Genomic DNA, 57246 nt, shown 5'->3' on the forward strand with positions numbered 1-57246 from the left:
AAGCTGGAGCTCTCCGGCGACGAGGCCACCGGTGCCGCGATCGTCAAGAAGGCCCTTGAGGAGCCGCTGAAGCAGATCGCCGTCAACGCCGGCCTTGAGGGTGGCGTCGTGGTGGAGAAGGTGCGCAACCTTCCCGCGGGTGAGGGTCTCAACGCCGCCACCGGCGAGTACGTCAACCTGTTCGAGACGGGCATCATCGACCCGGCCAAGGTGACGCGTTCCGCTCTGCAGAACGCGGCGTCCATCGCGGCGCTGTTCCTCACCACCGAGGCCGTCATCGCCGAGAAGCCCGAGAAGGCCGCGGCCGCTCCCGCCATGCCCGGCGGCGGCGACATGGACTTCTAAGTCCAACCGCTTTCAGGTAAAAGAGGCGACCCCGAGATGTCGGGGGCGCCTCTTTTACGTGTTCCCCGAGGCATCGTCTGTCACCTGTCGTCGTGCGTCCTCGAATGGGCCGCCCCGATGGGCGCCGCCGGAGAGGCCGCGAGCCGCGAAGTTCGATCCGGCGCCGGCCTGTACGGAGTCGCGGGCGAGAAGAGGGATCTCGAAAAGCCGGGGTCGCTCTGGACCGGCCGAGCAGGGCCGAGGAGGCGCGGTCACATCCAAGCTGGTCGGCTGACTTCGGCGCTATCAAGCAATAAATGGACAAGGCGGACGGAACAAGAGTTCAAGCCGGTGTGTCGTTTCCGGGACGCGCTGCCGTGCGGCCATAGAACAAAGTCCTTGCTGTAGTGACGGGGTTCTTGGTGGTACAGCGGTAGGTGAGGGGAACGATGGATCATAACCACTGGAAACCACCTGGTCGGTTACCGGGGGGTGGGTGGCGGTCACGTGTCCTTCCAGCCATGGCGGTGCTGGTCATCGTGGCCGGACTGGCGGCGCCGACAGCCACGGCTGTGGCGACCACGCCGCCGGAGAATGTCGTTTACGTGGCCAACTCACAGTCGAACACCGTGTCGGTGATCGACACGACGACCAACACGGTCACCGCCACCATCACCGTCGGTGAGAACCCCATCGGGGTGGCGGTCGCTCCCGACAACGCACATGTCTACGTGACCAACGCGCAGTCGGACAACGTGTCGGTGATCGACACAAGGAGCAACAAGGTCACTGCCACCATCCCCATCGACGGCCACCCCGTCGGGGTCGACGTCTCCTACGGCGGCACCCGCGTCTACGTGACCGATGTGCAGGCGAACGTCGTGTCGGTGATCGACACGAGGAGCAACAGGGTCATCGCCATCATCCCGGTCGGCCACAGCCCCTTCAGACTCGCCGCCGCTCCCTATCGCCGTGTCTATGTGGCCAATCAGGACTCCGACACCGTGTCGGTGATCGACATGGTGACCAACAGGGTCATCGCCACCATCCCGGTCGGCCACAGTCCGTTCGGGATCAGGTTCTCTCCCACTCGTCCCCGTGTCTATGTGGCCAACCAGGACTCCGACACCGTGTCGGTGATCAACGTGAGGACCAACAAGGTCATCGCCGAGATTCCCGCGGGTAACCATCCTTTCAGGATCGCGGTCTCCGATGACGGCGCCTACGTCTACGTGACCAACCTGATTCCGAACGTCGTGACGGTGATCGACGCCAAGACCAACAAGGTCACCGCCACCATCCCGGTCGAGGGCTCTCCCTTCGGAATCACGATCTCCCCTGACGGTGCCCAGATCTATGTGGCCAACCTGGACACGGACAGCGTGACTGTGATCAACCCCAAGACCAACGGGGTCATCAGGGTCATCCCGGTCGGTATAAATCCTTTCGGGATCAGAGCGGCGCACCACATTCGCCGGAGTACCGCCCCGGTCAGAGCGCGCGAGCCGGGGAGCGGGCCGTAGCCCGATCAGGCGGTCACCCGGCGAGCTGGGCGGGAAGCTCCCGGGCGTGCAGGACGGTCAGTGAGGTGACGGCCCGGGTCAGGACCACATACAGGCGGGCCAGGCCGCGAGGTTCGGCGTCGACGATGTCCGCGGGTTCGGCCACGATCACGTGGTCGTACTCCAGGCCCTTGGCCAGGGTCGCCGGGATGACCAGGAGGCGATGGTCCTCGACGGTGTCGGGGCTCAGCACCCGGTGATCCAGGTCGGACAGGGCCTCGGACGCGGCGCCCACCAGGGCGTCGGGGACGATGACGCCGATCGAGCCCTCGCGGGCGAGTGCCTCCCGCGCGGCACGGGCCAGCGCCGCGGCCAGGTCGGGGGCCGGCCGCACCGACAGGGAGCCCGCGCCGGGGCGCAGTGACCGGGGGGCGGCCAGGTCCGGGGCGACGGAGGGCAGCAGCCTGGCCGCGTAGTCGAGGACCTCGCGGGGCACGCGGAAGCCGAGGGTCAGCTCGGTGACGGCGCCGTCCTCGAAGCCCAGATGCCCCAGGACCTCGGTCCAGGACCGGGCGGACCAGGGCGTGGTGCCCTGGGCGAGGTCGCCCAGGACGGTGGCGGAGCCGGTGCGGCAGCGCCGGCCGAGGGCGCGCAACTGCATCGCCGACAGGTCCTGGGCCTCGTCCACGACCAGGTGGCCCAGCGGGACGGTCCGCTCGATCATGTCGCCCAACTCGTCCATCAGCGCGCCGTCGGCCGCCGACCACTTCGCCGAGCGGAAGGACTTGGGAGGCTTGGGCCAGAGCAGCAGCGACTGCTCGGCGGCGGTGAGATCGTCCTTGGCGGCGGCGGCGAGGAAGGCGGGGTCGCTGAACAGCCGATGGAGCACCTGCTGCGGGGTCAGCTTGGGCCAGACCGCGTCCACGAGCTGCCTGACCGGCTTGGACCTGGCGACCGCGTCCTGTACCCGGTCGTCGGGAGACTCACCGCGCTGCTCCATCCGGACGAGCACCAGGTGGGCGAGCCGCTGGGCGAGTGTCGCGCGCCCCGGGCCGTAGCGGGTGGTGCCGCGGAGCGAGGCGACGATCTCGCGGACCTCGTGGTCCGCCACCCGATAGCGGTTGATCCCCTTGGTGAACAGCACGCCCTCGGTGGGCTTGACCACGTGCGCCCACAGGGCGCGTCGCAGCACACCGACGATCCTCGCGTCGCCCTTGAGCGCGCCGACCGTGGGGTCCTCGGGCGTGGAGTGGTCGCCGAGGATCCCGGCGATCGTGGTCTGGTCGACCTTGACCTCGCCCAGCGCGGGCAGGACCGAGGAGATGTAGGAGAGAAACGCCCGGTTCGGGCCGACGATCATCACGCCCGACCTGGCGAGCCGCTCACGGTGGGTGAAGAGCAGGTAGGCGGCCCGGTGCAGGCCGACGGCGGTCTTCCCGGTGCCGGGGGCACCCTGGACGCACACCGTCCGGCCGAGTTCGGAGCGGACGATCTCGTCCTGGTCGGGCTGGATCGTCGCGACGATGTCGCGCATCGGCCCCGAGCGGGGACGCTCGATCTCCTCGGTGAGGATCCTGCTCTGGGCGAGGGCGGCGCCGCCCTGGTCGAGGCGCTCGTCCTCGTAGGCGGTCAGGTCGCCGCCCTGGTAGCCGAACCGGCGGCGCAACACGACGCGCATCGGGTCGGACGGGCTGGCCTGGTAGAAGGCCCGCGAGACCGGGGCGCGCCAGTCGATCACCAGGGGGCGGCTGCGCTCGTCGTGGACGTGCCTGCGCCCGACGTAGACCGTGCCGGGAAGGTCGTCGTCCGCCTGGCGGTCGAGGCGGCCGAAGAACAGGGGCGTGCCCGAGTGGTCGGCGAGCGCCGCCACCCGCTGGTCCAGCAGCGCCTGCAGGATCTGCTGGGAGACCCAGTCTCCGGCGGCGTCGGAGGAGAGGGACTGGGCGTGCTCGCGCATCGCGCGCAGCGCCGTTCTGGAGGTGGCCAGGTGCTCGCGCTCGGCGGCGAGGGTCCGGGCGGGATCGTCGGTTATGTCAGGGGCCAATTGATGTGCGGGCACGCTGAAGCGCCTCCCATTCGATAAACGGAGGTGGTGGTCATCGGGTAGCGAATGGGCCAGCTTAGCGGTGGCGCCGGTGTGTCTCAAAAGGATTAACGTCGGACTGGGGCGCGCTGGGCGCGGGTATCCCGATGGGCGTGCGGATCTCCCCTGTCATACCGACGGTCGCCAATCTTCTCCTGGCCGCGCTCTGGGGGCTTTCGGTGTTCGCGGGCTGGGGGCCGGAGGCGTTCTGCTCCGACCCGGGCTGCGTGGCTCGGCTGGACGGGGTGGCCGGGGCATCGGCCCTGTTCGCGGTGATCGCGGCCGGTTGCACGGCGGGTGCCTGGCTGGTGCCCCGGATTCGCGGTGACGAAAATCGTTTTATCACTCTGATGACCGCTGCGGTGATCATGTGGATGATCGCGGAAAGCGTTTTCTTTGTCGGCGGACTGATCGTTCGGTAATCATCCTGGCACCCTCCGTCATTCTCCTGTGAAATGGCGAAAAAGCCAGGCGAACATGGTGACTCCCGCAGATCATGGGGGTATGTCGCCAGTGGCCGCGAGGCCTAGCGAGGGGGTGGTTTGTTTGTCGAAAGCCCGCGGGATTTCGTGGACCTGACACAAATTGACGACGTGTTCGCCATGTGGGGCTATTCTCCGGCGAGCACGTCGTCCGCGTCGATGATCTGATATGCGTACCCCTGCTCGGCCAGGAACCGCTGCCGGTGGGCGGCGAATTCCTGATCGACCGTGTCGCGGCTGACCACCGAGTAGAACCGGGCCCCGCCTCCGTTCGCCTTCGGCCGGAGCACCCGGCCGAGCCGCTGCGCCTCCTCCTGCCGCGACCCGAAGGTGCCCGAGACCTGGATGGCCACCGCCGCCTCCGGCAGGTCGATCGAGAAGTTGGCGACCTTGGAGACGACCAGGACCTGGATCTCCCTGTCGCGGAACGCCTGGAAGAGCCGCTCCCGCTCCTTGACCTTCGTCTCCCCCTTGATCACCGGCGCGTTCAGGTGCTCGCCCAGCTCGTCGAGCTGGTCGATGTACTGCCCGATGACCAGCACCTGCTCGCCCGGGTGCTGCCGGACCAGCGCCTCGGTCACCCGGGTCTTGGACGGTGTGGTCGCGCAGAACCGGTAGCGCTCCTCGGACTCGGCCATCGCGTAGGCCAGCCGCTCGGCGTCGGTCAGCGTCACCCGCACCTCGACGCAGTCGGCCGGGGCGATCCAGCCCTGGTTCTCCATCTCCCGCCACGGCGCGTCGTACCGCTTGGGGCCGATCAGGGAGAACACGTCGCCCTCGCGGCCGTCCTCGCGTACGAGTGTCGCGGTCAGGCCCACCCGCCGCCTGGCCTGCAGGTCGGCGGTCATCCGGAAGATCGGCGCGGGCAGCAGGTGCACCTCGTCGTAGACGACCAGGCCCCAGTCGCGGGCGTCGAACAGCTCCAGGTGCCGGTAGACGCCCTGCCTGCGGGTCGTCATCACCTGGTACGTGGCGATGGTGACGGGCCGGATCTCCTTCTTCGTACCGGTGTACTCGCCGATCTCGTCCTCGGTCAGCGAGGTCCGCTTGAGCAGCTCCTGCTTCCACTGGTGCGCCGAGACCGTGTTGGTCACCAGGATCAGCGTCGTCGCCTTGGCCTGCGCCATCGCCGCCGCGCCCACGATCGTCTTGCCCGCGCCGCAGGGGAGCACGACGACGCCGGAGCCGCCGTGCCAGAACGCCTCGGCGGCCTCCCGCTGGTAGGTGCGCAGCTCCCAGCCGTCCTCGGTGAGCGCGATCGGGTGGTGCTCGCCGTCGACGTACCCGGCCATGTCCTCGGCGGGCCAGCCCAGCTTGAGCAGGTGCTGCTTGATGTTGCCGCGCTCGCTCGGGTGCACGGCCACGCCGTCGTCGCCCAGCCGCTCGCCCAGCAGCGGCTGGATCTTCTTGGAGCGCAGCACCTCCTCCAGCACCGCCCTGTCGGTGCTGGTCAGGACGAGCCCGTGGGCGGGGTGCTTCTCCAGGCGAAGCCTGCCGTACCGCGACATCGTCTCGGCGACGTCGACCAGTAGCGCGTGCGGCACGGGGTAGCGGCTGTGGGCGATCAGCGCGTCGATCACCTGCTCGGCGTCGTGCCCGGCGGCCCGCGCGTTCCACAGCGCCAGAGGGGTGACGCGGTAGGTGTGCACGTGCTCGGGCGCGCGCTCCAGCTCCGCGAACGGGGCGATCGCCTTGCGGCACTCCCCGGCCTTCTCGTGATCGACCTCAAGGAGCAGGGTCTTGTCCGATTGGACGATCAGTGGTCCGTCAGTCACAGACTTCTCCCTATGGTCGCTGCGGGCTACGGCGGATCAGCTCATGGTCGCACTCGCGGGTGCGCCCCGCTCCATGTCTCCTGTGTGCAACGGGCGGGAACGCCCGGGCAGTCCCGCCTCCCGTCCGGCGTGATGGAACTCACCACCCGGCGATTCCTCGCCTGCCCGGTCTACGGCACCCGTGCGCGACCGCAGGCCGCGGATGGCGGTCCCCGGGGATGTTCAGTCGAAGGCGCCGTTGATGCCGGCGATGATGAAGGCGGCCGCACCCAGGATGATCAGCCCGATGTTGATGCCGATGCTGATCCAGGTCCACTTGAGCAGGTTCCTGGCGCCCGGGGGGTCGGTGTCCACCCTCCCCAGGGCGACACTCGACAGGATGACGCCGGCCAGGCCGCCGAGGGTCACGTAGCAGCTCAGCGTGAGCACGATGCTGATGACCATGGCGACGATCGCGTGGGTCCTGACACCCTCGGTGTTGCGGTACGGGGGTGCGCCGTAGCCCTTTCCGTAGCCGGGCTGTCCGTAGCCGGGCTCGCCGTAACCCTGCCCGTAGGGCTGTTCGCCGTAGCCGGCCTGCCCGTAACCCTGACCGTAGCCGGGTTCGCCGTAGCCGGGCTGTCCGTAGCCGGGGGCCTGGCCGTAGCCGGACGGCTGGAAGTGCTCGGCGTGGTGACCCTGCTGGGGTTGACCGTAGCCGGAGGTCTGGCCGGGCCCCGTGTTGTAGGGGCTCTTCCAGTCGTCCGGGTTGGTGCTGGGGCCTTCGGAGTGACCGCTGCTCACTGTGGATCTCTCGCTTCTGTGGAGCTCGGAACATCAACAGATATCACGATATGGGTCGTGAGCCGTGCGCCTTTGGCGAATGGACTCGGTCGCATTCCGGCAGCTAGGCCCTACCCTCCTGGAACTTTTGCCCATCGCGGTCGCTCAGGCGACGTCCCGCCGCGTCGTCGGCCACCGCGGCTCCCTCCCTCCGCCTCGCGAGGCAGCACCCGACCGATCCTCGCGGTGGCAAGATCCGCGGGACAGAGCCCAAGGCCGGGATGAGACTGAAAAGGGGCCCTCGCGTCCCGGCGAGTGACGCGGTCCCGCAGGACCGGTGACCGAGCTCGCGGCGGCCCCATCCCGAGATCGAGACTACCCCGTGGCCTTTCCCCGGCACGCCGGGGCCGTCCCCGATCCCGGCCGGACCCGCCGAGGATATCTCAGGCGATGTCGGCGATGCCGGTGATGCGGTGCAGGGCGAAGCGGTGCACCGCCGCCCGCGTCTCGTCGTAGGCGGTGAGATAGCCGCCCTCCATCCGGGCCGGTTCGAGGATCCGGCTGGTGGCGTTGCCCTGGGAGTCGAGGTAGCCGATCCAGACCTGCGACCCCTGCCGGATGGCCTCGCGCAGGGCGACGATCGTGGCGGTGGCGGGGGAGCGCGGCACCTGGCCGCCGGGGGCGGCCACCGGGGCCCTGCGGGCCTGGTGGGCGGCGTCACCCGCGCGCACGGCGCGGACGGCGGCCGCCACCACGTCGGCCTCGGGGCCGCCGAACGTGACCGGGGCGCGGACCGCCAGGGTGCTCTCGGTCCTGCGGACGTCGAGCTGGGTGATGATCACGTCGCCGTCGAGGGACTCCGCGGCCGGGGCGTAACCCATCGCGCGCAGCGAGTCGACCAGCGTCGGCCGGGAGGACTGGGCAGCGATCACCGTGGGGGCGAGCCGCCGCAGCCGTAACGGGATCGCCCGCTTGTCGGCCATCACCTCGTCCAGCAGCGAGGAGTCGTCGCACCGCACGTACGCGCTCGCCGTGCCGACGCGCATCCGGCCGTGGCGCCGGGCCACGTCGGTGACCAGGTAGCTGAGCGGTTGCGGCACCGGCGTGGTCGAGTGGCGCTCCAGCATGGCCAGCATCTCCTCGGCGCCCTGCCCGGAGTCCAGCGCCCGCCGGATCGACCGTTCGTCGAAGCGGTAGACCGTCGCACCGCCGGTCGACTCCACATCGGCCGCCAGTGCCAGCCACCGTCTCAGGTCGCCGGTGAGCGGCCCGGGGGCGACGGCGGTCAGGTCGGCCTGGAGGAGCACGTGGTCGAGCGGCTCGGGCAGCAACGGGAGCAGCAGGCGGGCGGCGGAGGCGGCACGGCCACCGCCGGGGAGACCGGGGTCACCGGAGACGCCGGGGCCGTCGAGGGCCTCGGGAAGCAGGGCGCGGCCGTGGCCGGAGAGCAGTCCGAGGCCGGTGACACCGATCTGCTCGGCCTCGCGCAGCGTGAACTCCACCAGCTGGTCGCGCTGGCCGCCGCGACGGCGGGGCTGCTCCCAGGCCAGACGCATCCGCACCGCGTCGAGAGTGGGGGCCACCCCCGGCGTCGCGGCGAGCATGGCCAGGGTGGTGGCGCGCACCTCGGCGGCGGCGGCGCGGCGCAGGTCGGGATGGAGGGCGTTGAGCAGCCGGTCACGCTCGTCGCGCTCGCCGATGACCCCCGGCACCCGGTCCATGGTGAGCCAGGCGCCTGCCAGCAGGGCCCAGCGGTCCTCGGTGGCCTTCACCCGCCAGCCGTCGTAGCCGGGGGTGGGCATCCACTCCCCGTCGACCGCGCCGCTCGCCGCGACCAGCCCCGCCGCGTAGCACACCTCGATGATCATCCCCGCCACCCACTCGGGCAGGTCGAGCAGGGTCGCGACCCGTCTGAGATCGCGCACGGCCAGGCCGCCGCTGCGGAGCACGCCGGGCGGGTCGACGCTCCAGCGTTCGCACAGCTCCTCCGCCGCGCGGGTGAAGGTGAACGCCTGTCCGGCCGCCGTACGGTCGGCGAGCCTCTGGTCGCGCTCGGTGCCCTCGGACGCGGGAGGGAGGGGGGACAGGTCCCGGTGGATCCGGCCGTCGCGCAGGAACAGCGCGACCTCGCGGGGCAGCACCACGGTCTCCTCGCCGGTGGCGGCCAGCAGCGCGCGGGAGAGGAGCTGCTCGATCGGCGACTGTGCGGTGGCGGCCCGAACCTCGCGGCGGGCGTTGGGCACCCGGCCGCTGGCCGGACCCCAGGCCAGCTCGTTGAGCGCCGACCGGGCCTGCGGCGAGACCTCCTCGACCAGCCGTCCGACGATCTCCGGATCGCCGAGCAGCGCGGCGAGGGCCTCCCTGGTGTCGCCGCCCTCGCCTCCGGCGTCCTGGATCAGCTCGGCCAGCCGCTCGGCGGAATGGTGCCGGAACGCCTCCTCGGCGGGCGGGCCGAGCCCGGCGGGAGCGTCCAGCACCCCCCGCACACCGGGGGCCGGAGTCAGGGCCCGGTCGGGCCCGTAGACCAGCGCCATGGTGCGCAGCCGCTCGACCGCCTCCTTGAGGGCGCTCTGGAACGCCGGGCCTGCCGCCCCCGGCAGGGCGCGGGCCAGCTGGGCGCGTAGTGACCTGTAGGGGACAGGGGCGGGGAGCACGACCAGCGTCTCCATGACCGCGAGGGTGAACCGGTCGAGCCGGTCGAGTGCCCTGCCCACTGCCGACGGGCTGCCGGCTCGCCCGGCCAGCCCCTCCAGATGCGCGGGCACGGGGGTGATGAGCTCGGGGCGTACGGAGACGAGTGCTCGCAACCGGTCGTCGCTCTGACTGCGCAGCCACTCGGTGAACTCCGTGCTCATTCCGTCAATGGTAAGAGGCTTGACCGACATCATGCGGCCTGAGCGAATTCCGTGATCACACGAAGGGGGTGAATCGATCACGTGATGGGTGGTGAATGGGGGAAGAAGCTCACGAGCGAGACGATGTCGAGAGAGGATGGCCAGCGTGATCGAGCGTGCCGACCAGCTCGTCCTGGACTACGTCAGCAAGGCGGCCGACGCCGCCCAGGGCGTGCTGCAGCCGAGGCAGCGGATCGACTTCGTCGCGGTGCTGCGCAGGCGGATCGACGCCGAGCGGGCGGGAACGGACGATCCGGCCGCGGTGGAGAGGGTGCTGGCCCGGTTCGGTGACCCCGCCGCGCTGGTCCGCCGCGAGCTGCGCCGCCTGGGCGCCCAGCCGCGCTCCCGGGCCGCGGGTGTCGTCGCTCCGGCCATGCCCCTTGCCGCGCCCACACCGGACGATTCCGCCCCCGGTTCCGATCCGGCGGACTCCGGTGCGGTCGGCCGCGAGGCGCGGGACCCCGGCGAGAGCGCACCGGGCGATCTCGGTGTCCCCGCTCCCCGCCGGCCCGTGCGGGGGCATCCGTACGCCTCGACGGGAGTCCCCCCGGATGCCGCCGAGCCCGCACCGGGCGATCCCGGCCCCTCGGCCGCTCGCGGATCAGGGCGAAAGGACCGGGGGGCGTCACCGGTCACCCCCGACGACGACCCGGGTGGCGGATCGGGTGGTGGAGAGGACTCCGTGGACGAGTGGGAGGACATCGTGGAGGGCGATCCGCCGACCGAGGAGATACCACTCATACGGGATCCCTCGCCGCAGGAAGCGCAGGGAGCCCCGCCTGAGGCGCGGGAGGCCTCACCGGCGGCACCCGCGGCATCGGGAACGGCTCGGCCGGAGGCGGTGGAAGGGGCGTCGCCGGAAACGCCGGGTGGGAGGCCGGAGGACACGGGGCCACGGGGCCAGCTGCCGCCCGGTGTGGTCAGGGGCATGCGGGAGGCGGAGGAGCTACTGGCCAGGCGGCGGGTACGCGGTCAGCGGGGGTGGCCGCGCCGGTGGAGCCCGGCTCGGTCGCGGGAGGACGTCGCCCCCGCCGCGCGTGACACCCGGGCGATCCTGCTGAGCCACCGGCGTGAGACGGCCGGCATGGGCCTGCTGGCCCTGGCCGGGCTGCTGATCCCCATCCCCCTCGCCCCGATCGCGATCTTCCGGATCCCGGTGCTGGTCTGGGCCGTCGCGGTGCTCGTCGTGATCGCCTGCCAGAGCTGGCACACCTCTGACAAGGTGCTCGGGTTGGCCGCTCCGATCGTGAGCTACACCCTCGGTGGCGGCCTGGTCGCCCTCGTCCGGGCCAGGAACGACCTCGGCACCGTGGTGGATGAGTTCTTCGGCATCAGCGGGCTCATGTTCCTGCTGGGCGCGGCATGGGGGGTCTTCTGGCTGGCCTGCCGCCTGCTCGATCCCGAGGTCACCGCGGGACGGGGAGACAGGTGACGCTCCGCGGGCCGTGCCGGGGGCTCTCAGCCGATGGCCTGGACCGCCGCCCGGGGCAGCAGGCCGAGCGCGAGGCACACCCAGGCGGCGACGAAACGGTCGCGCTCCGCGCGGCCCGGGGGTTCGCCCACGGTCTCCTCGAACAGCCGGTAATGGACCACCGCCCCGCCGAGCACGGCACCGATGGCGGGCCAGTCGGCATCGGCCCCGGCGTACTCGGGCTGGGCGCGAAACCAGGTGGTGATCGCGTCGAACATGGGCTGCAGGAGGCCGTCGCGTACGGTCGCGACCAGCTCGGGGAACTGGCTCAGGTCGCGGAAGAACACGCGCGTGAGGTCTCTCTCCTCGCGGACCTTGGCCAGCCCGGACCTGCACAGCTGGGCCAGCCGCTCCTCGATCTCGGTCGAGGTGTCGACGACGCTGAGTTCGGCCAGGGTCTCGGCGATCTGCGCCCGTGTTCTGGCCGCGTGCTCGTTCACCGCCGCGGCCAGCACCTCGTACTTGGACTTGAAGTGCCGGTAGAGACCCCCGGCGCCCGGTGACAGTCCGGAGGCGGCCTCGATCTCGGCCACCGAGGTTGCCGAGTAGCCCCGCTCGGCGAACAGTCGCAGGGCCTCGTCGATGATCCGCTCGCGCGTTGATCTGGTCATTTCTCTGCCGATACCTCCACCATGACCCTATCCAGTGCCGACCATGCCGAGTCGCACCGCGCCGGTCCAAGCCCGTTGCGAGGGCACGCCGGCCGACTCGCCGAGAGGGCGTGCCGGCCGTCGGGCGCTCAGGGGGAACCGTCCGGGGAGGGACCGTTTGCCCGCGGATAAGTAAATCCTTCCGGTGCAGGGTTCCACAGTGGGCGGCGTCATGTACAACACTTGGGATTGGCCATATTTAGGGGGATTTGGCATTCTTTGAGGGCTTCTCGAAGAAACCTCTTCGAGTAGCCGACAAGGAGCGGTGAGTGACCCGATGAACTCGGTGGGATTCGACCTCGATCTGACGCTTGCCGACACCCGCGCGGGCATCGCCGCCGTTTACGACGAGGTGGCGTTGCGCACCGGCTTCTTCATCGACAGCGGCGCCGTGCTGGCCAGGCTGGGGCCGCCGCTGGAGTGGGAACTGGCCAACTGGATGCCCGCCGCCGAGGTCCCCGCGGCGGCCGACGTCTACCGGCGGCTTTACCCGTCGATCGCGGTCCCGGTCACCACCCTCATGCCCGGTGCGCGCGAGGCGGTCGACGCGGTACGGCGGGCCGGGGGCAGGGTCACCGTGGTGACGGGGAAGAACGCCCGCGACGCGGCGCACACCGTCGAGTTCCTCGGCCTGGAAGTGGACGAGCTCGTCGGATCGGTCTTCGGGGCGGCCAAGGGGCCCGCGCTCGCGACTTTCGGCGCCGCCGCCTATGTTGGAGATCATGTCGCGGACATCGAGGCGGCGCGAGCGGGAGGAGCCGTCAGCGTGGCGGTGGCAACGGGTGTCTATCCGGCGGTGGAACTGCGTGATCACGGAGCAGATGTGATCCTGAGCGATCTGACCGAGTTCACCGAATGGTTCGACAGCTGGCGAACTCCCACGGCTCTTGTGTAATTCGGGCCCCAATACACGGTCGCTCTCGGCGTCCGCTGGGCATAACCTACATCCATTCCTTTTCACGACAGTCTGAACGAGGTCACCCCTGTGCCGAGTGGCAAGGTCAAGTGGTACGACGCCGACAAGGGTTTCGGTTTCCTCACCCGCGACGACGGCGGTGAGGTCTTCGTGCATTCTTCCGCGCTGCCCTCCGGCGTGGACTCCCTCAAGCCGGGCCAGAAGGTCGAGTTCGGTGTGGCCGAGGGGCGCCGCGGCCAGCAGGCGCTCTCGGTTCGAGTGATCGACCAGCCCCCCACGCTCGCCAAGACCGCCAAGCCCAAGGGCAAGCGCAAGAAGCCCGACGAGATGGTCGTCATCGTGGAAGACCTGATCAAGCTCCTGGACACGGTCTCCACGTCGTACCAGAAGGGCAAACACCCCGAGGCCACGCACGCGAAGAAGATCGCTGCCGTGCTCCGGGCGGTGGCCGACGACCTGGACGACTGACAGCCCGCCGACCGCCCCCGTGTGCCCCGGCTCAGCCGTGGGGGGTGGTCAGCGGTCTGGTCCGCTTCTCCGTGGGGGCGTTCTCCGGCCGCACGACCACTGTGGCCGTCCCCGCGGCCCGCGGCCTGACCCACTCGGCGGACACCCCGTCCCGCGCGAACCGCTCTGTACCTTCGGCGGGACGAGGCGTGCCCGGACCCCGGGCGGCCTCGACCCTGGCGTCCACCTCCCGGACCCGCCTGCGGCGACGGACCAGCAGCCAGCCGAGCGAGCCCGCCAGCACCACGGTCATCAGGGCCAGCCCGGCCGATCCGCCGGCGAACAGCGAGAGCAGCAGCCCGATCAGGCCGCCCAGCACCCAGGAGATCTGCAGAAAGGCCTCCACCACGCCGAACGTGGACGAGCGCACCTCCTCGCCGATCTCCCGTTGCACGATCGCGTCCAGCGCGAGCTTGCCTAGGCCCTGGGCGAAGGCGGCCACCAGCGCGACCGCCACCGCGCTCCACAGCTGGAAGACGACCGCGGCCAGTACCGTGATCGTGGTCGTCACCGCGAGCGTGGCCAGCACGATGACCTGCGGGGAGTGGTTGCGCACCCAGGAGGCCACGGCCGTGCCCGCCAGCCCGCCGGCACCGGCGGCCACGGCCAGCACACCGATGGCGACCGTCGGCGGAAGGCCGGGCAGGTTCCTGTCCTGCACGAGGAAGAGCAGGTAGAAGAGGAGGAACCCGGAGTAGAGGCGGATGGCCACGTTGGCCCACATCGCCTCGGCCACCACCGGGCCCACGTTCAGCATCGTGCGCCAGCGGTGCGGCCGCTCCTCGCCGCTCTCGTCCAGCTCCTCCAGGTCGGGGGAGTCGACGTGGCGCGGGAGCCGTACGGCCAGCACGCCCTGGAGCAGGAAGAGCACCGTCGCCCCGCGCAGCACCCACTCGGCGCCGAGCCAGGCGCTGACGCCCGCGCCGACCGGCACCGCGACGCCGGCCGTGACCAGCGCGAACAGGGCGACCCTCGCGTTGGCCGTGACCAGCGCGATATCGGCGGGCAGCACGCTCGGCATGATCGCCGCGCGGGAGACGTTGTACGCCTTCGACAGCACCAGCACGGCCAGCGCCGCCGGGAAGATCGTGAACACGTCGCCGGGGACGATCGCCGCCGCCATCGCGAAGCAGAGCAGCCCGCGGCCGAAGAGGGTGCCGGCCATCACGAAGCGCCGCCCCGAGCGAAACCGGTCGAGGACCGGGCCGACGAAGGGTGCGACCACCACGAACGGAATCATCGTGATCAGCAGGTAGAGAGCGACCTGGCCGCGGGCCTCGTTCACCGGGAGTTTGAAGAGCGTCCCGGCCAGGGCCGCGGTGACCAGGGCGTCACCCGCGCTGTGCGCGGCGGTCAGCTCGATCAGCTGGCCCAGCCCGGTGCGGCCCGCGCCTTGGGCGTGGGTCAGCCGTCGCGCGGCCCTGCCCACTCGCTGGGTGCCGTTGACCGCCCCCAGGGCCGCCCGCGTCGTCGCCCGGCCCGTGCCCCGGCCGGCGCGCGCGCCCGCCCGGCCCGCGGCGGCGGCCGACCTGCCGACCTGCCGAGAGGCGTCACTCACCGTCTTGCGAACCCGCTCCCACCCAGCTGCCACGTATCCAGTCATACCCGAAGGGTGGGGGAGTTGTCCGGTGCGCCTGGTCACTGCCCGGGCTAACGGGAGTCCGCGGTGCCGTTCGCTCCGGTCATGGGTGAGAATGAACTGTGAGCGCAGTGAGCGAGCGAGCCAGTAGGGACAGCAGCCGTCGTGCTGCGGGGCTGACGGGAGACGACTCGTGAGCCGGACTCGATCCCGCGCCGTGGTCCTTGACCAGGCGTGTGTCGCGGCCGTCGACCTGGCCCGTGCCGCGGTCGAGGAGAACGTCAGGCCGGGCGATGTGGGCGAGCACCTCGGGGTCGAGGGCGAGGGCGACCGTGTCGTCACCCACTACTTCGCATGTCTCGACCGCGCCTACCGCGGCTGGCGCTGGGCCGTCACCGTCGCCCGCGCCTCGCGGGCGCGCAACGTGACGGTCAGCGAGGTCGTGCTCCTGCCGGGGGCGGGCGCGCTGATGCCGCCGCAGTGGGTGCCCTGGAGCGATCGGCTCCGCCCGGGCGACCTCGGCGTGGGCGACCTGCTGCCCACCTCGGAGGACGACGACCGGCTCGCGCCCGGCTTCACCGAGACCGGTGACGACTCCGACCAGCAGATGATCTTCGAATACGGCCTCGGCCGGGCCCGGGTGCTCTCCCCGATCGGCCGCGATCGAGCCGTGCGGCGCTGGCACTCCGGCGAGTCGGGACCGCACACCCCGCTCGCGCACGCCGCCCCCGCCCAGTGCTCCACCTGCGGTTTCTACTGGCCGCTCGCGGGTGCGCTGCGGACCGGCTTCGGCGTCTGCGCGAACGAGTACGCCCCCGACGACGGGCGGGTGGTCGCCGCCGACCACGGCTGCGGCGCGCACTCCGAGGCCGCGGTGCTGCCGCACCAGGTCGAGCCGACCGCGCCGATCCTCGACGATCTCTCGCTCTCGTACGACACCGCCGAGGACGTCCCGGAACCCGACCTGACCGGGTCGGTGGACGATACGGCCTCCGAGCCGCTCGGTCACTCCTGACCCGGCGCCGCCGGGTCTGTTCCGCCCCGCAGCCGCCCCCGCCGCCCATCCCAGCGGTCCGCCCGGCCGTCGCCGTTCGGGCGCCGCTCCCGTGGTGTTCCGGCCGGGGCGCCTGGCCGCGCGGGCCCCGACCTTTGGAAGATCGCCTTGACTGACATCTTCGGCACCGAACGACTACGCTCCACCGTCCTGGCCGCCTGGAAGGCGTCGCCCGCGCGTTTCCGCGAGGACGCCAACGCGGAGGAGGACTTCGCGCTCGGCGGCTACCGTGACCGGCTGATCGTCGAGCTCGCCCAGAACGCCGCGGACGCCGCGCTCCGCGCCGGGGCGCCGGGAAGGCTACGTCTCTCGCTGCGCGAGGGGGTGCTGTCGGCGGCCAACATCGGCGCTCCCATCGACGCCCACGGGATCGAGGCGCTGTCCACGCTGCGCGTCTCCGCCAAGCGCGGCGACGCCCACGCGGCCGGCCGGTTCGGCGTCGGGTTCGCGGCCGTGGTGTCGGTCTGCGACGAACCGGTGATCGGCTCGCTCGGCTCAGGGGTCGTCCGCTGGTCCCGCGACCAGACCGCCGCCCTGGTGGCCGCCGAGCCCGAGCTGGCCAAGGAGCTCGCCGAGCGCGGAGGGCACGTCCCACTGCTGCGCCTGCCCTTCCCCGCCGGCCCGGTCGAGATCCCCGCCGGGTTCGACACGCTCGTGCGGCTGCCGCTCCGGGACAGGGCGGCCGAGGACGCGGTCAGAGCGATGTTGCGGGAGACCAGCCCGGCTCTGCTGCTGGGCCTGCCCGCTCTGGAGGTGATCGAGGTCGACCTGGACGGGGAGACGAGGATCGTCACCGCGGAGGGCTGGAAGGTCGTCTCGGCCTCCGGGCGGTTCACCCCCGAGCAGATGGCCGAGCTCTTCGCCGACCGCCCGACCGAGGAGCGCTCCCGGCCGCACTGGCTGGTCCGCTGGGCCGTACCCGTGAGCGAGGCGACCGGGGAGCCCCGGCCGCTGCCCGCGCCGGTGCCGCCCGTGGTGCACGCGCCCACGCCGAGCGACGAGCCGCTTGACCTGCCCGCGCTGTTGATCGCCTCGTTCCCGATGGCCACCGACCGGCGGCACGTCGCACCGGGCCCGCTGGCCGACTTCCTGGTCGAGCGCGCCGCGGACACCTACCTGGAACTGCTCACCGGCCTGCCGCGGACGCCCCGGCTCCTCGACCTCGTCCCCGGCCTGATGGGCAAGGGCGAGCTTGACGCGAGCATCCGCCGGGCGATCCTGCGCAGGCTCCCAGACGCCCCGCTGCTCCCCGCGCTCTCCCTACCGGCCGACCAGGGTTCCGAGGCCGGAGCCTCGCCCCTGCTTCCCGACGACCTCGCGGAGAGCGCCGGTGCGGCCTGGGCTCCGCCCGCGGTCGGCGCGGACCTGGTCATCTCGGGGCGGCAGGCGTCCGTGGTCACGGCCACGGCCGAGCTGCTGGAGAAGGTCGCTCCGATGATCGGTGGGCTGCTGCCCGCGGGGTGGCCGTCACGGCATCCGGCGATCAACGCGCTCGGCGTCAGGCGGGTGCAGCTCTCCGACATCGTGGACATGCTCTCCGGCGACGCCGTCAAGGACAGGGATCCGGCCTGGTGGCGGTCGCTGTACGAGGTGCTGCCCGCCGACGACCCGGAGGCACTCGGCGCGCTGCCGGTGCCGCTCGCCGACGGCCGCCTGGTCAGGGGGCCGCGCGGCACGCTGCTGCTGACCGACGGCTCCGCGCTGGATCCGGCGGTCCTCGCCCCGCTCGGGCTGCGCGTGGTGCACCCGGACGCGGCCCACCCCCTCCTGCTCAGGCTCGGCGCGGGTGAGGCGACGCCCCGCACGGTCCTGGAGGATCCGCTGACCCGCTCCGCCGTCTCGGAGTCGCTGGAAAGCCCCGACCCGGAACCGGTGGCCCAGGCGGTGCTCGCGCTGGTCGACGCCGCGGGGCTGACCGCGGGCGACGCGCCCTGGCTGGCCGAGCTGGCGTTGCGCGGCGCCGACGGTGAGCTGTACCCGGCAGGCGAGCTGCTCCTCGCCGACGGGGCGCTGGCCGGGCTGCTCGACGCGGAGACGCACTTCGGCACCGCCGCGCCCGAGCTGGTCGAGCGGTACGGCCGGAGGGTACTCGCCGCGGTCGGGGTGCTCGACGGCTTCGCCGTGGTCAACGATCACGACGTCATGATCGACCCGGACGAGTGCGACCACGACCTCGACCGCGAGGACGAGTGGCTGGAGACGGTCCTCGACCTGCTGCCCGAGATGAACGTGCCGCCGGTCGCCCGGGAGTTCTCCGCGGTCCGGGACCTGGAGTACGTCGCCGACTGGCCCGCCGCCCTCGCCCTGCTGTCCCGCCCGCCGCTCCGCTCGGTACTGCACCCGCTGCGGGTCCTGGTGTCGGGGGAGGTCGTGGAGGTCCCGTCCTACACCGCGTGGTGGCTCTCCACGCACCCGGTGCTCGGCGGCAGGCGCCCCACGCAGCTGCGGCTCCCGGCGGGTGACCCGCTGCTGTTCGGCCTGTACGGGGACGCCCCGGCGGATGTCGACGAGGCCGCGCTGGCGATGATCGGCGTCCGGAGCACGCTGGCCGACCTGCTCGCCTCCCACGGAGGTCCGGACGAGCTGCTCGATCTGCTGGGCGACCCCTCCGTGGAGGTCGATCGGGCGCAGCTCCGCTCCCTGTGGGTGGCCCTCGCCGCCGTCGACCCCGCCCGCGTCGCGCCTCCGCGCGCCGTTCGCGCGGTCCTGGGTGACGAGATCGTCGTCGTCGACGCCGCTGACGGCCGGCCGGTGTCCGCCGACGCCGGTTCGGGGAACGAGGGCGCGGGTGAGCCGGTCGTGGTCGAGGCGCCCGACCTGCTGCCGCTCGTCGCGGGACGGCCGTTGATCCTGGCCCCGTTCGACCTGGCGGAGGCGCTCTCCGAGCTGCTCGACCTGCCGCTGGCCGGTGAGGAGGCGGCCGGGGAGGTGACGTCCTCAGGCGAGGTCCGCGACGTCCCGCCCGCTGTACGGTCGCTGCTGCCGACCGCGCCCGCGAGCTACGTGGCGCACGAGCGGCTGCTGGTGGACGGTGTCCCCGCGGCCTGGCGGTTCTTCGAGGGCACGGTGCACGCCTCGGATGTGGAGGGGCTGGCGCGCGGGCTCGCCTGGGCGTCCGGCCAGTGGGGCGACCGGCTCGCGGTGGCGGCGCTGCTGCGCGATCCCGCGGCGGTGCCGCTGCTGCTCGCCGAGGCCGACCTGGACAGCTGGACCGCCTCGACCTAGATGATCGCCTGGATGCGCGTTTCCTCGTGCGCCGGGCGAGAATCGGTCGGGTGATGCGCCTACATTTCACCCCCACAGACCTTCAACGGATCACGTTCGCACCGGCTCCGAACCAGCTGCTGGAGTCGGTGCTGAGCGTACGGGGCCTGCGCGTCACGCCCACCGCAGGAAACCGGCCACGGCCGGGTGTCAGGGAGTGGCAGAGGAGGATGAACGGCAGCCTGGTCGCCAGGGCCGGCATGCTCCCCGACCTGGTTGGCGCGCAGGCCTCCTTTCCCGACTTCCTGTTGCAGCCGACCGCGCCGGACTTCGCGTCGGCGGTCGAGCTGGCCCGGCAGACGCCCGAGGCGCAGCTGGTGGCCGACCTGAAGGGGCTTCCCCCATCCCGGAGCACCGAGCGCTGGCGGCTGGAGCTCTCCGCCGGTGCCGCGGGAACCTGGCGCAGGCTTACGAGTGACCTGCGTGGTTACTTCGGCTCCTCGCTGGAGCCGCTGTGGCCCCGAATACGAGCCGCCGGTGCCGCCGATCGCGCGCTGCGCGCCGAGACCCTCCTGCGCGGCGGGACCGACGCGCTGCTCACCACGCTCGGCACCAGCTGGTACTGGCGGCCACCAGTCCTTCACGTACCGGCGTCCAGAAGCTACGACGTCAAGTTGTACGGGCGCGGATTGCTGCTGGTTCCCTCGTACTTCGCGCCGGGTCCCCTGCTGATGTACCGGCCGGACCGGTCAACCGTGCTGGTGTATCCGGTATGCGAGGGAGACGCGCCGGCCGGGGCGGCCGACACCCTCGGCCCCCTGCTCGGGCGCACCCGGGCGGAGGTGCTGGCCACCCTGCGCGACCCGGCCACCACCACGGCCGTGGCCGAGCGGGCTGGTGTCTCCCTGGCCTCCGCCAGCCAGCACACCACGGTGCTGCGCAACGCCGGGCTCATATCGACCACCCGGATGGGCGGCTCCGTCCTGCACACGCTGACTCCGCTGGGCGCGGCGCTGCTCCAGGGCGACGCCGCCGCCCGTTGAGGCCGTGCCCCCGCGCAGCGGCGCGCCGCGCGGGGGCCGCCGATCAGATCGGCCTGAGGTAGAAATAGACGGACTTCTGATTCTCGCAGGTTCCGCCCCCGCCTCCGTTGAGGGCGAACTGCTGCGTGAAGTAGAACTTGCCGTTGCTGCCGAAATTCACGGTGCGGTTGAAGGTGAAGGTCTTGGTGATCCCGGCTGAGGACACGGGGCCGACGCCCCACAGCCCGTGCCACCTGTTGCCGCCGTTGCCGTCGACCAGGTCCGCCGCCCCGAGGGTGGCACCGGAGGCGGCAGGCGTGAAGGTGATCTTCAGCGTTTTCACGTACGCCGACGACGACGTGACGTTCGAGACCGTCCAGGTCGGATAGAACTTCGCCGACGCCGTGGCAGGGCAGCCGATGCCGAGATCGCTGAGGTTGTACCAGATACTCGGCGCGATAATGGTCCGCGTCGCCGCCACCCGCTGGGCCGTTCCGTTGGAGAACTCCTGGTGGGCCAGCGCCGGGTTGGCCATCAGGAGCACGGAGATCGCGGCGATCCCCATGACGAGAGCGTTTCGCCTTCCGTTCCTCCTGTGGCGCGACTTCGCCCCATGCCCCCGCCGGGTGCGAAGAGATCGCCGCAAGACTCTTGTCATGGCGTTTCCTTTCAGGATGTGTCGAATGGCCGCCGACGGGTGCCCCACCCTGCGGAGGACCCCGGCTCGGAGGTCGTATCCGAAGGCGGCCCGACCATCGTGTGATCGGTGGCTTGTCGGTGTCGACGCCTTTCAGCCCAGCCCGAAAGGGTTGACCTCACCGGCTCGAAAGAGCAGGGTGTCGGATCTCGCCGACACCGAGGACGCCGGGGCGCCCCGGACGACTCAGGGCTCGAACGCCAAAGGCCGGTAGCCGTCCGGCTGGACGTGGGGGCCGGAAGCGGCCGAGATGGGGCCGGTGGTGAATTCGCCCATGGCGACTCATCCGTCGTGGGGTCGCGCGGTGGCTCAGCCGGTTGTGGGGGCGCGCGGTGGCTCAGCCGGTTGTGGGGTCGCGCGGATGATCACAGGATCGCCGTGGTGGGCTCGATCGGACCCTCGGACGGGGGCGGGGGGCGGCGGTCGCGGCGGCGTACGAACCAGAGGCCGAAAAGGCCGCCGCAGATGCCCGACACGCACATCCAGATCCACCAGCGGTGCTCGGGGTCCGGCTGCACGACCAGGAGGACGACCAGGGCGACGGCCCACAGACCCGTACCCGTGAGGATCGTGAGCGTGTCGTTGGTCTTCAACGGCTGCAGATCCGGACGTCGTGGCTGGTTCACGTGCTCCAGACTAGGCGACGGTGTCTCACTGTTCGCAAAACGGATTACGTGAAGGCGCGAATCCATCTCGAAACCATCACCATCGGCAACCGGGTCTTCCCGAAAGAGGCACTCGCTGTCACTCTGCGTGAGTGAAAGATAGTAAAACCTCCCAAATAAGTGGACTTGACCGTTTCTTCCACATCTCCGACCGGGGTTCCTCCGTGGGTCGGGAGGTGCGTGGTGGGTTCGCCACGTTCTTCACGATGGCCTACATCGTCGTGCTCAATCCTCTGATCATCGCTACCGTCCCGGATGTCGAGGGCCAGTTCATCGGCGACGGAAGCGCGCCCAACATCCCGCTCGTCGCGGCCGGTACCGCCTTTGTGGCGGGAGTGCTCAGCATCCTGATGGGGGTCATCGGCAAGGTCCCCTTCGCGATGGCCGCGGGCCTCGGCCTGAACGCCTTCGTCACCTTCGGCATCGCCTCGCAGATGTCCTGGGAGTCGGCGATGGGCCTGGTGTTCCTGGAGGGCGTGATCATCGCGCTCCTGGTGCTGACCGGGTTCCGCACCGCCGTGTTCAACGCCATCCCACCCCAGCTCAAGACCGCGATCAGTGTCGGCATCGGCCTGTTCATCGCCCTGATCGGCTTCGTGGACGCGGGCTTCGTCCGCCGGGTGGCCGCGGGGCCGCCCCTGGAACTCGGCATCGCGGGTTCGCTGGCCAGCTGGCCGATCTTCGTCTTCGTGGTCGGCCTGCTGCTGATGGTGGTGCTGGTGGCGCGTAAGACGAAGGGCGCCATTCTGATCGGCATCGTCGCCACGACGGTCATCGCGATCATCGTCCAGGCCGTCACCAAGGTCGGCGCCGCGACGGTGCCGGGCCAGGACCCCAACCCGGGGGGCTTTCAGCTCGTCGTCCCGGAACTGCCCGAGAAGATCTTCGGGTTCGAGAACCCGCTGGTGCTGTTCACGGAGTTCGACCCGATCGGTGCCTTCGGCTCCGTCTCGGTCCTCGTGGCCCTGCTGCTCATCTTCACCCTGCTGATCACCGACTTCTTCGACACCATGGGCACGATCGTGGGCGTCGGCGGCCAGGCCGGGCTGCTCAAGGAGGACGGCACCCTGCCCAGGACCAAGGAGATCCTCCTTGTCGACTCGATCGGCGCGGCGGCCGGAGGGGCGGCCTCCGTCTCCTCCAACACGACCTACATCGAGTCGGCCGCGGGTGTCGGCGAGGGCGCGCGCACCGGCCTCGCCAGCGTCGTCACCGGTGTCCTGTTCCTGCTGGCGATCTTCTTCTCGCCGCTCGTCGCCGTCGTCCCCTACGAGGCCGCCGCCCCCGCCCTGGTCGTGGTCGGCTTCCTGATGATGACCTCGATCCGGGAGATCGACTTCACCGACTACGAGATCGCCATCCCGGCGTTCCTCACGATCGTCCTGATGCCGTTCACCTACTCGATCGCCACCGGTATCGGAGCGGGTTTCGTCACCTTCGTGCTGATCAAGTTGTTCAAGGGCAAGGCCCGCGAACTGCACGCGCTGATGTGGATCGTCGCGGCGCTGTTCGCCGTCTACTTCGCCCTCGGCCCGATCAAGGCCCTGTTCAATCTGGGCTGAGCAGTGGTGCGGAAGCCGTCATGGTGCTCGATTTCGCCGGCCACCATGGCGGCTTTCGCGTGTCAAGGGCGACTGCTTCACGCCAAGATTGGCGAGCCCTGGCCGTACGGCCCGCGTCGAGAAGTAAACCCCCTGGAGGGAATCACGTGCAGTCGTATATAGTTAGCAAAGGTAATGACTTATGCTAACGAATCACCCCAAGAAGGACCACGTCGCGATCCTGCGAAGCGACGCCGGTCTGGCTTCGGCCCTGCGCGTGTCTCTGGCACGACTGAACAGGCGCCTGCGCAGGCAGGCCGCGGTGCACTCGCTGACGCCCACCCAGCTCGCGACCCTCGCCGCCGTGGAACGGCATTCCGGGATAACCCCCGGAGAATTGGCCGATCTAGAGAAGGTGCAACCGCCCTCGATGACCCGCGTGATCGCCGTGCTGGTCGAGCGGGGGCTGGTGTCGCGTACACCGCACCCGACCGACCGGCGCCAGGTGACCGTGAGCGTGACCGACCAGGGTTCGGCACTGCTGAAGGAGGAACGCCGCCTCAAGGAGGCGTGGCTGACGCGGCAGCTGAAGGAGCTGACACCCGAGGAGAGGGCGACGCTCAGGCAGGCGGCCCCGATACTGGAGAAGCTCAGCCGGATCTAGCCGACCCCGAGGAACCCGGGGCCCCGGCGGTCCCGCGTGACGCCGGGGCGTCCGCCATGCCAGGCGGAAAGTCCAGGAGAAGGCTCGGACTGCGGGCGCGGATGCGGCGGCGGGCCGCGAGGGCCGCCACCGTGAACGAGCTCCAGGCCACCGAGAGCGGATCGGCCCAGACCGTGCCCGAGACGCGGGACGGGATGTTCCGGTCGCTCCGCGTCTACAACTACCGGCTGTTCGCGGCCGGAGGCGTGGTCTCCAACGTCGGCACCTGGATGCAGCGCACCGCGCAGGACTGGCTGGTGCTCGACCTGACGAAGGGCAGCGCCGCCGCGCTGGGCCTGACCGTCGCGCTGCAGTTCCTGCCGCTGCTGCTGTTCGGCCTCTGGGGCGGCATGCTCGCCGACCGCTATCCCAAGCGGTCGCTGCTGATCGTCTGTCAGTCGCTGATGGGCCTGCTCGCGCTCACCATGGGTGTGCTCACCGTGACCGGCTCGGCCCAGGTCTGGCAGGTCTACGTGATGGCCTTCACGCTCGGCCTCATCGCCTGTGTCGAGGTACCGACCCGGCAGGCGTTCGTCGTCGAGATGGTCGGCCGCAAGGACCTGTCCAACGCGATCGCGCTGAACTCGTCGAGCTTCAACCTGGCCCGGGTGGTCGGCCCGGCCGTCGCCGGTGTCCTGATCCACGCACTGGGCGGTACCGGTCCGATCTTCCTGATCAACGCGGTGTCGTTCGCCGCGGTGCTCAGCGGCCTGTTCCTGATGCGCACCTCCCAGCTGACCACCCCGGAACCGGTGCCCAGGGGGAAGGGCCAGCTCCGCGAGGGCCTGCGCTACGTGATGGCGCGGCCTGAGCTGCTCATGCCGATCCTGCTGATCGCCTTCGTCTCGATGTTCACGCAGTCGTTCTCGATGTCGATAGCGCTGATGGCGCGTGAGATCTTCGGGGCCGGTGCCTCCTCGTTCGGGGTCGCCTCCAGCATGTTCGCGGTCGGAGCGCTGGCGGGTGCCCTCGTGGCGGCGCGGCGGGTCAAGCCGAGCAGGCGCCTGCTGGTCGCCGGCGCCGGCGCGTTCGGCCTGTTCCAGATCGCCAGCGGCCTGGCGCCCTGGTATCCGCTCTACCTGATCCTGCTCGTGCCCGCCGGCATCGCGCTGATCTCGGTGAACACCGCGGCCAACGCCAGCGTGCAGCTGGCCACCTCGCCGGAGATGCGCGGCCGGGTGATGGGGATCTACGTGCTCGTGTTCACCGGGGGAGCCCCCCTCGGCGCGCCGCTGCTCGGCTGGATCTCCGAGCTGGGCGGGGTGCGTACCGGAGTCGTGATCGGCGGGGTGCTCACCCTGATCGGCGCCGCTGCGGCGACAATGCTGACAAGGCTGATCAGCAGGAGGTCGCATGCGGCTGTTCGTGGGATTACCGCCGCCGGCGCCGGCGCGTGATGAGCTCGTCCGCGCCCTCGAACCTCACCTGGCGCGATGGCCGGGGCTGCGCTGGCTGGACGCGGAGAACTGGCACGTGACGCTGTCGTTCCTGGGGGAGGTGCCCGACCGGGTGCTGCCCGAGCTGCGGACGCGCCTCGCCAGGGCGGCCGCGCGGCACGCTCCGATGACGCTGTCCTTCGCCGGCGCCGGCGCGTTTCCCTCGGCGGGCAGGGCTCGGGTCTTCTGGACCGGGCTGTGCGGTGACCTCCTCCGGCTGGGCCGCCTGGCCGATTCCGTGGCGGCCGGGGCGCGCCGCGCCGGAGCCGGACAGGCGGAGCACCGGAGGTTCACACCGCATCTGAGCCTGGCCAGATGCCGCCCCGAGATGGACATCGGTCCCCTGGTCGAGGCGTTCGGGCCGTTCTCCGGCACCGAGTGGGAACTGGAGACGGTGCACCTGATACGGAGCAACCTCGGAGCCAGGGTCCGCTACGAAACGGTTGAGAAATGGGACCTGGCGGCACGGGCACCTCGTGGGCAGGGCTAGGCTCCAGGGCGTGGATCGTCCCCGTCGCTGGCTGCTGCCCACGGTGCTCGTGCTTCTCGTGCTCCTCGTGGTGATCGGCGCACTCGTGTCCTAGGGCCTGTATGGAGTTGAGATCAGGGGATTCGCCTGCGGCTTGGTCTCCGTTGCCGGTGGGCCATCGCCATGGCGCGTGGAGACCTCACCGACGAGGAATGGTCCTTGATCGAGCCTCACCTGCCCCTGGGTGAGTGAGGCCCGATCCCGGACCTGCGGCAGCGGTTCAACGCCGTGATGTGGCGGTTTCGCACCGGCAGCCCGTGGCGGGACCTGCCCGCCGAGTATGGGCCGTGGTCCACTGAAGCGCTCATGCGGATTCAGGCAGAGGGCATCAGGTCACGGCGAAGCAGGAACGCCAGCCCCGCCGTGGTCAGGGTGACGGCCAGCACGGTCAACCCCAGCAGCGGCACCCCCGGTGACGAGGCACCGTCCAGCAACATCGCCGGCACGTGCACGAACGGCGAAAGGTTCAGGACGATCCCGGTGGCCAGCCTGAACTCCGCCGGCAGATCCACGACATGGCCCTGGCGCCCACCCTGCCCGCCTCCATCGCCGCCCCGGCGGTGTACACGTTGTGCACCGCGCCGATCATCGCCGGGCCGAGCATCGTGCTCTCGCTGGCCGCGCCACCTCGGATGCGTTCCTCCTGCTTCTCCGTCGCGGGGCTCTACTTCCTCCCCGGCCTGCTGCTGGTGGCGATCGTCGGCGTCATCGCCGACGCGTTCGGCTTCACCGCCGCCTTCCTGTCCATCATCCCGATCATGCTGCTCGGCGTGCTGGTCCTGTGGAGCGGCAGGCGCTTCATCGACGCGGACGTGGCGCGGATGCGGGCGGAATCGCTCGCCGCGGCGCAGGCGCTGCTCGACGCCGCCCCGGGCACGACCGGGCAGCGGTGACGGCCCGCCGCTCCACCGATCGGTGTTTCGCCTGGCTCGCGACATGGTCCGGCGTCCGCGCTGGACCAAGGTGGGGCCCGGGGTCCCGCCCGATGCGCGGGTACCGGCCCGCTGGCCACGATCATGGGCGCGGCCAGGCCGGTGATCACGAAGATCGGCGGCCGCTTCCCCGCGCGCCGGGGGGGCGGCCCGTGCCTCGCCTCGAACTCCCGGGGCCGAGGCACGGCGGGCCATTCGATTGGCGATCCGCTAAACTCTGGTCGTGGCAGACGCATCGTCAGCGCCCGAGGGCGCGACCCCCAGTACGGAAGAGGCTCAGACAGACGGCACCGACGGCGGCGGCGCGGCGGCCCGGTCCCGGCGCAGGCGGCGGCCGGATCGGGCGGTCACCGAGGCGGCCCTGCGCCAGGCCGCCCTGCGCCTGCTCGACCGCGACGGCGTCCTGACCGGGCTGAGCCTGCAGGACGTGGCCGACGAGGCGGGCGTCAACCGCGGGCTGATCCACCACTACTTCGGCAGCAGGCGCACCCTGGTGCGCTCGGCACTGGACCACGAGATGGTCGAACTCGCCAAGAAGGCGGGCGACCAGTCCGCGGTCAATCCGATGCACCGGGGCGCGCGCAGCTTCAGGACACTGGCGAGCGAGTCACGCCTCGCCGAGATCGTGATGCTGCTGGCCCTCGACCGCGACGAGCAGCTCCATCCGATCCCGTACTACGAGGAGGTGATGGAGATCCTCCGGGCCGAGCAGGAGGCCGGCGTCTGGCACGACGACGTCGACGTGCAGGCACTGCTCGCCGTGTGGGTGAGCCTGCTGTTCGGTTACCTCATGCTCCGCGAGCCGATGGCCCGGCAGATGGACATGCCGGTGAAGTCGCTGGACGCCCGCGCCCTCACGACCATCGGTCAGCTCTTCGACCCTTTGCTGGAGGCGGAGAAGTGACCGGCTGACCCCGGCACCCTCGGCATCCCGACTCGTCGAACCCGGCCTCCGGTCTCCGGGACCTCACCGGCCCACCGCACCCGTGGGTCCTCCTCGCATGCCCGCACTCCAGGCGTGCCGAAGCCGTCGGCGACGGGTGACGGCGTTGACACCCTGGCGTACCCACGCCTAGTGTTATTAGCGAATCGCTAAGAAATTCGGGAGGTGATCGATGGACCAGATCACCGTGCCCACGACCGACCCGCTGTTCGACCTCACGGACCAGGTCACGCCGATCACCGGCGGCGGCCGGGGTCCGGGCCGGGCGACGGCGAAGGTTTTCGCGGCCCGCGGCCCGCACATGGTCATCGGCTTCTCCCACGAGTACTCCGCCCACCTCTACCACCGACGCGCCAGGAGCGCCGAGCCGCTCTTCGGCGATACCACGCATTGGCGCGAGCTCCCGGCCCAGCGCCTCGGCCTGTGAGGAGCCAGTCTTGACGGTGAACGTCACCGAGGTCCGCTTCGAGCATCTTCGCGAACCGCTCGGCATCGGGGTGGCCCGGCCGCGCCTGTCCTGGATCGTCGACACCACCCGCGACGGCTGGTCGCAGCGCGCCTACGAGATCGAGGCGAGGGGCGAGCGGGTGCGGGTCGAGTCCGCCGACTCCGTGCTCGTGCCCTGGCCGTTCGCGCCGCCGGCCTCGCGCGAACGCGTGGCCGTGCGGGCACGCGTCGAAGGGCCGGACGGGCTCTCGCCCTGGAGCACCCACACCGTCGTCGAGGCCGGCCTGCTCGACCCGGCGGACTGGTCGGCACGGTTCGTCAGTCCGGGCACCGGCTCGCTGCTGCGCGGGGAGTTCGAGGTGCTGCCCTCGGCGGACCTGCGGGAGCGGGCCGGGCGCAGGCTGAGGGAACTGGTGCGCGCCAACGGCTACACCATCGCCACCGGGTTTGTCGGCACCCCGCTGATCTGCGACGCCCTGACCGAGGCCGGAGAGCTGGACGCGGCCTACCGGCTGCTGCTGGAGCGCCGGTACCCGTCCTGGCTGTATCCCGTGACCATGGGAGCCACCACGATCTGGGAGCGCTGGGACAGCCTGCTGTCCGACGGCACGGTCAACCTCGGTGGCATGACGTCCTTCAACCACTACGCCCTGGGCGCGGTCGCCGACTGGCTGCACCGCACGCTCGCCGGGCTGGCCCCGGCCGAACCCGGCTACCGCACGCTGGCCATACGGCCCCGTCCGGGCGGCGGCCTGACCCACGCGAGCGCCCGGCTGCGCACCCTGTACGGCACGGCCGCCTCCGCCTGGCGGATCGAGGACGGTCAGATCACCGTCGAGGCCGTCGTCCCGGCCAACACCACCGCCGAGGTCACCCTGCCGGGCGGCGAACGGCTCACCGTCGGCTCGGGCCGCCACCGCTGGACCGTCGAGCACGACCGGCGTGCGGACCTTGCCCCGCTGACGCTGGACAGCACCCTCGGCGAGGTCTCCGACCGGCCGGGCGCGCTCGCGATCCTCACCAGGGCGCTGGTCCGGCGGGTGCCCGAACTCGCCGACCACCTGAAGCACGGCACCGGGACCGAGGCACAGGACACCACCGTGCGGCAGGCCCTGGCCCTGCTGCCCGAAAACGAGCCCGTCCTCGCCGAGATCGAGGAGGGGTTCGCTGCCCTGCCCCGCTGAGCCGCCCGGCCGGGCAGGAGATTCGGCATCCAGCCGGCCGATGTCCCTTGGATCTTCTACTCACTGTGGCCAGGCGGGGCCTCGTCACGTCGTCGGTCACCACGGCTTCCTCCCACGCCTCACGAGAGGCCCCTGACCGAGCCTGGCCACGGCGAGATCCGCGGGACAGGGGCTCTGGCCGCCCACCGGCGGCTTGCCCGGCGACCTCGCGGGGGTCACCGTTCGGGCACCGCCTACCAGGCGTACTCCTCCGGCGCCGTCTTGAAGCCGGGGAAGATCTCGTCCAGGCGGGTCAGGGCCTTCTCGTCCAGCGCGATCTCCAGCGCCTTGGTGGTGCCGTCGAGCTGGTCGAGCGTGCGCGGCCCGATGATCGGCGCGGTGACGACCTGCTGGTGGAGCAGCCAGGCCAGCGCGAGGTTGGCCGGGTCCACACCGAGCTCGTCCGCGAACGCCTCGTAGCGCTCGATCTTGTCGCGGTGCTTCTCCAACTGGGCGGTGATCTGCTCCGAGGCCGACCGGCCCTTGTCGATCTTCTTGAGGATGCCGCCGAGCAGGCCGCCCGCGAGCGGGCTCCACGGGATCAGACCCAGGCCATAGTCCTCGGCCGCCGGGATGACCTCAAGCTCGGGGGCGCGGACGATCAGGTTGTAGTGGGACTGCTCGGAGACCAGGCCGAGAGTGTTGCGCCGCCGCGCGCTCTCCTGAGCCTTGGCGATGTGCCAGCCCGCGAAGTTGGACGACCCCACGTACAGGATCTTGCCCTGCTGCTTGAGGATGTCCATGGCCTCCCAGAACTCCTCGAACGGGGTGTTCCGGTCGATGTGGTGTGCCTGGTAGAGATCGATGTAGTCGGTCTGCATCCGCTTCAGCGACGCGTCGGCGGCGCGCCGGATGTTGAGCGCGGACAGGCGACCCTCATTGGGCCAGTCGCCCATGTCACCGTAGAGCTTCGTGGCGATCACCGTCTTCTCGCGGCGCTTGCCTCCCTTGGCGAACCATCGGCCGATGATCTTCTCGGTGATGCCCTCGCCCTTCTTCCAGCCGTACACGTTGGCTGTGTCGAAGAAGTTGATCCCCAGCTCATGGGCGTGGTCCATGATCGCGAAGGAGTCTTCCTCCGAGGTCAAGGGGCCGAAGTTCATCGTGCCCAGGCAGAGGCGGCTGACCTTCAGGCCGGTACGGCCAAGCTGCGTGTATTCCATGCGCCCCACACTAAATACCTGGAGTGCACTCCAGGCGAGAGGATCAGCGGGGAAATCCGTGTCGGCCGGCCCCGTCGCGTCTGTGCTGCCCGCCGGTCCCGCCGGGGCATGATGGCTGGATGCTGAGTAAGCCGGGGGAAGTCTTGGTTCGCGCGTTCGCGGTGGTCGGCCTGACCGCGGCCATGGCCTTCACGGGGCAGAGCGCATCGGTGGGCGACGGGCGGGCGGCATGGGCCGACGCGGGTCAGCGCACGGGGCAGGGGGTGCGGGCGGACGGTGAGGAGCGGCTCCTCTTTCGCTTCAAGGACAGCCGGATCAGCGAGTCGAGCGGGCTGGCGGTCTCGCCGACCCACGAGGACGTCTACTACACGCACAACGACAGCGGCGCCGGGCCGGTCTTCTACGCGGTCGGTCCCAACGGTCAGACCCACGCGACCTTCACCCTGCGGGGGGCGGAGGCCCGCGACTGGGAGGGCATGGCCGCCTCCATCGACCAGAAGACCGGCCGGGGGGTGCTCTGGTTCGCGGACATCGGCGATAACCTCGACGGGGCCTGGCCTGATGTCTCGGTATACAAGGTCGCGGAGCCCACGGTGCTGAGCGACGCCGTCGTCCCCGCCGTGCGCTACCGCTTCCGCTACGAGGACGGCGGGCACAACGCGGAGGGCATCATGGTGAACCCACGCACCGGGCGCCTCTACATCGTGACCAAGCAGTTCGCCGGCGCCGTCTACGAGGCACCGAAACGGCTGCGCACCGACAGGGTCAACGTGCTCCGCAAGGTCGGCCCGGCGCCCATCATGGCCACCGACGCCGCCTACGCCCCCGACGGGTCGAGCTTCGTGATCCGGACCTACTTCTCCGCCACGGTCTACCGTGCTCCCGGCGAACAGATCACCCGGGTGACGATGCCGCAGCTGGAGCAGGCCGAGTCGATCACCTACACGCGTGACGGCAGGTACCTGCTGACCGGTAGCGAGGGGAAGCGCAGCCCGGTCTACCAGGTGTCGCTGCCCGAGGAGGTTCTCCGTGAGGCGGCTCCGGAACCCACGACCGCCCTGCGGCGGGCGGCTCCCACACCGGCTCCCACGCCGGATCCCGAACTGGCCCCCACGCCGGGCGCCGGGGCGAAGGCCGAACAGGACGACACCGGCGAGGACGCGGGGGTGCCGACCTCGGCCGTGCTTCTCTGGCTGGCCATCGCCGCGGGCGCCACGGGCACCATCACCCTGATCGCCCGTAACACCCGCTGAGAGGTGATCGGGCCGTCTCGGCTGGTTCAGTCGGGAAGTTGCGGGTGGTGGGGGGAGGTATGGGACAGGGCGGCCGCCACGTCGGCGTCGATGGGAAACCAGGCGTACAGCCCGGTTATCTGCAGAAGACGTTCCAGGACGTCCGACACCTCCGCCAGCCGCAACCAGCCGCCCGCCTCCGAGGTCATGCGCACGCCGCTGAGAAGCACCCGCAGCCCGGTGGAGTCGCAGAAAGTGATCTTCTGGGCGTCGATGACGATCCGGGGGCGATATTCGGAGACCAGTCGCTCGATGGTCTCCCTGAGTAGTTCGCTGGAGTTGCGGTCGATATCGCCCGCGACGCTGATCACGGTGCAGCCGGCACGCTCGTGGTGGTCGACGCCGATGGAGAGTTCTCTGCTCATCGCCTCGCATTTCCACCCGGTGAAGCTGTCGGTTTCGGCTGTCGTCCGACCTGATCAAGGTATACCCCGCCGGAGCGCCGGGGTGGGCGACGGGCGGGAGACATGTGCGTAACGGCTACGAGGACCAGCGCTCGTCTCCCGTGCCGCCGACCGGTCCGGAACGTGACCCCATGCCGAAGATGAATGACCGCATCCAGATTTATTGCCCCGACATATTCGGGTATTCCTCAACCGTCCCGGATGGATTTCCGGCAATAGGCAATGATGGTTAAGAACCAGAGGGGTTATCCCTTCTCTTCCAGTGAGGATTGCCGCTAACTTTCGAAGATGCGCGTTCTGGTAACCGGGGCATCAGGTTTCGTCGGCTCGCATGCGGTCGCCGCGCTTCTCGCCGACGGGCACGAGCCGCTTCTTCTCATACGCAATCCAGAGAAAACGCGCGAAGTGCTGGCCGGTGTCGGGGTGACGGATCCGGTTCCCCTGCACAGGGCCGATATCCGCGACACGGCGGCCGTGCGGGACGGGCTCGAACAGTGTGACGCGGTCATTCACGCCGCTGCGGAAATCGGGGTCATCGGCCGTGTCGGCGACCTGGCCGGTACGAATGTGACCGGAGCGAAGAACGTCCTCGGGCAGGCCGTCGAACTCGGTCTCGACCCGGTCGTGCACATCTCGAGCATCGGCGTCTTCGTGCCCCCGACCGGCCCGGTGATCACGACCGAGAGTCCGCTTTCCACGCCGAGGAACGAGTACGGCAGGAGCAAGATCTCCGCCGAGCACTACGCCAGGCGGCTCCAGGAACAGGGGATGCCGGTCACGATCGTCTACCCGGCGGCGGTCGCCGGACCGTGCCAGCCCGCGCTGGACGCGCTGATGGACGGGCTGCGCGCGGGGCTGGAACAGGGATGGCCGATCACCGCCGGCGGCGTCGGCGTCGTCGACGTACGGGATCTGGCTCTCATACTCGCCCGCTGCCTCGAACCGGGGCGGGGACCTCGCCGGTTCATGCTGGGCGGGCACTACCTCACCTGGGCGCAGCTCGCCGACGTCTGCGACGAGGTGACCGGGAACCGCTGCCGGAGGTTCCGGGTCCACCGCTCGGTGCTGCGCGGCGCGGCGGCCGTGGTCGACGCGATGAAACTGATCAAGGAGATCGACTACCCGCTGACCAGGGACGCCGTCGAGATGATGGTCACGATGGTCCGCGCGTACGACACCCCGACCCTTGAGGCGCTCGGCGTGGGGCTGCGGCCGGTCCAGGAGACCGTCACCGACTCGCTGCGCTGGCTGGCGCAGGAAGGGCACCTCGGTCTGGACAAGGTCGGCAGGCTGGCGGGTAGTGTCACGCGGTAACGCGATCCCTCCAGCGCGACAGGGGTGGCGGCGGTGACCACCTCACAGTCAGGAGTCGACGATGGACGTCGGGTTGGCCGTGGCCGGTTTGCGGGTGGGCGTCGGCGATGGGTGCCGGGGTCGAGGTGTGGGCGGGGGGTGGCGATGAACGTCGGGGTCGTCGGTGCGGGGATCGTCGGGTTGGCCGTGGCCAGGGAGGCGGCGCTGACCCGCGGGGCCAGGGTGACGGTGCTGGACAAGGAGGACCGCGTCGGAGCCCACCAGACCGGGCACAACAGCGGCGTCGTCCACGCCGGGATCTACTACCGGCCCGGCTCGCTCAAGGCCACGCTCTGCCGTGAGGGTGTGGCACTGCTGCGGCAGTACTGCGCCGAGCACCGCATCCCCTACGACGAGGTCGGCAAGCTCGTCGTCGCCTCGACCTCGGCCGAGCGGCCCGAGCTGCGGCGGATCGCCGAGCGGGCCCGTGCGAACGGGGTTCCCGGCATCGCCGAGCTGGACGCGCTGGCCCTGCGGGAGGTCGAGCCGCACACCGTCGGCACGGGTGCCGTGCACTCCCCGCGCACCGCGATCGCCGACTTCCCCGCCGTCGCCAGGCGTCTGGCCGCGGATGTGGAGGAGAACGGCGGATCGGTGCTGCTCTCACATCCGGTGCGCGCGATACGGGAGACCGCGAGCGGGGTGAAGGTCCTGGCGGGGGAGCGGACGCTGAGCTTCGACCGGCTGATCGTCTGTGCCGGGCTCGGTACCGACACCGTCGCACGGATGGTCAAGGCCGCCGGGGACGTGCGGATCGTCCCTTTCCGCGGTGAGTACTACGCGCTGGCCGGCGCGGCGAAGGACCTGGTCCGAGGGCTCGTCTACCCGGTTCCCGACCCCCGCTACCCGTTCCTCGGCGTGCACCTGACCCGCAGGATCGACGGTGAGGTGCTGGTCGGCCCCAACGCGGTCATGGCGTTGGCGCTGGAGGGCTACTCCTGGCGGGACGTCGACCTGGCGGAGCTGGGCCGGATTCTGGCCTGGCGTGGCACCCGGCGGCTGGCCGCCCGGCACTGGCGGACCGGGATCAGGGAGGTGACCGGTTCGGTGGGCAGGAGGTCGTTTCTGAAGGCCGCGCGCCGCTATGTCCCGGCCCTGACCGCCGCCGACCTTGTCAGGACCACCTGCGGCGTTCGCGCACAGGCCGTGGACGCCTCCGGCGGCATGCTGGACGACTTCGCGATCGACGTGCACGGCCGCGTCGCCCTCGTGCGCAACGCCCCCTCACCGGCGGCAACCTCCAGCCTGGCCATTGCCAGACATATTGTGGGGTTAGCCTCTGTGTTGACCAGTTAACTGCTTTCTCATGTGGGCCGGTGAAAATAGACCAGTGACCGACTCACCCGAGGCACGTCTGCTGATCGTCGAGGACGAGCCGAACATCCTTGAGCTTCTGGCCGCGAGCCTGAGGTTCGCCGGGTTCGGCGTCAACACGGCGGGCAACGGCACGGACGCCGTCGCCGCCGTCCAGCGGCACCGGCCCGATCTCATCGTGCTTGACGTGATGCTCCCGGACATGGACGGCTTCGACGTCGTACGGCGTCTGCGCGGTGGTGGCAGCGACACCCCCGTGGTCTTCCTCACCGCGCGCGACGCCACCGAGGACAAGATCCGGGGGCTGACCCTGGGCGGGGACGACTACGTGACCAAGCCGTTCAGCCTGGAGGAGGTCGTGGCCCGGATCAGGGCGGTGCTACGCCGTACCGGCTCCGGCGACCTCGCCCCCCGCCAGCCCCGGCTCAACTTCGCGGACATCGAGCTCGACGAGGAGAGCCACGAGGTGTGGCGCAAGGGCAAGGCGGTGGCACTGTCACCCACGGAGTTCAAACTGCTCCGCTACTTCATGGCGAACGCGGGGCGGGTGCTGTCCAAGGCTCAGATTCTCGACCACGTGTGGGACTACGACTTCCGGGGCGATGTCGGCATCGTGGAGTCCTACGTCTCCGTGCTCCGTCGCAAGATCGACAACACGGACCCGCGGCTGATCCACACGCTGCGCGGCGTCGGATACGTGTTGCGCCTGCCGCCGACGCCGTGATGCTCAACGCGACCCCGCTGCGGGTGAAGCTGATCGCCGTCATCCTGGCCCTGCTGACGATCGCGCTCACCCTCATCGGGATCGGCAGTGTCTCGATCATGCGTGGTTACCTGATCGACCGCGTCGACACCCAGATCGACATGATGGTCGACACCGCGCTGCGCCGGATGAACCGGGGAGTCATACCGATCGGCAAGCCGCTGTCGCCCGACGCGAGGTTGGAGCTCCGCGGCTCCAGCGGCAGGACCTTCGACGCCTACAGCGGCGCCGACGTGGAGGGCAAGCCGGGGCCGTCGGTGCCTCAGGGGCAGGACAACCGGCCGTTCGACAGCGGCGACTGGCGAGCTCGCGCGGTCCCGTTGAACGGCGGCGGAAATCTCGTCGTCGCCGTTGACATGGCCGAGGTCCGGCAGATCGTCGGCCAGCTGGCGCTGGTGGAACTCCTCGGCGGTGGCGGTCTGATGCTGATGCTCGCCGGGGCCGGGATTTTGATCATCCGCAGGAGCCTGCGCCCACTGGAGGAGATCGAGCGCACCGCCGAGGCCATCGCCGCCGGAGACCTGAGCCGCCGGGTCCCCGATGCCGACCCGCGCACCGAGGTGGGCCGCCTCGGCCGGTCGCTCAACGGCATGCTCGCCCAGATCGAGACCGCCTTTCGGGCCCGTTCGGAGTCGGAGTCCTCGGCTCGCAGGTCGGAGGAGCGCATGCGAAGGTTCGTGGCGGACGCCTCGCACGAGCTCCGCACGCCGCTGACCTCGATCCGGGGGTTCGCCGAGTTCTACCGGCAGGGGCCGGGAATCGACGCCGCGCCGCTGATGCGCCGGGTCGAGTCCGAGGCGGTCAGGATGGGCCTGCTCGTCGACGACCTGCTGATGCTCGCCCGGATGGACCAGCAACGGCCGCTGGTCATGCGCCCGGTCGACCTGCTCGCCATCGCCGCCGACGCCGTCCACGACGCCCGCATCCTCGCCCCTGAGCGCGAGGTCACGCTCTCGGTGGACGGTTCCGCGCTCATCGTCTCCGGCGACGAGGTACGGCTCCGCCAGGTCGTGGGCAACCTCATGACCAACGCGCTCACCCACACTCCCGAGCGGACCCCCGTGCGGGTGGCGCTCTCCGCCGATGACGGGATGGCCGTCATCGAGGTCGCGGACGAGGGACCCGGCCTCACCTCCGAGCAGTGCGAACGCGTCTTCGAGCGGTTCTACCGGGTCGACTCCGCCCGGGGCCGCCGCGCCCCCGAGGACGGCGGGAGCGGGCTCGGCCTGGCCATCGTGGCCGCGATGGTCGAGGCCCACGGCGGCAGCGTCGCCGTGGACTCGGAATTCGGCAAGGGCGCGACGTTCCGGGTGCTTCTTCCCCTCGCCCCCGAGTCCGACTGACCTCCCGTCCGGTACGACGCCGTCTGTTCGAGGGTGTCCTGCCTGGTGTCGCCTGTCCGTTCGGGGTGGGGCCGGGGTGTGGCGGCCCCACCCCGGCTCTCGTGCCGGCGGTGGTCGTCCGGGCTCAGCGGGCGCCGGTGCCGGCCTCCGGCCAGCTGCTGTCGGGGAACTCCCCGCCGGCCGCGCCGCCGGGCAGTACCACCCGGTCGTTCTCGGCCAGCCCTGAGGTGATCTCGACGTACTGGTCGCCCCGGACGCCCGTCTCCACGACCCGCTCGACGCCGCCCTGCACGGTGACCCGGGAGACCCCCGCACTGGTCCTCACCGCCTGGGCCGGGACGTAGAGAGCCTCCGCCGACTTGGCGACGGTCACGGTGACCGAGGCGGTCTGGCCCACCATGAGGTCCGCCGGGGGCTCGTCGAACGCGATCGTGACGCCGTACCTCACCAGGCGGTCCGTGGTGGTCGCGGTGGGGGCGATGCCGGTCACGGTGCCCGTGTACCGCTTCCCCTGCCGGGTGGCCAGGGTGATCGCCGCCTGCTGGCCCAGCTCCAGGCTGCCGATGTCCGACTCGGTGAACAGCGCCTCCACCTGAAGCTCGTCCAGGTCTCCCAGGGTGAGGAACGTCCCGGTGTCCGCGCTGTCGCCGACCGCGCCGGCCACGGACATGACGGTGCCGTCGGTGGGAGCGACGATCCGCACGCCCGCCAGTTCCTCCTTGGCGTCGGTCAGCTCCGCCTGGGCCTGCTTCACGCGGGCCTCGGCCTGCTCCACGCTGAGCGTCCCCCGCCCGGCCCCGCCGGCGGAGGCGCCGGCGCCTCCGCTCTGCCCGGTGTTCGGGGCGGTGCCCTGCTTGGCGGCCTGCCCGGAGTTCCGGCCCGCGCCCGCACCCGCGCCTGCGTTCGCACCGGCACCGGCACCGGCACCCGCGCCGGTGTTCGCGCCCGGCTTCGGGGTGGAGCATCCGGTGGGCCCGGGGGTCGGCGTCCTGACGGTGGTGGGCCCGGCGGTCGCCGTCGGCTTGGCCGCGCCGGTGGGGGCGGCTGTCGGGCCGGGGTGGGCCGTCGGTCCTGCGGGCCCACCCGGGCCGGCCGTCGGACCGGAGGGCTGGGCCGTGGGCACCGGCTCCGAGGTCGCGGGCGGCCCGCCACCGTCCGGCCTCGCGGTCACGGTGACCGTCGCGGTGGCCGTCACCGTCACCGTCGGAGCGGCCGTCACGGTGACGGTGACCGTCGGGGCGGGCTGGGGAGAGTCGCCCCCCGGCCGTCCCGCCGCTGACGGGGTGGGGGTGGGGGTGGCCGTGGGCGTCGCGGGTGAGGTCCGCGTGAGCGCGGCGGCCGTAGTGGAGGAGCGCGCCGGGTCGGGTACGGGCGTCAGGGTGACCGGTGCCGTCATGAGGCGGTATCCGACGGGTGCGATACCAGCGGCCGGGACGACCCGTACCTCCCGCTCCGCTCCGGTCGGCTCGGGCGCCGGGGCCGGGGCGCCCGTCCCGGTCGGTGCGGGGGTGGCGCCCGCCCCCGGAGGCCGCGTCGCGGTGGGCTCGCATCCGGTCTGCCCGGCGGGATCGGACCGGCCGGTCCCGGTCTGGCCCGGTGTCGACTGCTGCTGCTGGGGGGCTCCGCCTGCCGCGTCCCCCGCTGTGCTTCCGGTCGTGCTTCCCGCCTCCTCCAGCGCCTCCTCGGCCGCCGCGAGCTGCGCCTTCGCGGCGGTGTAACGCTCGCGTGCGGGTGCGGAGCCGATCCTGGCGAGCACATCCCCCTTGCTGACCTTTTCCCCGGCCTTGACATAGACCTTCGTGACCGTTCCCGATCCGCCGAAGGCCAGGTTCCGGGTGCCGTCGTCCACGGTGTTGCCCGCGGCCGACACCGCGGCGGTCACCGTCCCGCGCCTGGCGGAGGCCAACTCCACCCGGGGAGCCTGGTCGGAGCCGCCGTCGAGCACGACGATCGCGCCCGCGCCCACCAGGACGAGGGCGGCGAGGGCAAGCCCTCCCACGCGCAGGTTCTTCGACAGATGGGTCGGTCTCATGGCGGACAATCCTGGACCGTCTGATTCACAGCATGCTCACAGGTGCCTGAAGGTTTGCTGTGCATCCTGAGCGGTACGACACGGTCTACAGGAAATCTTCAGCCTTTGTCGGGGTAGGCCCAAGCCTGGTACGCCAGGGTCGAGCGCTGTGAAGCTGTCGACCAAGCGCGGAGCGCTGATCGTGAACGGGACCCTCGGGGTCCTGTTGCTGGGCGGAGCGGTGATCGCCTACTCCTCCCTCGGCGGCGAGGCCTCATCCGCCGACGCCGCGGTGCGGACCGTGCAGGTGACCCGGGCCTCCGTCACCGCCTCCGTCTCCGCCTCGGGGACCGTGGCCAGCGCCCGCGCGCGAGCGCTGGATTTCGCATCGAGCGGCACCGTCGAGAAGATCTACGTCAAGGTGGGGGACAAGGTCACCAAGGGCCAGATCCTCGCCAGGCTGGACGACGACTCGGCGCAGGAGAGCCTGGACGCGGCCGCCGCCGCCCTCGACACCGCGGACGACGACACCTCGACCGCCGCGGCCTACGCCCAGTACATCACGGCCAGGAACACCTACCGGGCCGCGAAGCGCGCTGTGGACGGCACGGTCATCAAGGCGCCGTTCTCCGGTACGGTCACCGCGGTCAACGGCACGGTCGGGGGCTCCTCGGGCGCCTCCGCCAAGGCCACCGGAAACACCGGAAACACCGGCGGCGCGGGCAACTCGGGCAACGCGGCCGGTGCGGGTTCCTCCGGCGGTGCGGCGAGCGGCTCGGGCGGTTTCATCGACATCGCGGACACCGGCAGGCTCCAACTCGTTGGCACCTTCACGGAGTCCGACGTCACCCGGCTCAAGGTCGGCCAGGCGGCCTCCATCGGGTTCGACGCGCTCAACGGCGTCACCGCGGCCGGGAAGGTCACCCAGATCCAGCCGACCGCCACCACCAGCAACAACGTGGTCCAGTACCCGGTGACGATCTCCTTCACCGAGGTGCCGGACGAGGTCAGGCTGGGCCAGACCGCCACGGTCGGGGTCGTCGTCGAGAGCGTGCAGAACGTGCTCGCGCTCTCCTCCACGGTGATCTCCACCACGGGCTCCCGCAGCACGGTGACGGTTCTGCGCGACGGGCAGCAGGTGCCCGCCCAGGTGGAGGTCGGGGTCAAGGGCGACACGCTCACCGAGATCAAATCCGGGCTGAACGAGGGCGACCAGGTGGTCCGCCCGGCGGCCACCGGGACCACCCAGCAGGGCGGCGGCTTCCCCGGCCTCGGGGGCGGGGGCGGCGGTCGCGGTATCGGTGGCGGTGGCGGCTTCGGCGGCGGGGGAGGGGCCGGCAGATGACCGTCCCCGTCCTCTCCCTGAAGGACATCACCAAGGTGTACGGCCGAGGAGACGCCGAGGTCCGGGCGTTGCGCGGTGTCTCGCTCAGCGTCGAACGGGGCGACTACGTCGCCATCATGGGCGCCTCCGGGTCCGGCAAGTCCACGCTCATGAACATCCTGGGTTGCCTGGACGTGCCCACTTCGGGCGATTACCACATCGATGGCACCGATGTCGGCTCGCTGGACGAGCGCCGGCTCGCCGTGCTCCGCAACCGGAAGATCGGCTTCGTCTTCCAGTCGTTCAACCTCATCCCCCGGATGAGCGCGCTCGCCAACGTCGAGCTGCCCATGGCGTACGGCGGGGTCGGCGCCGCGGACCGGCGGGCCCGCGCCCTGGCGGCCCTGGAGCAGGTCGGTCTCTCCGACCGGGTCCGCCACGAGCCGAACGAGCTCTCCGGCGGCCAGCAGCAGCGGGTGGCCGTGGCCAGGGCGCTGGTCACCGCGCCCGCCCTCCTCCTCGCCGACGAGCCGACCGGCAACCTCGACACCGCCTCCACCGAGGACGTGCTGGGTATCCTCGACGGGCTCAGCGTCTCAGGCAGGACGATCGTGATCATCACCCATGAGGATGACGTGGCCGCTCACGCCAAGCGGGTCATCCGTCTGGTGGACGGCCGGATCATCGAGGACCGCCGCCAGGCCTCCGTCGACGGGCTCCCGCCCCGCATGCCGGAGGTCATCGCGTGAGCCAACTGGAGATCCTGCGGTTCGCACTTCGCGGGCTGGCCGCGAACAAGCTGCGCAGCTTCCTGACCACGCTCGGCATCCTGATCGGGGTGGCGGCCGTGATCCTGCTGGTCGCCTTCGGCGAGGGAGCCTCACAGAGCATCCAGCAGTCCATCCAGCGGCTCGGCGCCAACACCCTCACCATCTCGGCGTCCTTCGCCGGGGGCGGTGGAGGCGGTGGCGGTTTCGGCGGCGCCGGGGGAGGCCGGGTGAGCGCGGGACAGAACGCCGGCCCGCGTACCCAGGCCAGGCCGCTCACCCTGGAGGACGCCAGAGCGCTGACCGACCGCGAGCAGGTGCCCTCGGTACGGAGCGTGTCGCCCGTGGCGACCGCGAACTCGGCCGCCGCGGTCCACGAGGGCGCCAGCCATACGATCGCGCAGCTCGTGGGCACCTACCCCAGCTACTTCGAGGCGACGAACAAGCCCGTGGAGAGCGGTACCTACTTCGTCAACGACGACGTGATCGCCGCCAGGAAGGTCATGGTGATCGGGCGGACCGTGGCCGAGGGGCTGTTCGGCACCGCCGATCCGGTCGGCAGGCCGGTCAGCGTCTCAGGCGTGCCGTTCACCGTGATCGGGGTGCTCAAGGAGTCGGGCTCCACGGGCATGCAGGACGCCGATGACGTGGCCATCGTGCCGTTGCCCGCCGTGCAGCAGAGCCTGACCGGGTTCGGCGCGCTCGGTTCCATCATCGTGCAGGCGACCGGCGCGGACGCCACCGACTCGGCGCAGGCCGAGGTCACCGCCATACTCAACCAGCGGCACGGCATCACCCCGACGGGCACCGCGGACTACCGGATCCTGAACCAGGCCACCCTGCAGGAGACGGTCAGCTCGACCATCGGGATCTTCACCGCCCTGCTCGGTGCGGTCGCCGCCATCTCCCTGCTGGTCGGCGGCATCGGCATCACCAACATCATGCTGGTCACCGTCACCGAGCGGACCAGGGAGATCGGCATCAGAAAGGCCATCGGCGCGCCCAGGAGCGCCATTCTCGGCCAGTTCCTGCTGGAGGCGACGGTGCTGAGCCTGGTGGGCGGCCTGCTGGGCGTCGCGATCGCGTTCGCCGGCACCCGCTTCACGATCGCCGGGATCTCACCGGTGCTCGTACCGTCCTCGATCGCACTGGCCCTCGGCGTCTCGGTGGGCATCGGGCTGTTCTTCGGCGGCTACCCGGCCAACCGGGCGGCCAAGCTCCGGCCCATCGAGGCCCTGCGCCACGAGTGACCCGTACGGCTTAGGCAAGGAGAGAGACATGGGCGGCAACGCCGACGAGACGGTCCCGGCGGGGAGATCCCTGGAGGGCTCCCCGTTCCGGGGGGACCTGGACAGCGAGCTGGCGGCCCGGCCGCCGCGCCGGCTGTCCACGCTCACCCTCGTGCTGGGCGCCGGGGTGATGCTCGTGGCAGGGGTGATCGTGGGTATCCAGGTGCAGAAGGCGACGGGTGTCACGTCCGGTCCCACCGGTGCCCCGGGAGCCGCGATGCGCCAGGGCGCGGGTCCCGGCGGTTTCAGTGGATACGGCGGTTTTGGAAACGGGCAGCAGGGTGGTCAGGGCGCGGGGCAGGGGCCGGGGCAGGGCGGTGGCGGCCGGGGCGGCATGACCGTCGGCACCGTGCAGCGGGTGGAGGGCGAGAAGGTCTACCTCCAGACGACCGACGGATCCGTCGTGACGGTGAACACCACGGACGAGACGTCGGTGCGCCTCACCAAGGAGGGCAAGGTCGCGGATCTCAAGCCCGGTGGCACGGTGGTCGTACAGGGAGCCAGGGCCGAGGACGGCTCGGTCAGCGCGACCGCGATCAACGAGGGGGGCGGCCGACGGTGAGCCGGTTCCCAGGAAACGTTCAGCTTCGGCTGAGCTTCGTTCCAGAGAGGTGAGCGAGCCTCAGGGGGTGCTGGACAGAGTGGAAGCCCGATTGCTGGTCGTGGACGACGAACCGAATATCAGGGAGCTGCTCTCGGCCAGCCTGCGACTGTCCGGGTTCGAGGTGGTGACCGCGGTGGACGGTCGGGAGGCCGTGCAGTTCGCCGAGCGCATCCGCCCCGACCTCGTCGTGCTGGACGTGATGCTGCCCGACATGGATGGCTTCGCCGTGGCCGGGCGGCTGCGGGAGATGAGCGGGCAGATGCCGGTGCTCTTCCTCACCGCGCGGGACGGTACCGACGACAAGGTCGCCGGGCTGCGCTTGGCCGACGACTACGTGACCAAGCCGTTCAGCCTGGAGGAGGTGCTCGCCCGCATCCGGGCCGTGCTCCGGCGTACCAGGGGAGACCTCGACCTGCCGGCCCGCCTGCAGGTCGGTGACCTGGAGCTGGACGAGGAGGCGCACCAGGTCTGGCGTTCCGGCGTTCCGGTGCGGCTGTCGCCCACCGAGTTCAAGCTCCTGCACTACTTCATGGTCAACAGCGGCAGGGTGCTGTCCAAGGCACAGATCCTCGACCACGTCTGGAACTACGACTTCGGCGGCGACGCCGGGGTGGTCGAGTCCTACGTCTCCTACCTGCGCCGGAAGGTCGACACGGCCGAGCCGAGGCTCATCCACACCCTCCGCGGGGTGGGGTACGTGCTGCGCCCCCCGCACAGTGATTGAATTTTCAGCCGATATTCAGCGCTACCTGACCTGATTCTGAGTTTTGTGTGTTCAAATAGACACTGCACGACCCCCGATCGCCTCGGAGCCATCCGATGGACTCGGGCTCGCCTCCAGCTGCGGGGGAGACGAGTCCGGCACGGTCCGCGGCTGGGATCCGAGGGCTGGGCCCCACCGCTTTACCGAGTTCGCCCCCGTAACCCGGTCAGGCGGTGGGGCCAATTTCGTTGGAGAGGGTCCCGTCGGCAGGGTTCGCCGCCGTGACCCGGGCGAGCGGTGGCGCCGATCGCGTCTAGAGGGGCATCCTGTCGGGCAGGATCGACCGTATGGGCGACAACGACGGTCTACTGGAGACGTTGCGAGAGTTGCGGCGACATCTCGACCGTGACCTGTTCCCCCTCGCGATCGGCGACGTGACGGCTGACCGCCGGGCACTGCGCGAGCTGACCGGCCAGCTCGACGACTACCTCATCCCCAGGCTGAACGCCATCGACGCCCCGCTGCTCGCCGTCGTCGGCGGCTCCACCGGGGCCGGCAAGTCCACGCTGGTGAACTCCCTGGTCGATGCGGACGTCTCCGAGCCCGGGGTGCTGCGGCCCACGACGATGGCCCCCACCCTGGTCACCAGTCCCGCCGACCGCGACTGGTTCACCGCCCAGAACATCCTGCCCGGCCTGCCCCGCGTCACCGGGAACGGCAGGGGCGAGCCCGGCACGCTCAGGGTCGTCACCACCGAGGCACTCCCGCCGGGACTGGCCCTGCTGGACGCCCCCGACATCGACTCGGTCGTCACCGCCAACCGCGAGCTGGCCGCCCAGCTGCTCGCCGCCGCCGACCTGTGGCTGTTCACCACCACCGCGGCCCGGTACGCCGACGAGGTCCCCTGGAGTTTCCTGCGCTCGGCCAGTGAGCGGAGCACGGCCTTGGCCGTCATCCTCTCCCGGGTGCCGCCGGAGGCACTGGGCGTGGTGCGCAAGGACCTGGCCCGGCTGCTGGAGGCCAACGGTCTGGGCGGAACTCGGCTTTTCGAGGTGCCCGAGCTGGTGTTGCCCGAGGAGAACGCCCGGCTGCCGCGCCAGGCGGTCCAGCCGATCGCCGACTGGCTCACCGTCATCGCCGCCGACTCCCGTTCCCGCGCCGACGTGGTGCGCCACACCCTGTCCGGTGCGCTGGAGAGCCTCTCCACCCGCGTTCCCGCGCTCGCCGGAGCGGTCGAGCGCCAGCACGCCGGGGCCGCCGAACTGCGCTCGATGGCGGACGCCGCCTACGCCGTGGGCCTCGCCTCCTTCGACGAGGGCATGCGAGACGGGTCGCTGCTGAGGGGGGAGGTCCTGGCCCGCTGGCAGGACTTCATCGGGACCGGTGACCTGATGCGCTCCCTGGAGAACCGGGTCGGCCGGCTCAGGGACCGGGTCGTGGCGTTCGTCACCGGGCGGCCCGCGCCGGAGAGCGAGCTGCGGGTCGCGCTGGAGAGCGGGGTGGAGGCACTGATCAGGGCCTCGGCCGACGGTGCCGCCGAGCGCCTGATGGAGTCGTGGTCGTCGCACCCGGCGGGGCGCGCCCTGCTGGAGCGCGAAGGGGTCGCCACCGCGGGGCGTCTCGGCCGGGCCTCCGCCGACCTGCCCGCCAGGGCGCAGGAGGCGGTCAGGGGCTGGCAGTCGTACGTGCTCGACCTGGTCAGAAAGGAGGGGGCGGACAAGCGGACCACCGCCCGCATCACCTCGTTCGGACTCAACGGCGCCGGGCTGCTGCTGATGCTCGCGGTGTTCGCCTCGACCGGTGGCCTGACCGGCATCGAGGTCGGCATCGCCGGAGGCACCAGCGTGCTCAGCCAGAAGGTCCTGGAGGCCGTCTTCGGCGACCAGGCCGTCCGCACCCTCACCGTCAAGGCCCGCTCCGACCTGCGCGCCCGGGTGGCGATCCTGCTCGGTGAGGACGCCGACCGCTTCATCACCCTCCTGGACGCAGTCCAGCCCCCCGAGAGCACCGCCCCCGCCCTCCGCGCCACCGCGGACGCGGTACGCGAGCACCTGCGCGAACTGCCCGTCGCGAACCGCCGGGCCGCCCTTTCGCCGGGCACAGCCCCAGAAGGCGCGGGTTCCGCCGCTTCCGCCACGACGGCGCCTGAAGAAGGCTCGGAGACCGTACGCGATTCCCGGCGACGGTCCGACGGCGTCCAGCATCCGGCAGAAAGGCCGGATCTCCCGCACGCGACCGGTGGACCCGGTCATTCGCGCTCGCCGGGCGGATCCGGCGGTGCTCCACGGGCGGACGGTGAACCTGATTCTCCGCGCGCGACAGGCGGGCCCGGCTCTCCGCGTCCGCCGGGCGGACCTGATGGTGTTCCGCGCGTGAACGGACCTGATGACGGGGGCCGGCGGGCTCCCGGCGCGGGAGAGGCGGGCGAGGAGTGAAGCTGCTGCGACGGGAGAAGGCGGTCTCGCTGGACGACCGGCTGGCGGCGCTGGCGCGGGCCGCCGACCTGGCCGACGGGCGGCTGGACGCCGAGGCGGTCGCCGCGGCGCGTTCGGTGGTCTCCCGCGCCGGAGTACGGGCAAGCCTGTCGGTCGACCACACCGCGGTCGCGCTGGCCGGAGCCACCGGCAGTGGTAAGTCCTCGCTGTTCAACCTGCTGTCCGGTACCTCGCTCGCCACGGTCGGGGTCACCCGGCCGACCACCTCGACCGCCCAGGCCGCCCTCTGGGAGGGCGGCGGGGCGGGACCGCTGCTCGACTGGCTGAGTGTCCCCCGCCGCCACGAGCTTCTCGACACCTCAGGCCCGGCCGGTGTCACCCCCGAGAGGGATCGCGAGATCCGCTCCGCTGACGTCGCCCGGGAGGAGTTCGACTCTGGGAAGCACGAGCTTCTCGACGTTCCCGGCTCCGGCGTTTCCGAGGGTGGTCGCGAGATCCGTTCCGCCGGCCCCGTCCCCGATGCTCCCGTGCCCGTCGGTCAGCCGTCCGGGATGGGCGGGGAGGCCGCGGGACTGATCCTGCTCGACCTGCCCGACCACGACTCGATCGAGCCTTCGCACCGGCTGGAGGTCGACCGGCTCGTCGAGCTGGTGGACCTGCTGGTCTGGGTGCTCGATCCGCAGAAGTACGCCGACGCGGCGGTCCACGACCGCTACCTCAGGCCGCTGGCCCGGCACCGGGAGGTCATGGTCGTCGTCCTCAACCAGATCGACCGGCTCTCCCCGGCCGCCGCCGAGCGGTGCCTGAAAGACCTCCGGCGACTCCTCGACACCGACGGGCTGGCCGGGGTACCGGTGATCGGGGTCTCCGCCCGCACCGGCGCGGGCATCCCCGAGCTGCGCTCCCTGCTCGCCTCCCGGGTCGCCGACCGGCGGTCCTGGGCCGCACGTCTCGCCGCCGACACCGGCATGGCCGCCGACGCGCTTGGAGAGGCGTCCAGCGCCACCACTCCGGGGGAGAACCCCTCGATGGACAATCTGGTGAAGCCGCTGAGGGACGCGCTGTCGGAGGCCGCCGGGGTGCCGGCCGTCGTCGAGGCCGTGGCCAGGTCCTACCGGCACCGCTCGGTCGCCGCCACGGGATGGCCGCCCACCCGGTGGATCCGCCGCCTGCGGCCCGATCCGCTCCGCCGCCTCCGCCTGGACGCCACCAGCCGCGTCTCCGGGGGGTCGGGGGAGCAGGGGGACATCGTCGGGAGGACCTCGATCCCGGTGGCGACGGTCGTCCAGCGCTCCCGGATGGACAACGCGATCAGGGAGGCCGCGAGAAGCGCCTCGGCCGGGCTGCCCGCGCCGTGGACGGCGGCCGTGCGGCAGGCGGCGAGGTCACACGGGGACGAGCTGGAGGACGGCCTGGACCGAGCGGTCGCCACCACCTCTCTCGGTGCCGCCCGGCGGCCCCTGTGGTGGCGGCTGGCCGGGCTGGCGCAGTGGCTGGCGCTGGCGACGGTGCTCGCCGGAGGGGCCTGGCTGCTCGCCCTGGTCGCCATCGACTACCTACGACTTCCGCAGCTCTACCTGCCGACCGCGGGAGAGCTGCCCTGGCCGACCACGCTGCTGATCGGGGGTGTCCTGCTCGGCCTGCTGATCGCGCTGCTCTCCCGGGTGGCCTCCTGGCTCGGCGGCCGGCGCCGCGCCCGCAGGGCGGCGAGGGCGCTGCGGGCGAGTGTCGACCGGGTCGCCCGTGAGCTGGTGCTCGACCCCATGGAGGAGGAGCTGTCCCGATATCACCGCTTCGCCGAAGCGGTCACGCTGGCCCGGAACGGGACTCGCAGGTGAGGTGATCTTTCAGGAGAGAAGGTGCGCTCTGGGGGCGAGCGCCTCCCGGTAGAAGGGGACGGACCCGGAGAAGGGAGATCGGTGTCCGTCACGCAGGAGGCGCTCAGTTGGGTCCTCACCACGGGGGCCGGGCCGGTCGGTGCCGGTCGGGGCGTCAGGTGAGGGGCGGATCAGGCGACGAGGTTGACGTAGTACGTGGAGTAGCCGTTCATGTCGATCAGACGGGTGCCCACGCGCCTGGCCGCGGTGCTGCCGATGTTGATGCAGGAGTCGAAGGCATTCTGATAGACGTACATCGGGCCGTAGGCGCCGGTCCAGACGGCCCCGTTGGCGGCCTCGGCGTAGTAGGCGGCGTAGCGGTTGTTGGTGTTGAGGACGAACGCCTCGCCGCCCGGGTCGATGGCCCACCAGCCCCGGGTGCCCCACTGACCGTAGTCGCGGCAGCCGTCGGGGCTGTAGAACATGATCGCGACCCACACCTTGGAGCCGTAGCGGTTACGGAAACGCAGCTGCATGTCTACTCCTCCGCTTCCGTGAACCGCAGGGCGAGGGGCCTGTCGTCAAGCGCCTCGCCGGCCACCGGGGGAAGGTGGTCGTCGCTCTTCGCGACGACCGCGACGCGGTCGGCCGCTCCCGGCCGCTCGCTCGTCTCTCCCGTGCTGGCCGCCGTGGCGTCCGCGAACGCCACCCGGGGGTCCGGGGGATGTTCGGTGCCGTTGTCCGGCATGGTTGCTCACCTACATTCGTTTGAGTGCGTAGGGTGATCGGGCAACAACATACAGTCATATTCAAGGTCATGTAAAGAATCGTTTTCATTTCCACGGTGGGTACGGCGGGGGAGCGGGTTCGACGGGACGGCGGATCTCGGAGCGGGGCCGGGAGGGCGCCGTCGACTTTTCCGTGATCCGGGTGTCTCCGCACGCCCCGGTGTGCGGAAACACCCGGATCGTCAAGGAAAGAGCGTCTGGTCCCTGCCCGCTGTCCGCGAATCAGGGAAACGCGACCGGCTCAGCCGATGTCGAGAACCGCCTTGCCGTGCAGCCTGCGGCCGCGGAGGGCCTCGAACGCCTCGGCGGCCTTGTCCCAGCCGCCCCGCCAGGAGATCTGCGGGTCCAGGCGGCCGGCCGCGACCTGCCCGGCCAGCCAGGTCAGGTCCGGTGCCAGGCCCGAGCAGGCGAGCAGGAAGAAGGTGACGATCGAGCGGTCGTGGCGGCCCTGGTCGCCGAACAGCGCCCCGAACGGGAAGTGCTCGCCCTCGCTGGTCGCGTGCCCGACGGACACGAGTGTGCCGCCCTCGGCAAGCTTGTCGAAGCCGTCCACGAGTTGGCGTCCGCCGACCAGTTCGACGATGCCGTTCACCGGGGCGTCGACCTCGGATGGGCCGGCCACCACCTCGTGCGCGCCCAGTGCCCGCAGGCTGTTCTCGTGCGCTCCCGGGTCACCGGTGGACGCCACCACGTGCGCGCCGCCGAGCCGGGCGAGCTGCACGGCGTACCGGCCGACCCCGCCGGTGGCGCCGGTGATCAGCACCCGCTTTCCGGCGATCGGGCCAAGCCGGCGCAGGGCGCGCAGTGCGCCGGCGCCCGCCACCGGGACGGTGCCGACCGCGCCGAGGTCGGCACCTTGCGGCACCGTGCCGATCAGCTCCGTGTCGACGGCGCGCAACTCGGCCCACGCGCCGTCGGCGGCGAGCGTCACCACCGGGGTGCCCGCGGCCGGGCCGGAGCCGTCGGCGGCGGCTCGCTCCACCACCCCGGCCGCGTCCCAGCCCGGCACGCTGCCCTCGGGCGCGTTGTCCAGGCCGAACCTGACCTCGCCGTAGTTGAGGGAGGTCGCCGTCACCCTGATCAGCGCCTGGCCGGGGGAGGGGGCGGGGTCGGGGGCCTCGCCGGATCGCAGTCCGCCGGGCAGGGAACGGTCGACAAGCAGAGCGCGCATGGGTCATGAACCTTTCGCGAGAACGTTGACGATCACCATAATGCCACTGAGTGGCATAAGCCTATAAGGAGCATTCGTATCTCGCTAGACTGGCCGCGATGACCACCTCGCCCTCACCGACCACCCCGGCCGACCGGCTGCCGCTGCGCGAGCGCAAGAAGCTCCGCACCCGCCAGGCGCTGATCGACACCGCTCTGGAACTGTTCACCGAGCGGGGTTTCGACGGCACGACACTCGACGAGCTCTGCGCGGCGGTCGAGATCTCCAAGCGCACCTTCTTCCGTACCTTCAGCAGTAAGGAAGACGTGGCGATGGCGCCCGTCCACGACCTGTGGACCGCCTTCCTCGACGACCTCGAATCCCGTGAACCCGGTGGCGGCCCCGTCCTGGAGATGCTTCAGGACGCCCTGCTCGCCGCCCTCGACCGGATGACCGCCGAGGGCTGGGAGAACCGTGTTCGGCTCAGTCGCCGACTCGCGGAGAAAACCCCCTCGATGGACGCGCACGGCCTGCACTTCTGCGACCGCACCAGCCGCGCCGCACTCGCGGTCCTGCACCGCAGGTTCAACCTGACCGACCCGCACGACCTGCGTCCCAGGCTCGCCCTCGACATGCTCGTCGCCGCGTTCCACTGCGCCCTGGAGACATGGATATCCCGGCCCGGTGCCCCCACCCGCGCCGAACTGGCCGTCCACACCCGCGACGCCTTCGCCGCGATCCCGGGCAGCCTCACGCTGACCCTCGGCCTACGGGAGGAAGCTCAGACGCCCTCGTAGAGACGGGTCAGGTCAACGAGTTGTACGTCCGCGCGGGTCTGCGCGGTTTCCTGCAGTTGGGGTATGAAGCCGGGGGTGGCGCGGTCGTCACGACGGATGAGCAGTTCACGGAGGTGCTCAAGGTGCTCAAGGTGAGCGCGGCCGACGACGTCGCCGTACTTCGCCTCACCATCGGTTCTCAGGGGTGGGGCAGGGATGAGAGAGCGAGTGGGGTGCAGGCAGGGGAGGTCTCGCCGCCGCGCACGCCGTCGGTGCCGAAGGCCCTGCCGGGAGCCGCCACCCTCGGCGGGCCCTCGGAGATCTACGCTCGGGGTGCCCCGTACCAGCGCCAGGTGGTCAGACGCGGGCGCCCGGGGAGTTCGGCGCGTCCGGTGGCCCACAGCAGAGTCGGCCAGGGGTCCGTGCTCGCCGGGGCGTCCGGGAAGAGCCGGGCGAGCACCCGCGAGCACAGGTCGGCGGGCGGGGTCCAGGCGAGCCCCAGCCCCTCGGCCAGATCGTGGGTGTGCACCAGGGTCTCCACGATCCCCATCGCGGCGAAGCCCTCCGGGTCCGACGTCCCGTGCACGTGGTGGGCGCGGACCTCCGGCGGTGTCGTACGCACCATGGCGACCAGCAGCGCGCCGCTCGCCTCCAGCACCTGCAACAGCCCGGCCGGCCCCGCCGCGCGGTCCGCGTGGATGGCGTTCGCCGGGCCTTGGGGTCTTCTGCGCTCCCACGCGAAGGGCACGACGCCGTCCAGGGGCGGTGTCCTGGGGCCCAGCTGGGCGGCGTACGAGAAGAGGTCGTCGCTGAGGTGCTCGACGGTCTCCCAGCAGTCCCACTCCAGCGAGCCGGCCTTGCCCTCCCAGGCCGTCGGAGGCGCCTCCCGAAGGACGCCGACGGCCAGCTGGACCGCTTGGTCGAGGTCATCCGCTGTCACGGGAGAAGGCCCAGCCTCGTCTGATTGGATCATGGCAGGAACAATATCGCCGACGGTGGAAGTGGGGTGGACCTGCAGGTATGGAAGCCCATTGTCCTGCCGGAAGGGGCCAGAGCCGCCCTCAAGCACCGCCCCCCGCATCGGTCGTCAAGGCGTGAAAGTGCTGCTTTGCTCACCAAGATCAATAGAGCCCATGACGACGGGCGTAAGGGCCGAACGTCGCACCTGAGCATGGTAGCCGCATGCCCGTTGCCTTGAGCGTATCGACGATGTTGCCCGCTCCCACCTCGCTGAGCTTGCCGTCCCGGCAGGCGATTGCGAGCAGCTACACGGTTCCGTGAACCTTCAGGCCGAAGTTCCTGCCCACCGCCACAGCCTCCCGATCGTCGGTGATCGCGATTCCACCGCAGAGTTCGGCCGCCGAGAACACGCTGGCTTCGCCGAGGTTCCGCTCTGAGGAGCCAATCCGCTGCGACCACTTCGCGAAACATCTGATCTCCTGCAGTGAGTCCAGGCGTGCGACACCAAGCCAGTCCGAATCCAGCACGTTCAGCAGGGCGGGATGTTCGGTAACCCCCGCACGCAACTCTTCACGTACGACATGGGTCGTCAGGCAGTTTCTGCCGATGAGGAGATCACGTAGAACGTCCAGGCGTTCGGCGCGTGCGAAGTGGTTGAGGCACATCGCGTCGAACACCAGGGCGGGATCCGGTTCGGGAGGGATCAAGGTTCGAGGTCCGGTTCCTCGCGGGTGGGGAGGTCTGACTCCACGATCTGGCCACGCATGAGTTCCACGGCACGGGATGTGGTTATCCGGCTCTTCTTCCATGCCTGCAGCACGGCGTGAGCGTACCCCGGCGGCACGCGCACCGCTTGGAGATCAGGCTGTGGCGTCCAGCCCACGGCCTCCATGAGTTCGGCGCGCGTTGGATTCTTCCGTCGCAGATCCCTGGCGTCCTTGTCCAGGACTCCGGCTGCGACCGCTTGGCGGATGGCCAATGACCAGGATGTTCGGTATTTGGCGGCGAGGACTACGAGGGGGTCTCGTAAGGAACCCTCGTTTCCCGAATAGCCGTTCAGCACGGATTCGAGGGGAAGAAGAAGTTCCGCGGCGAAAGCGTCGATCACCAGTTCTCTTTCGGCGCGAGAGGTGTTGACGCCCAGATCCGCCGAGTACTCATCGCCGATGATCATGTGACCCAGTTCGTGAGCGGCGGTCGCTCGACGTCTTCCGGGATCCCCCTGGCTGCTGACGACCGCCACGGCGATTCCGCCCTCGATCAGAGAGGCTCCGTCTCCCGGCGTGTCGACCACCGCCACCAGTTGGCCGAGCCCTTCGCAGACGCTCATCAGTGAACTGATCGGATCAATTCCAAGGCCAAGTTTCTGCCTGGCCCACCTGGCCGCTTGGCGAGCGGTCTCGACGTTCTCCACGGCACCATGGAATTTCTCGGGCGCAGAAGGAACGAACTCTTGTAGCTCGACGAGTTGCCGGACATCGTCCAGCCACGTCGCCAGAGCTGCTTCAAGCCGGTATGACTGGCGGGCGGCGTCCGTTGCCGGGTCGTCGATGAGCTCGGTACGACGCGATACGACTGCCGGAGGCCGGCGCAGGAAATGCGTCAGAGGAACGCCGAGAACCGACGACAGCCTTGCCAGTTCTAGGGCGTCCACCCGGCGAGTACCCGCTTCGATCTTGGCGATCATCGTACGGTCCAGGTTCATGGCCGATGCGAGCTGCTCCTGGGACATGTCAGCCGCAACGCGGCATTCGCGGACGCGATCGCCCACGTCTGCCCACTCTCCGACCTCTCGCATGGTGCGATAATCGCACGTGGGCTGGTTAAGGACGAGGCGGTCCGGCATTGCCGCAGCCAATCGTTACCTGCGGTGATCTTTTTTGGTAATTCCGCAGGTCTGTGTAGGCCAAAGACAGGCAGAGTCATCGTGCGAAGCACGCTTATGCTCCGGACGATGAATTTGAGGCTGTTCCGCCTGAGCCGGGTCGGGTTGATGGAGCAGGGGGAAAGCGTTGGAGCCGTCACGGTGAGCTCAGAGGTCTGATGGATCGCCCTGGGAGTGTGTGACAGGAGTGGTGCGTCTCCTACCGGCTCTGGTCGGTGGGAGGCGGGTTGAGGGAGTCGCCGTCCCAGGCGAGTCGGTGGTCGGCGCCGACCTCCATGGCCTCCAGTTCCTCGTCGGCGACCAGTGTCGCGACGCACTCGTCGGTGCCGCCGACATAGGTGGTCATCAGGTCGACATCGGTGGCGACACACCACGCGCGGTCCTGCGGCCACCACAGGCCGGCCCGCTGGTCGAGCCACGACGGCTCGCTGAGCGAGGCGGTCGCGGCGGACAGCGGTCCCGACAGCAGCAGCATCGGCCGGGCGGGCATCTCCACCCTCGGGATCTCCTCATCCTCCACGGGAAGGCCGAGACCACCGAAGCCCTCCCAGACGGCGAACCAGCACCGCTCAGGGGTCGCGGTGTACGCGGCGAGGATCCGGGCCAGTCGTGCCGCCTGCCGTACCGGGAGGGACCCTTCCTCTGGAAGTCTGTCCCAGAGTCCCGGCTGGTCGTCGGAGGAGACGAACCGCCATGAGCCGGTGATGGAGGGCCACTGCATCGCCGGATGCGCCAGGCGCCCGTTGGCCTCGGCCACCTCCGCCCAGGACACCTCCTCGGTCCGCTCGCCGTTCTCCCGGCGCGCCGGATGGAACACCCGTGCGTAGGCCGCGAAGACCGGTGGGACCAGACATCCCACGACGTTGTCGTTGAAGCTCCGGGCCGCCGCCACCGCCCAGCCGGCGGGGCGCACATCGGTTTGCAGGGTCAGGCCGTTGATGGTGAAGGATCCGCCCACCCAGCGATTATGTCGGCCTCGCCGTGGCCTGACCATGCCACCGCTATGAAGGGTTCGGCTGATGCTTGCGTTGAGGCGGCCCCAACCCATTCCCCAATCGTATTCCCGATCGGTTGCTGAAAGTCAGGTCGCGGAAGCCTGGAACGGTTGACTCCTGCCTCCGGTCGGATTTCGTCACGGGATAACGGAATCTATGCCCCGGCGGGCGGCGGTCATTCGCGCTGGTCAGCGCCTGGAATCGCCATTACGGATGGTCGACCGGCTGCCGAACACTGGTCATTTTTATCATTATTTGAAAGCTTGAAAGTGTCAAATCATAAATTATCATGAAAACATCCGAAACAAAACGGCCCATCCGGATAGTGGTGATCATGAACGCGCGTATGTAACACCATTCGGTGGTGGTCACGCGTGAAAGGCCACCGCATGCGGTCTCGCTCCCCCGTCTTCTCGCAGCCCTCGCGGTAACAGCCGCCCTGCTCTCGGCTCAGGCGCCGGCCTCCGCTCAGATGACCCCGGCCTGCCCAGGCACCGGTACCGACAGTGCAGTCCAGAGCCCCATCGAAATCGATCGCTCGATAGCGTGCCCCGGCAGCGCACCGACCCTCTCCACGGGGACGCCATCGGCGCGCAGGCCGCGGGCTACACCGCTGGCCTGATCACCCGGCCGGGGAACGCCCCGCCGCCGATCGCCTCGCTACCGCGGCCGAACATCGTCGCGCCCGACCTGCCCGCGCCGGCGGACCAGCTCACCCGACTGTGGCGAGAGCGCTGAGTTCTCCGGAAAGTCGGGCTGCTGCTCGTCCGACCGCTGCTGACCGCGTCGGAAAATAATACGGATTTATCATAACCTATCGGGGTAAATAGGGGCCTAATTTGTGCATTGAAATAGCGGCTTTGGCCGTTTACTGTGTTTTGTGTGTCAGACATCTCTCGACGTAGCGCAATTGTCGCACTCGTTCCCTCGGTTGGTGCCGCTGTCACCGCGTGTCTAACCGGAAAGCCGACACCCTCCCCCGATCCCGCCCACCTCCTGCACGGTCCGGCACACACCGCAGGCGCCGCGCACGCCGGCTTCCGGTCGGGGACCCGCGTGGACAACGGCAAGAACGGTTTTCACCCGACGACGCTTATCAGGGATTTCGACTGGGGCACGACATCCCGCCTCCCCGACGGCCGGACATTACGCGAATGGACCCTGGTGGCCCAGGAAAAGGAAATCGAGGTGGCGCCCGGGGTGTTCTTCCCCGCCTGGGCCTACAACGGCCGTATTCCCGGCCCCACGCTCCGCGCGAAAGAGGGCGACCGGCTGAGAATCACCCTGGTCAACCATTCGGCCCACGCCCACACGATTCATTTTCACGGCCTGCACGCGGCCGAGGTCGACGGAGTCGCCGGAATCGGCCTGGGACTGGTCCAGCCGGGCGGGCGGACGGTGTACGAGTTCGACGCCGAGCCGTTCGGCCTCCACCTGTACCACTGCCACGTCACACCGCTCGCCCAGCACATCGCCAAAGGCCTGTACGGCGTCTTCCTCATCGACCCGAAGGAACCACGCCCCGAAGCCGACGAACTCGTGATGGTCATGAACGGCTTCGACACCAACTTCGACCGTACGAACGAGCTGTACGCGGTCAACACCATCCCCTTCGTCTACATGAGCGAGCCGGTACGGGTGACCGCCGGCGAACTGGTGCGCATCTACCTCGTCAACGTTCTGGAGTACGACCTGGTCAACTCCTTCCACATCCACGGAAACTTCTTCGACTGGTACCCGACCGGCACGTCCCGGCAGCCCGTCGAATACACCGACACCGTGATGTTGTGCCAGGGCCAGCGGGGAATCCTCGAAATCACCTTCCCGCGCCAGGGCCGCTTCATGTTCCACGCCCACCAGTCGGAGTTCGCCGAACTCGGCTGGATGGGTTTCTTCGAGGTTGGCTGCGCCACCACCTGCGAAGAGAGCGACTGAGATGGAGAGCGGGAACGGCACCCGCCTGCGCACCTGGCTGCTCGGCCTTCTTCCGCTGTTCGTCATCGCGGTCGCCGTGGTGGGTTTCACCGTCCTGGACGGCCCCGGTCTGACTGCGCGCAACGGCCCGCCGGCCGAGGAGCTCACCGTGGAGCGGACGATACTCGCCGCGGGCTCCATCGAACTGGTGGTGCGGAACGCGGGCCCCGATCCGGTCACCCTCGCCCAGGTCGCGGTGAACGATGCCTTCACCGACTTCCGCCTCGGCGAACCGGAGATCGGCCGCCTGGGCACGGCCAACATCCGCATCACCTACCCGTGGGTGGAGGGCGAGGCGTACGAGGTGGCGCTCCTCACCTCCACCGGGGGCGTGGTCGTCCACGAGATCCCCGCAGCCGTCCTGACCCCTGACGCATCCGGATTTGTCGGGTTGATGGCGGTTCTTGGGATCTATGTTGGTGTGATCCCGGTCGCCATCGGCATGCTCTGGTTGCCGTGGCTCCGGCGGGTGCCGCCGTACTGGATCCGGGGCCTCATGGCCCTGACCATCGGACTGCTCGCCTGGCTGGCGATCGATGCGGCGCTGGAGGGCATGGAGGTCGCCAACGCCGGCGCGGGCGCGCTCGGGGGCGCCGGGCTGGTGGGGATCGGCGCTATCGCCGCGTATCTGGTGCTGTCCGGCATACAGACCTGGATGGCCGGGCGGCCGGGAAAGGCCGGCGGGTACCGCCTGGCGCTGCTGATATCTGTCGGAATCGGCCTGCACAACCTCGGTGAGGGGTTGGCGATCGGCTCGGCCTACGCCGTCGGCGCGCTCGCCCTGGGCGCGACGCT

At 70.4% G+C, this 57246-nt stretch carries 52 protein-coding genes and 1 pseudogene (1 of these 53 only partly in view); 34 read left to right on the forward strand and 19 right to left on the reverse strand.

What is annotated here, in order from left to right; translation table 11 throughout:
- Nucleotides 1-345: TCP-1/cpn60 chaperonin family protein (locus ACWD3H_RS28095; protein WP_451957098.1), on the forward strand; the 345-nt coding region annotated here is incomplete at its 5' end.
- A 500-nt stretch (nucleotides 346-845) separates the two neighbouring features.
- Nucleotides 846-1847, forward strand: coding sequence for a YncE family protein (locus tag ACWD3H_RS28100; protein ID WP_355557651.1), 1002 nt, complete (start codon nucleotides 846-848; stop codon nucleotides 1845-1847).
- Between the two features lie 13 nt (nucleotides 1848-1860).
- On the opposite strand, the gene ACWD3H_RS28105 is transcribed toward ACWD3H_RS28100, so the two are convergent.
- Nucleotides 1861-3885, reverse strand: coding sequence for a HelD family protein (locus ACWD3H_RS28105; protein ID WP_451957099.1), 2025 nt, complete (start codon nucleotides 3883-3885; stop codon nucleotides 1861-1863).
- 131 nt (nucleotides 3886-4016) lie between these two features.
- Between ACWD3H_RS28105 and ACWD3H_RS28110 the strand changes: the two genes are divergently transcribed.
- Complete coding sequence (locus ACWD3H_RS28110; RefSeq protein ID WP_451957100.1) at nucleotides 4017-4331, forward strand: hypothetical protein; 315 nt, start codon at nucleotides 4017-4019, stop codon at nucleotides 4329-4331.
- 188 nt (nucleotides 4332-4519) lie between these two features.
- Here the strand turns inward: ACWD3H_RS28110 and ACWD3H_RS28115 are convergent, their stop codons facing one another.
- From ACWD3H_RS28115 to ACWD3H_RS28125, 3 genes are all read right to left on the reverse strand, one after another.
- Nucleotides 4520-6166 carry a DNA repair helicase XPB gene (locus ACWD3H_RS28115; RefSeq protein WP_451957101.1) on the reverse strand — a complete coding sequence of 549 codons (1647 nt, stop codon included), beginning with the start codon at nucleotides 6164-6166 and terminating at the stop codon, nucleotides 4520-4522.
- A gap of 222 nt (nucleotides 6167-6388) precedes the next feature.
- The gene (locus ACWD3H_RS28120) at nucleotides 6389-6949 is read right to left on the reverse strand and encodes a hypothetical protein (protein WP_451957102.1); all 561 of its coding nucleotides are present in this window, start codon (nucleotides 6947-6949) and stop codon (nucleotides 6389-6391) included.
- 422 nt (nucleotides 6950-7371) lie between these two features.
- Nucleotides 7372-9783, reverse strand: coding sequence for a helicase-associated domain-containing protein (locus ACWD3H_RS28125; RefSeq protein WP_451957103.1), 2412 nt, complete (start codon nucleotides 9781-9783; stop codon nucleotides 7372-7374).
- 145 nt (nucleotides 9784-9928) lie between these two features.
- On the opposite strand from ACWD3H_RS28125, the gene ACWD3H_RS28130 reads away from it, so the two are divergent.
- Nucleotides 9929-11254 carry a hypothetical protein gene (locus ACWD3H_RS28130; protein WP_451957104.1) on the forward strand — a complete coding sequence of 442 codons (1326 nt, stop codon included), beginning with the start codon at nucleotides 9929-9931 and terminating at the stop codon, nucleotides 11252-11254.
- Nucleotides 11255-11280: 26 nt separating this feature from the next.
- Here ACWD3H_RS28130 and ACWD3H_RS28135 read toward each other — a convergent pair whose 3' ends face one another.
- A complete protein-coding gene (locus ACWD3H_RS28135) occupies nucleotides 11281-11904 on the reverse strand; it encodes a TetR/AcrR family transcriptional regulator (RefSeq protein WP_355557672.1) in 624 nt (207 codons plus the stop codon).
- Between the two features lie 304 nt (nucleotides 11905-12208).
- On the opposite strand from ACWD3H_RS28135, the gene ACWD3H_RS28140 reads away from it, so the two are divergent.
- The gene (locus tag ACWD3H_RS28140) at nucleotides 12209-12838 is read left to right on the forward strand and encodes an HAD family hydrolase (RefSeq protein ID WP_355557674.1); all 630 of its coding nucleotides are present in this window, start codon (nucleotides 12209-12211) and stop codon (nucleotides 12836-12838) included.
- A 90-nt stretch (nucleotides 12839-12928) separates the two neighbouring features.
- A complete protein-coding gene (locus ACWD3H_RS28145) occupies nucleotides 12929-13327 on the forward strand; it encodes a cold-shock protein (protein ID WP_355624224.1) in 399 nt (132 codons plus the stop codon).
- A 31-nt stretch (nucleotides 13328-13358) separates the two neighbouring features.
- Here ACWD3H_RS28145 and ACWD3H_RS28150 read toward each other — a convergent pair whose 3' ends face one another.
- Nucleotides 13359-14969, reverse strand: coding sequence for an MFS transporter (locus ACWD3H_RS28150; protein ID WP_350915641.1), 1611 nt, complete (start codon nucleotides 14967-14969; stop codon nucleotides 13359-13361).
- 169 nt (nucleotides 14970-15138) lie between these two features.
- Here ACWD3H_RS28150 and ACWD3H_RS28155 point away from each other — a divergent pair, with 169 nt between their 5' ends.
- From ACWD3H_RS28155 to ACWD3H_RS28165, 3 genes are all read left to right on the forward strand, one after another.
- A complete protein-coding gene (locus ACWD3H_RS28155; protein WP_343980863.1) occupies nucleotides 15139-15960 on the forward strand; it encodes a DUF3027 domain-containing protein in 822 nt (273 codons plus the stop codon).
- Between the two features lie 147 nt (nucleotides 15961-16107).
- Nucleotides 16108-19224 carry a sacsin N-terminal ATP-binding-like domain-containing protein gene (locus tag ACWD3H_RS28160; RefSeq protein WP_451957105.1) on the forward strand — a complete coding sequence of 1039 codons (3117 nt, stop codon included), beginning with the start codon at nucleotides 16108-16110 and terminating at the stop codon, nucleotides 19222-19224.
- Between the two features lie 53 nt (nucleotides 19225-19277).
- Nucleotides 19278-20246, forward strand: coding sequence for an ArsR/SmtB family transcription factor (locus tag ACWD3H_RS28165; RefSeq protein WP_451957179.1), 969 nt, complete (start codon nucleotides 19278-19280; stop codon nucleotides 20244-20246).
- A 43-nt stretch (nucleotides 20247-20289) separates the two neighbouring features.
- Here ACWD3H_RS28165 and ACWD3H_RS28170 read toward each other — a convergent pair whose 3' ends face one another.
- Nucleotides 20290-20790, reverse strand: a complete 501-nt coding sequence (locus ACWD3H_RS28170; protein ID WP_451957106.1) for a hypothetical protein — start codon at nucleotides 20788-20790, stop codon at nucleotides 20290-20292.
- Between the two features lie 497 nt (nucleotides 20791-21287).
- Nucleotides 21288-21548, reverse strand: a complete 261-nt coding sequence (locus tag ACWD3H_RS28175; RefSeq protein WP_355620251.1) for a DUF2530 domain-containing protein — start codon at nucleotides 21546-21548, stop codon at nucleotides 21288-21290.
- Nucleotides 21549-21679: 131 nt separating this feature from the next.
- On the opposite strand from ACWD3H_RS28175, the gene ACWD3H_RS28180 reads away from it, so the two are divergent.
- The 5 genes and pseudogenes from ACWD3H_RS28180 to ACWD3H_RS28200 all read left to right on the forward strand — a co-directional run.
- Nucleotides 21680-23149: an NCS2 family permease gene (locus ACWD3H_RS28180; protein ID WP_451957107.1), complete on the forward strand. Its 1470-nt coding sequence runs from the start codon at nucleotides 21680-21682 to the stop codon at nucleotides 23147-23149.
- Between the two features lie 181 nt (nucleotides 23150-23330).
- The gene (locus tag ACWD3H_RS28185) at nucleotides 23331-23792 is read left to right on the forward strand and encodes a MarR family winged helix-turn-helix transcriptional regulator (RefSeq protein WP_355557692.1); all 462 of its coding nucleotides are present in this window, start codon (nucleotides 23331-23333) and stop codon (nucleotides 23790-23792) included.
- 56 nt (nucleotides 23793-23848) lie between these two features.
- Entirely contained in the window at nucleotides 23849-25228 is a 1380-nt protein-coding gene (locus ACWD3H_RS28190; protein ID WP_451957108.1) for an MFS transporter, read from the forward strand.
- Complete coding sequence (gene thpR / locus ACWD3H_RS28195; RefSeq protein WP_451957109.1) at nucleotides 25185-25757, forward strand: RNA 2',3'-cyclic phosphodiesterase; 573 nt, start codon at nucleotides 25185-25187, stop codon at nucleotides 25755-25757. Before ACWD3H_RS28190 ends, thpR begins: the two co-directional genes overlap by 44 nt.
- Before the next feature lie 246 nt (nucleotides 25758-26003).
- Nucleotides 26004-26081, forward strand: a pseudogene (locus tag ACWD3H_RS28200) (transposase); the annotation flags it as partial.
- A 29-nt stretch (nucleotides 26082-26110) separates the two neighbouring features.
- On the opposite strand, the gene ACWD3H_RS28205 reads toward ACWD3H_RS28200, so the two are convergent.
- On the reverse strand, nucleotides 26111-26308 hold the full coding sequence (locus ACWD3H_RS28205) for a hypothetical protein (protein ID WP_451957110.1): 198 nt from the start codon (nucleotides 26306-26308) through the stop codon (nucleotides 26111-26113).
- Nucleotides 26309-26311: 3 nt separating this feature from the next.
- Here ACWD3H_RS28205 and ACWD3H_RS28210 point away from each other — a divergent pair, with 3 nt between their 5' ends.
- The 4 genes from ACWD3H_RS28210 to ACWD3H_RS28225 all read left to right on the forward strand — a co-directional run bounded on the left by ACWD3H_RS28210 (nucleotide 26312) and on the right by ACWD3H_RS28225 (nucleotide 29302).
- The gene (locus tag ACWD3H_RS28210) at nucleotides 26312-26689 is read left to right on the forward strand and encodes a hypothetical protein (RefSeq protein ID WP_451957111.1); all 378 of its coding nucleotides are present in this window, start codon (nucleotides 26312-26314) and stop codon (nucleotides 26687-26689) included.
- Nucleotides 26690-26951: 262 nt separating this feature from the next.
- Nucleotides 26952-27632, forward strand: coding sequence for a TetR/AcrR family transcriptional regulator (locus ACWD3H_RS28215; protein ID WP_451957112.1), 681 nt, complete (start codon nucleotides 26952-26954; stop codon nucleotides 27630-27632).
- Between the two features lie 211 nt (nucleotides 27633-27843).
- Entirely contained in the window at nucleotides 27844-28098 is a 255-nt protein-coding gene (locus tag ACWD3H_RS28220; RefSeq protein WP_451957113.1) for a hypothetical protein, read from the forward strand.
- A 16-nt stretch (nucleotides 28099-28114) separates the two neighbouring features.
- Nucleotides 28115-29302: an alpha-L-rhamnosidase-related protein gene (locus tag ACWD3H_RS28225; protein WP_451957180.1), complete on the forward strand. Its 1188-nt coding sequence runs from the start codon at nucleotides 28115-28117 to the stop codon at nucleotides 29300-29302.
- A 233-nt stretch (nucleotides 29303-29535) separates the two neighbouring features.
- Here the strand turns inward: ACWD3H_RS28225 and ACWD3H_RS28230 are convergent, their stop codons facing one another.
- On the reverse strand, nucleotides 29536-30504 hold the full coding sequence (locus ACWD3H_RS28230; protein ID WP_451957114.1) for an aldo/keto reductase: 969 nt from the start codon (nucleotides 30502-30504) through the stop codon (nucleotides 29536-29538).
- A 119-nt stretch (nucleotides 30505-30623) separates the two neighbouring features.
- Here ACWD3H_RS28230 and ACWD3H_RS28235 point away from each other — a divergent pair, with 119 nt between their 5' ends.
- Entirely contained in the window at nucleotides 30624-31757 is a 1134-nt protein-coding gene (locus ACWD3H_RS28235) for a hypothetical protein (protein WP_451957115.1), read from the forward strand.
- A 26-nt stretch (nucleotides 31758-31783) separates the two neighbouring features.
- Here the strand turns inward: ACWD3H_RS28235 and ACWD3H_RS28240 are convergent, their stop codons facing one another.
- Complete coding sequence (locus tag ACWD3H_RS28240) at nucleotides 31784-32161, reverse strand: STAS domain-containing protein (protein WP_355557704.1); 378 nt, start codon at nucleotides 32159-32161, stop codon at nucleotides 31784-31786.
- Between the two features lie 327 nt (nucleotides 32162-32488).
- Between ACWD3H_RS28240 and ACWD3H_RS28245 the strand changes: the two genes are divergently transcribed.
- From ACWD3H_RS28245 to ACWD3H_RS28260, 4 genes are all read left to right on the forward strand, one after another.
- Nucleotides 32489-33514, forward strand: a complete 1026-nt coding sequence (locus ACWD3H_RS28245; protein WP_355557709.1) for an NAD-dependent epimerase/dehydratase family protein — start codon at nucleotides 32489-32491, stop codon at nucleotides 33512-33514.
- Between the two features lie 144 nt (nucleotides 33515-33658).
- A complete protein-coding gene (lhgO, locus tag ACWD3H_RS28250; protein ID WP_451957116.1) occupies nucleotides 33659-34849 on the forward strand; it encodes an L-2-hydroxyglutarate oxidase in 1191 nt (396 codons plus the stop codon).
- Between the two features lie 10 nt (nucleotides 34850-34859).
- The gene (locus ACWD3H_RS28255; RefSeq protein ID WP_355557715.1) at nucleotides 34860-35591 is read left to right on the forward strand and encodes a response regulator transcription factor; all 732 of its coding nucleotides are present in this window, start codon (nucleotides 34860-34862) and stop codon (nucleotides 35589-35591) included.
- Nucleotides 35591-36973, forward strand: a complete 1383-nt coding sequence (locus ACWD3H_RS28260; RefSeq protein ID WP_451957181.1) for a HAMP domain-containing sensor histidine kinase — start codon at nucleotides 35591-35593, stop codon at nucleotides 36971-36973. The genes ACWD3H_RS28255 and ACWD3H_RS28260 overlap by 1 nt, the downstream gene beginning before the upstream one ends.
- 124 nt (nucleotides 36974-37097) lie before the next feature.
- On the opposite strand, the gene ACWD3H_RS28265 is transcribed toward ACWD3H_RS28260, so the two are convergent.
- A complete protein-coding gene (locus tag ACWD3H_RS28265; RefSeq protein ID WP_451957117.1) occupies nucleotides 37098-39005 on the reverse strand; it encodes an efflux RND transporter periplasmic adaptor subunit in 1908 nt (635 codons plus the stop codon).
- 148 nt (nucleotides 39006-39153) lie between these two features.
- Here ACWD3H_RS28265 and ACWD3H_RS28270 point away from each other — a divergent pair, with 148 nt between their 5' ends.
- The 7 genes from ACWD3H_RS28270 (at nucleotide 39154) to ACWD3H_RS28300 (ending at nucleotide 47944) form a co-directional block, all read left to right on the forward strand.
- On the forward strand, nucleotides 39154-40329 hold the full coding sequence (locus ACWD3H_RS28270; protein ID WP_451957118.1) for an efflux RND transporter periplasmic adaptor subunit: 1176 nt from the start codon (nucleotides 39154-39156) through the stop codon (nucleotides 40327-40329).
- Entirely contained in the window at nucleotides 40326-41057 is a 732-nt protein-coding gene (locus ACWD3H_RS28275; RefSeq protein ID WP_451957119.1) for an ABC transporter ATP-binding protein, read from the forward strand. Before ACWD3H_RS28270 ends, ACWD3H_RS28275 begins: the two co-directional genes overlap by 4 nt.
- Complete coding sequence (locus ACWD3H_RS28280) at nucleotides 41054-42325, forward strand: ABC transporter permease (RefSeq protein ID WP_451957120.1); 1272 nt, start codon at nucleotides 41054-41056, stop codon at nucleotides 42323-42325. Before ACWD3H_RS28275 ends, ACWD3H_RS28280 begins: the two co-directional genes overlap by 4 nt.
- 28 nt (nucleotides 42326-42353) lie before the next feature.
- Nucleotides 42354-42926 carry a hypothetical protein gene (locus tag ACWD3H_RS28285; RefSeq protein ID WP_355557729.1) on the forward strand — a complete coding sequence of 191 codons (573 nt, stop codon included), beginning with the start codon at nucleotides 42354-42356 and terminating at the stop codon, nucleotides 42924-42926.
- A 49-nt stretch (nucleotides 42927-42975) separates the two neighbouring features.
- Nucleotides 42976-43692, forward strand: a complete 717-nt coding sequence (locus tag ACWD3H_RS28290; protein ID WP_355557732.1) for a response regulator transcription factor — start codon at nucleotides 42976-42978, stop codon at nucleotides 43690-43692.
- Between the two features lie 326 nt (nucleotides 43693-44018).
- Nucleotides 44019-46106, forward strand: a complete 2088-nt coding sequence (locus tag ACWD3H_RS28295) for an ABC transporter (RefSeq protein ID WP_451957121.1) — start codon at nucleotides 44019-44021, stop codon at nucleotides 46104-46106.
- Nucleotides 46103-47944 carry a GTPase gene (locus tag ACWD3H_RS28300; protein WP_451957122.1) on the forward strand — a complete coding sequence of 614 codons (1842 nt, stop codon included), beginning with the start codon at nucleotides 46103-46105 and terminating at the stop codon, nucleotides 47942-47944. Before ACWD3H_RS28295 ends, ACWD3H_RS28300 begins: the two co-directional genes overlap by 4 nt.
- 170 nt (nucleotides 47945-48114) lie before the next feature.
- On the opposite strand, the gene ACWD3H_RS28305 is transcribed toward ACWD3H_RS28300, so the two are convergent.
- From ACWD3H_RS28305 to ACWD3H_RS28315, 3 genes are all read right to left on the reverse strand, one after another.
- Nucleotides 48115-48459, reverse strand: coding sequence for a DUF1036 domain-containing protein (locus tag ACWD3H_RS28305; protein ID WP_343974979.1), 345 nt, complete (start codon nucleotides 48457-48459; stop codon nucleotides 48115-48117).
- Nucleotides 48460-48461: 2 nt separating this feature from the next.
- Nucleotides 48462-48671: a hypothetical protein gene (locus ACWD3H_RS28310; protein WP_343974976.1), complete on the reverse strand. Its 210-nt coding sequence runs from the start codon at nucleotides 48669-48671 to the stop codon at nucleotides 48462-48464.
- A gap of 281 nt (nucleotides 48672-48952) precedes the next feature.
- Nucleotides 48953-49882, reverse strand: a complete 930-nt coding sequence (locus ACWD3H_RS28315) for a zinc-binding dehydrogenase (protein WP_451957123.1) — start codon at nucleotides 49880-49882, stop codon at nucleotides 48953-48955.
- A gap of 98 nt (nucleotides 49883-49980) precedes the next feature.
- Between ACWD3H_RS28315 and ACWD3H_RS28320 the strand changes: the two genes are divergently transcribed.
- The gene (locus ACWD3H_RS28320; RefSeq protein ID WP_451957124.1) at nucleotides 49981-50658 is read left to right on the forward strand and encodes a TetR family transcriptional regulator; all 678 of its coding nucleotides are present in this window, start codon (nucleotides 49981-49983) and stop codon (nucleotides 50656-50658) included.
- A gap of 301 nt (nucleotides 50659-50959) precedes the next feature.
- Here the strand turns inward: ACWD3H_RS28320 and ACWD3H_RS28325 are convergent, their stop codons facing one another.
- The 4 genes from ACWD3H_RS28325 to ACWD3H_RS28340 form a co-directional block, all read right to left on the reverse strand.
- Complete coding sequence (locus ACWD3H_RS28325) at nucleotides 50960-51577, reverse strand: hypothetical protein (RefSeq protein WP_451957125.1); 618 nt, start codon at nucleotides 51575-51577, stop codon at nucleotides 50960-50962.
- A gap of 325 nt (nucleotides 51578-51902) precedes the next feature.
- Nucleotides 51903-52304, reverse strand: a complete 402-nt coding sequence (locus ACWD3H_RS28330; protein WP_451957126.1) for a hypothetical protein — start codon at nucleotides 52302-52304, stop codon at nucleotides 51903-51905.
- Nucleotides 52301-53368 carry a helix-turn-helix domain-containing protein gene (locus ACWD3H_RS28335; protein WP_451957127.1) on the reverse strand — a complete coding sequence of 356 codons (1068 nt, stop codon included), beginning with the start codon at nucleotides 53366-53368 and terminating at the stop codon, nucleotides 52301-52303. Before ACWD3H_RS28335 ends, ACWD3H_RS28330 begins: the two co-directional genes overlap by 4 nt.
- Before the next feature lie 313 nt (nucleotides 53369-53681).
- Entirely contained in the window at nucleotides 53682-54440 is a 759-nt protein-coding gene (locus ACWD3H_RS28340; RefSeq protein WP_451957128.1) for a hypothetical protein, read from the reverse strand.
- Between the two features lie 583 nt (nucleotides 54441-55023).
- Between ACWD3H_RS28340 and ACWD3H_RS28345 the strand changes: the two genes are divergently transcribed.
- From ACWD3H_RS28345 to ACWD3H_RS28355, 3 genes are all read left to right on the forward strand, one after another.
- Nucleotides 55024-55215 (forward strand): hypothetical protein, encoded by a 192-nt coding sequence (locus ACWD3H_RS28345; RefSeq protein ID WP_451957129.1) that lies wholly within the window; start codon nucleotides 55024-55026, stop codon nucleotides 55213-55215.
- 144 nt (nucleotides 55216-55359) lie between these two features.
- On the forward strand, nucleotides 55360-56412 hold the full coding sequence (locus ACWD3H_RS28350; protein ID WP_451957130.1) for a multicopper oxidase domain-containing protein: 1053 nt from the start codon (nucleotides 55360-55362) through the stop codon (nucleotides 56410-56412).
- 1 nt (nucleotide 56413) lies between these two features.
- Nucleotides 56414-57246, forward strand: partial view of a ZIP family metal transporter gene (locus ACWD3H_RS28355; protein WP_451957131.1) — the 5' portion only. 328 nt of this gene lie beyond the right edge of the window; 833 of the gene's 1161 nt are visible here — the first part of the coding sequence; it begins with the start codon at nucleotides 56414-56416; its stop codon lies beyond the right edge, outside the window.

The organism is Streptosporangium sp. NPDC002607, assembly GCF_053592655.1.

Excerpts from the sequence above, each read along its gene's own strand:
- ACWD3H_RS28100 (WP_355557651.1), top strand. The coding sequence starts at position 846 with ATGGCGGTGCTGGTCATCGTGGCCGGACTGGCGGCGCCGACAGCCACG.
- ACWD3H_RS28110 (WP_451957100.1), top strand. The coding sequence starts at position 4,017 with ATGGGCGTGCGGATCTCCCCTGTCATACCGACGGTCGCCAATCTTCTC.
- ACWD3H_RS28125 (WP_451957103.1), bottom strand. The coding sequence starts at position 9,783 with ATGAGCACGGAGTTCACCGAGTGGCTGCGCAGTCAGAGCGACGACCGG.
- ACWD3H_RS28135 (WP_355557672.1), bottom strand. The coding sequence starts at position 11,904 with ATGACCAGATCAACGCGCGAGCGGATCATCGACGAGGCCCTGCGACTG.
- ACWD3H_RS28150 (WP_350915641.1), bottom strand. The coding sequence starts at position 14,969 with ATGACTGGATACGTGGCAGCTGGGTGGGAGCGGGTTCGCAAGACGGTG.
- ACWD3H_RS28165 (WP_451957179.1), top strand. The coding sequence starts at position 19,278 with ATGCGCCTACATTTCACCCCCACAGACCTTCAACGGATCACGTTCGCA.
- ACWD3H_RS28170 (WP_451957106.1), bottom strand. The coding sequence starts at position 20,790 with ATGGGGATCGCCGCGATCTCCGTGCTCCTGATGGCCAACCCGGCGCTG.
- ACWD3H_RS28185 (WP_355557692.1), top strand. The coding sequence starts at position 23,331 with ATGCTAACGAATCACCCCAAGAAGGACCACGTCGCGATCCTGCGAAGC.
- ACWD3H_RS28190 (WP_451957108.1), top strand. The coding sequence starts at position 23,849 with ATGCCAGGCGGAAAGTCCAGGAGAAGGCTCGGACTGCGGGCGCGGATG.
- thpR (WP_451957109.1), top strand. The coding sequence starts at position 25,185 with ATGCGGCTGTTCGTGGGATTACCGCCGCCGGCGCCGGCGCGTGATGAG.
- ACWD3H_RS28210 (WP_451957111.1), top strand. The coding sequence starts at position 26,312 with ATGGCCCTGGCGCCCACCCTGCCCGCCTCCATCGCCGCCCCGGCGGTG.
- ACWD3H_RS28220 (WP_451957113.1), top strand. The coding sequence starts at position 27,844 with ATGGACCAGATCACCGTGCCCACGACCGACCCGCTGTTCGACCTCACG.
- ACWD3H_RS28230 (WP_451957114.1), bottom strand. The coding sequence starts at position 30,504 with ATGGAATACACGCAGCTTGGCCGTACCGGCCTGAAGGTCAGCCGCCTC.
- ACWD3H_RS28235 (WP_451957115.1), top strand. The coding sequence starts at position 30,624 with ATGCTGAGTAAGCCGGGGGAAGTCTTGGTTCGCGCGTTCGCGGTGGTC.
- ACWD3H_RS28240 (WP_355557704.1), bottom strand. The coding sequence starts at position 32,161 with ATGAGCAGAGAACTCTCCATCGGCGTCGACCACCACGAGCGTGCCGGC.
- ACWD3H_RS28245 (WP_355557709.1), top strand. The coding sequence starts at position 32,489 with ATGCGCGTTCTGGTAACCGGGGCATCAGGTTTCGTCGGCTCGCATGCG.
- lhgO (WP_451957116.1), top strand. The coding sequence starts at position 33,659 with ATGAACGTCGGGGTCGTCGGTGCGGGGATCGTCGGGTTGGCCGTGGCC.
- ACWD3H_RS28255 (WP_355557715.1), top strand. The coding sequence starts at position 34,860 with ATGTGGGCCGGTGAAAATAGACCAGTGACCGACTCACCCGAGGCACGT.
- ACWD3H_RS28260 (WP_451957181.1), top strand. The coding sequence starts at position 35,591 with ATGCTCAACGCGACCCCGCTGCGGGTGAAGCTGATCGCCGTCATCCTG.
- ACWD3H_RS28265 (WP_451957117.1), bottom strand. The coding sequence starts at position 39,005 with ATGAGACCGACCCATCTGTCGAAGAACCTGCGCGTGGGAGGGCTTGCC.
- ACWD3H_RS28275 (WP_451957119.1), top strand. The coding sequence starts at position 40,326 with ATGACCGTCCCCGTCCTCTCCCTGAAGGACATCACCAAGGTGTACGGC.
- ACWD3H_RS28285 (WP_355557729.1), top strand. The coding sequence starts at position 42,354 with ATGGGCGGCAACGCCGACGAGACGGTCCCGGCGGGGAGATCCCTGGAG.
- ACWD3H_RS28295 (WP_451957121.1), top strand. The coding sequence starts at position 44,019 with ATGGGCGACAACGACGGTCTACTGGAGACGTTGCGAGAGTTGCGGCGA.
- ACWD3H_RS28305 (WP_343974979.1), bottom strand. The coding sequence starts at position 48,459 with ATGCAGCTGCGTTTCCGTAACCGCTACGGCTCCAAGGTGTGGGTCGCG.
- ACWD3H_RS28310 (WP_343974976.1), bottom strand. The coding sequence starts at position 48,671 with ATGCCGGACAACGGCACCGAACATCCCCCGGACCCCCGGGTGGCGTTC.
- ACWD3H_RS28315 (WP_451957123.1), bottom strand. The coding sequence starts at position 49,882 with ATGCGCGCTCTGCTTGTCGACCGTTCCCTGCCCGGCGGACTGCGATCC.
- ACWD3H_RS28320 (WP_451957124.1), top strand. The coding sequence starts at position 49,981 with ATGACCACCTCGCCCTCACCGACCACCCCGGCCGACCGGCTGCCGCTG.